Here is a 54,592-nt window from a genome sequence, read left to right on the forward strand (position 1 = left end):
GTGCTGTACGGAGCGGGCCGCAATCCCAGCAACCCCATCAATCAGGCGCAGGATCAGCAGCAACTCAACACGTTGGGGGCGGTTGGACTGGTGGTTGGGGCGCCGCTCGCGGGCGGTCTCGGCTTGCCTGTCTTGGTGAATGCGGGGGTGACGGCGCAGACGGTCTCATTGACAGGAGGGGTGGCGGGGGTGACGGGCGGGCAATGGCTCGCATCCGCGGGCGGAGGGGCGCTTATTGGTGTAGCAGGCGAGGGCTTGCTGCATCCATCAACTGCAACGCCGGGCAGTGTCTTTTGGGCTGGCTTGGGTGGATCCCTGGGCGGAGCGACCAAGCTCGTTGGTAATGCGTACTTCGGTCTGGCGAATCAGTGGGTTCCAACCACTTGGGGTAATGTAGGCACAGCATTGTTAGGTTCCCAAATCGTAGGACGATCAGTTAATCAGGGCGGATCCGCTGTGACTAATGTGAATGGCGGAACATCTTGGTGGAATACCCCTATCTTCGGGCGCAGCAATCCTCAATAAAACTGGCGATCAGGAGAAGCCAATGAAAAAACCCGCCAGTAATGTGCCAGGAATTCCATTTAATTTTGATTGGATTCCTCTTATGTTGGATCCTGATCTTTGGGAGTTGAATAAATTTGTACCTTTGCGGCGAGTAAAGTTGGTTTCATTTTACGCGCTCTCGATGGCGGTATTTGCAGGAATAATTTGCTTGATAAGTTATATCGGCGTAGGTATTCAAACTAGCTTTACTGCTACATCGACTTGGACTTTTTCGTTGGTTATTTTGGGGTTGGGCTGCTGTTTTGGCGTTATTTACGGGGTAGGAGTTCTTTTCGATTTTAATAAATTTAAACGCCAATATGAGCAAGAAGAGCACCAGAGCACCAAAGTAGATGAGTCCTCTTGAAGCGACATCGACGGCAACGGCGCGCTGCTGTCGGGCCAGCGGGTGAATCTGCAGCTCACCGCCGCTGGGGCCGATCTGAACAACGTCTCGGGCACCATCGCCGGGCGCCAGGCGGTGCAGATCGACGCGCAGGCGGGGTTGAATGCGGCTGCGAACAACGCATCCTGCACCCGAACGATCGCAACATGGCCGCTGCGCTCGCAAGCCGAGGGCCGTACTCCGAGGAGGAAATCCTGGCGGCCATGCGCTGGAGCAATGGGCAGAACAGCAATGGCAGCGTGTCGCCCGCAACGCAGCAGGTTTATGGCATGACCGGCGCATCGCTGGGCAGTAACTCGCCCACCGGCAACTTGGCGGGGGACATGGCCTATGACTCGGGACTGCGCGTGCGACCGCAGGGCGGCAGTTCAACGTCCTTCGGAGAGGTCTTGCCGCCTGCGCCGTCCAGGGAGTTGATGAACTTCATCACGACCAACACGGGTGGGGCAAGCTCGCCATACCAGTTCAATACGGCAGGGATGACGTATGGGCCGAGCCCGACACCGGATCGAGGAAGATGTTCGACTGCTGAGTGTGCCGCTGGATTGGCCGGTTCACAAGGACGAGGGTTGTTGCCAGACTATATGGCCTTCAATCCCGGCGCTCATACTCTCAGCGGCGCGGGGGCTGTCAGCTTATATGACGGATCTGTCTATGCCGGGGGCGGTGTGAGTATTGCCAATGTGAACCCTGGTTTTAGGCCGTCAGGTGGATTTGCGGCAGGTTACATCTTTGGCGTCAATGACGCTCAAGGTGTCAATAATTTTCTCAGTGGATCAGGCTCTCAAGGCGGTATTTCCATCCCTGTATTTGGAAGATTTAATTTGACCTTGGGATTAAATCATTCGTATGGAGGCGCAACCGCTGTTGAGTTTGGCGTAATGCCGCCTAGTGGATTGACTGTGTTTTACAGTCCATGGGGATTTACTTCGCAAATAAATAAATAGAATTAAATCATGACATTTCCTGGCCCGACAAGGGAAGATTATAAAAAAATGAGCAAAAAGCAAAAAATCTTCTATTGGGGATATTATGTTTTTTTGTATAGCATTTTTTTGGGATTAATTATTTATGCTTTGATTTGAATCAATGAGAGCGATGCTCGCGGGTCTTGCAAAACGGCCGCTGCGCTTGCAAACGTAGGGCCGTATTCAGAGCAAGACATTCTGGACGCCATGCGCTGGAGCAACGGGCGCAACGCCAATGGAAGCGTGTCGCCCGCAACGCAGCAGGTCTATGGCATGACCGGCGCATAGCTGGGCAGTAACTCGCCCACCGGCAACTTGGCGGGGGACATGGCCTATGACGCGGGCTTGCGTGTACGGCCGCAGGGCGGCAGCACTGCGTCATCGTCCTTCCAGGAGGTGCTGCCCAATGCGCCGCCGCCAGCGCTCATGAACTTCATCACCACCAATACGAACGGGGCATATCAGTTCAATACGGCGGGGATGACGTATGGGCCACCCCAAATAAACCTTCCGTCAAGCTGTATGAGCCATATGTGTGCAAATGCAAACGCTGGAATAGGGATATCGCAAGGGCGTGGATTGCTGCCTGACTATATGTCGTTAAATCCAGGGTTGCATACTGCTGGAGGAAGCGCGGCAATTAATTTATATGATGGCACGACCTTCGTTGGTGGTGGTGTTAATATTTTCAGTAAAGACCCCAGGTACAAACCTTCTGGCTCCATAAATTATGGATATATTTTTGGCGTAAATGACGCGCAGGGAACTAGTGGTTTTCTCGGCGGACATGGAACGCAGGGTGGTGTGTCAATTCCAGTTTTTGGGCGCTTTAACGCTGTATTGGGGTTCAACCACTCTTATGGGGGAGCGACAGCTTTAGAAATTGGAATATCTCCTCCGGGGCGCTATCTGGATATTACAGTCCTTGGAGTCTCTCTGGTGAAATAAAAAAATAGAATGCGTATGGCAAATCCTCGTGGCCCATCTGATGCCGAGTACAAAAAAAATGACAGAATCGCAAAAGATATTTTATTGGATTTTTGCTGATTCTATTCGGGATTTTTTAATTAATCGGCGCGCAGGCGGGCTTGAATTCGGTGCAGAACATTCTGGACGTGCGCAGCCAGGTCTATGGCATCAATCACAAGCGCGAAGACGCTTCGAACTATTTCGTGATGAGCATCACCTGGGCGCGATTGATCGATGCGCGCTCGAAGGCCGTGATCGCCGAAGCGCGCTGCATTCCGACCAAGACACCACCGACGCAGCCCCTCGACCGGCTTGTGGCGAACAACGCAGAAGGCATCAAGGCCGGCCTGGCGGCGTATGTCGAGCCCTGTATCGAACAGCTCGCGGCCAAGATGAAACTCTGAGGCCGAAGCCCGGCGCCGGCGCCCGGGCTTCGGCCTCCTGGGCCCGCGCTCAGTACCCCAGCGTCCTGCCGTCCGGATTGCGCGGATCGGAGTAGCCGTAGAGCATGCCGTCGCGGATCTGGATGGTCTGCGTGCGGCCCATGCTGGCCTTGACGGCGACGTTGTGGCCGCGCTGCTTGAGCAGCGCCACGGTGTCGGGCGAGAGGCCCTTCTCCACCCGCAGCTCGTCCGGCGTCCACTGGTGATGCACGCGCGGCACCGAGGCGGCCTCGGCCGGGTTCATGCCGAAGTCGATGGTGTTGAGCACGGTCTGCAGCACGGTGGTGATGATGCGCGCGCCGCCGGGGCTGCCCGTCACCAGCACCGGCTTGCCGCCCTGCAGCACCAGCGTGGGCGTCATCGACGACAGCGGGCGCTTGCCGGGCGCGACGGCGTTGGCGTCGCCGCCGATCAGGCCGTAGGCGTTGGCCACGCCGGGCTTGGCCGAGAAGTCGTCCATCTCGTTGTTGAGCATGATGCCGGTGCCCTTGGCGACGATGCCGCTGCCGAAGTTGGTGTTGAGCGTGTAGGTCACCGCCACGGCGTTGCCGGCCTTGTCGACCACCGAGTAGTGCGTGGTCTGGTTGCTCTCGTAGGGCTGCGGCTGGCCGGGCTTGATTTCCTTGGCCGGGCGCGCGCGGTTCGGGTCGATGCCCTGGGCCAGTTGCGCGGCGTACTTCTTCGAGGTGAGGCCGGCCAGCGGGATCTTCACGAAGTCCGGGTCGCCCAGGTACTCGGAGCGGTCGGCGTACGCCAGCTTGCTGGCCTCGGCCATCTGGTGGATGCTGCGCGCGCTGTTGGCGCCCCACTGCGCCAGCGGCGAGCCTTCGAGGATGTTGAGGATCTGCACCAGGTGCGGGCCGCCGGAGGAGGGCGGGGGCATGGTCACGATCTCGTAGCCGCGGTAGGTGCCGCGCACGGGCGCGCGCTCCACCACCTTGTAGGCGCGCAGGTCGTCCAGCGTGATGGCATTGGGATGCGGCGCCATCTCGGCGGCGATGCGGCGGGCGATCTCGCCCTCGTAGAAGACCCTGGCGCCCTGCTGGCCGATCAGCCGCAGCGAGCGCGCCAGGTCCTTTTGCACCAGCAGGTCGCCCTGCTTGAGCGGGGCGCCGTTCTTCCAGAAGACGGCGCGCGTGGCGGGCCACTTGCCCATGTTCTTCTGCTCCTGCTGCAGGATCTTGGCGAGCGTCTCGCTCACCGGGTAGCCCTTCTCGGCCAGCGCCGCGGCGGGCGCGACCACGCGCGACAGCGGCATCGTGCCCCACTGCTTGAGCGCATGCTCCAGGCCCTTGACGGTGCCGGGCACGCCCACCGCGTAGTGCGTGTAGAGCGACTTGCCGTCGATCACGTTGCCCTTCTCGTCGAGGTACATGTCGCGCGAGGCCTTCATCGGCGCCATCTCGCGGAAGTCCAGCGCGACATCTTTGCCGCTGCGGGCGTCGTGGACCATCATGAAGCCGCCGCCGCCGATGTTGCCGGCGTTGGGCAGCGCCACCGCCAGCGCGAAGCCCACCGCCACCGCCGCGTCCACCGCGTTGCCGCCGGCCTTGAGGATGTTCAGGCCGATCTGCGTGGCCAGCTCCTGCTCCGTCGCCACCATCCCGTTGCGCGCCGCCACGGGATGGAACACGTCCATGTCGAAGTCGTAGGCGGCGCTGGCGGCCTGTGCCGCCGCCGTGGTGGCGGGTGCGCCGGCAGAGGCGGACGCTGCCGCCGGGGGCGCGCCGGCCGCCGCCGTGTCGGCCGGCGGCGGCGTGGTGCATGCGGCCAGCGCGGCCAGGGCCAGGGCACTGGCCAGGAGGCTGTGGCGGAATGGCATGAGGGGGATCTCCTTGAATTGGTGTCGTTTGTCGTGTGGCCGTCGGATGCGGCGAGGCAGGCGCGCCGCGCCGGCGGCGTCGGGCAGTGTAGGAGCGCCCCCGGCGCCGGGGCGGCGCTTTTGTCTCAACCGGTTACCGGCGCGGCGCCCCGCCGCCCTGCGCGGCGGAGGAGGGCGAGCCCGGCAGGCCGAACTGCCGCCAAGCGCGCCGCAACTGCGTGTCGGAGCCGAAGCCCGCCGCCTCGGCTGCGTGCGTGACGCTGGTGCCGGCGGCCAGGGCGGCCTGCGCCACCGCCAGCCGCAGCCGCCGCAGCCAGGCCAGCGGCGCGATGCCGGCGTGCTCCACGAACAGGCGCGTGAGGTGGCGCGGCGAGGTGCGGGCCACCTCGGCCATGCGCGGCACGGTCCATACGGCCTGGGGCTGTTCGCTCACCGCGTCCTGCACGCGGTGCAGGGCCGCATGCAGGTGGTTGCGGTGCGCGAGGAAGGGCGAAAGCTCCGGGTCGTGCGGCCCGCGCCGCAGCGGCATCACCATCGTCTGCGCCACCTGCGCGGCCAATGCCTCGCCGCACAGGGCGCCGATGCGGTGCAGCACCAGGTCGATGCCGGTGGTGACGCCGGCGCTGCTGCATACCGGCGGGTCCATGACGAAGACGCGGTTGGCCACCACGTCGCAGCCGGGCGCGGCGGCAGCCAGTTCGTCCAGGTGCTGGTGGTGCGTGGTGGCGCGCCGGCCGGCCAGCAGCCCGGCGTGCGCGGCCAGCACGGCGCCGGCGCAGACGGCGAGCAGTTCCAGCCGGCCGGCGGCCAGCCGCTGGCCGCGCAGCCAGTGCAGCAGGGCGCGCGCGTCGTCGCCCGCCACGTCGATGCGGCGGCCCGGCTGGCCGACGAGGACGATCCAGGCCGGCCGCGCATCCCACTGCACGGGCAGCGGCGCCAGGCCCGCGAGCTGCACCCCGACCGAACTGGGCAGCTGCGGCCGGGGCGCGGCGAACTCGAGGTCGAAGCAGGGCGGCCGTCCCGCCGCGGCGAGCAACTGGTTGGCGATGCGCAGCGCCTCGGCCGGGCCGGCCCAGTCCAGCACCAGGCTGCCGGGCAGCAGGGTGAAGACGACCCGGATGGGCAGCGGCGGGGCCGGGCCGTCGGCGGGCAGGCGGGCCATGCGGCGTCAGCTCTCCTCGGGCGCGGCCGAGCCGTAGGCCCGCTCGACCCGCGCCACGCGCAGCTGGAAGGCCTCGTACCAGCGCGTGCGCCCCTGCTCGCGGGCCAGCGTGTGCTCGGCGTGGCGGCGCCAGGCGGCGATCGCCTCCTCGCTCGCCCAGTACGAGACGGTGATGCCGAAGCCGTCGGCCCCGCGCGCGCTCTCCACCCCGAGGAAGCCGGGCTGCTGCGCGGCCAGCGCGACCATGCGCCCGGCGGTGGCCTCGTAGCCCGCGGCGTCCTCGGCATTGCGCTGCGACGAGAAGATCACGGCGTAGCAGGGCCCGGCGGGCAGCCGGGCGAAGGGGGAGGGCGCATCGGTCGTCAAGCAGGGGCTCCGGGGTGGGTACTCAGGGCGCGCCGCGTTCCAGCGCCTGCGCGGCGGTGCAGACGTGGGCGAAGCGGCCGTGCAGCACGGTGGCGGTGCGCGCGCAGATCTGCGCGGCAGCGAGCGGCTGGCCGTCGGGCTGCGTCATGTCGAAGGTCAGCGTCGCGTCCAGCGCGTAGTCCACCTGCCAGCCCAGGTCGCTGGCGTGGCGCGCGGTGGTCTCGCAGCACTGCTCGGTGCGGATGCCGCTGACGATGATGCGGCCGATGCCGTGGCGGACGAGCCAGACGTCCAGCCCGGTGCCGACCAGCGCGCTGTGGCGGTGCTTGACGAAGGTGTCGGCGGGCGTGAACGGGGCCAGTCCGGCGAGGGGCCGCACGTGGCCGGAGGCTTCGGCGAAGGGGTTGTCGGCCGTCTCGGGGCCATCGACGTGGAAGATCCGCAGGATCGGGACGCCGGCCGCGGCGCAGCCTTCGATCAGCGCGTTCTGCGCCGCCAGGTACGCCGGCACGTCGGCCTCGGTGAAGTAGGGGCGGTGGCGGAAGGACTCCTGGGCGTCGATCACAATCAGACAGGTCTTCACGGAAACTCTCCGAAGCGTTGAAGATGGATGGTGCCTGATTCTTCTGCGCGATGGGCCCCGTGTCCGGCGGCGATCGGACGATCTCCGGTCAGATCAGGACATCATGGGTGCGATTCGTAGTCGATGTCCAGCCGCACCCGCGCGCCGTGCCGGTCGATGCGCTCGGCACGGAAGTAGTGGCGGCCGCGGTACAGGTCCAGCGCCAGCGGCAGCGCGACCGGTTCGCCCCAGCTGCGGATGGCGAAGCCGCGCGCCGCCAGGCTGGCGAGCAGGGCGCCGAGCGCGGCCTCGTCGGCGTCCACGCGGATGTCGGCGTCGGCGGGCGCGGGGCCGGCCGGGTCGTGCAGCCAGCGCGCGAAGCTGCCGAAGAGGGTGAAGCGGTGGCCCTCGGCGCGCAGGGCCTCCAGCAGCGCCGCCGTGGCGGGCAGGTCCACCGCCTCGCGTTCCTTGCGGCAGACCAGCGCGTACTCGTGGCTGCGGTCGGTGCGCGCGTCGAAGGCGTCGAGCGGCCGCGGCGGGCGTTCGTAGACGATCACGCGTTCCTCCTGCAGCACGAACAGGCTGCCCAGGATGCCGGCCAGGTCGAAGGCCAGCGGCAGCATGCGGCCGCCCAGGTGCAGGTTCTCCGCCATGGCGATGCAGAAGGCGCCCTCGGGCAGCCGCTCGCGCACGCGGTGGAACACCGAGCGCAGGCCCGCCAGGTGGGCCGCGTAGCTCTCGCTCGCGTAGAGCTGCCGCGCGGGCGCCGCCTCGGCGGGCCAGGCGCTGCCGAAGTAGGGCACGCTCGTCAGGCACAGGTCGAAGGGCGGCAGGGCCTCGCCGGCCAGCGTGTCGCACGAGGCGGGCAGCACGCGCGGCACGGGCAGGCCCAGGCGTGCGAAGCGTTCGCCGATCAGCGCGATGCGCGCCGCGTCCACCTCGCAGCCCAGGGCCTCGCGGCCTTCCATGCGGGCGGCCAGCAGCGTGGTGCCGGCGCCGGCGAAGGGGTCGAACACCACCTCGCCCGGCCGGCTGAAGTGGCGGATGAAGGGCTGCATCTGCGTCACCCAGCCGATGTCGCGGCCGCCCAGCGGGTCGTGCGTGGCCAGGGCGGGCGGCAGGCGGTGCGACGGCGGCTCGTCGTCCAGCCGCATCCAGCTTCGGCTATCCATGCGGCGCCTCCGGCCGCGCGGTGTCGAGCAGCACCTCGTGCCCCGGGTCCCAGCCGGCGCACAGCTGGCCGTTGGCGAAGTAGACGAGCTTGTAGACGTCGCCGCTGGCATGGCGCTGGTGCATGGCGGCGTAGTCCGACCATTCGAAGACCACTTCCAGGCCCTCGGGCAGGCGCACGCGCAGGTTCTGGAAGTAGTAGCCCTCGGTGAGCGCGAGCGGCGTCCAGCGCCCGCCCAGGCGCGGATCGTCCAGGCAGGCGCGCAGCAGGGGCGCCATGGGCACGCGCGCCGCGGCCAGGTGGCGTGCAGTGGCGTTGTCGCGGTAGCCGCCGGCGAGGCGCGAGAACTCGCGCAGGACCACCGTGCCGGCGCCGCAGCGCGCGGCCCACGCGAGGTAGGCGGCCACGTCGTCGGGGCTGGCGATGCCGCCCTGCTGCACCAGGCAGATCAGCCGCACGGGGAAGCGCCGCGCCAGCGCGCGCGCCACCGACTCGAACACGGGCTGCCGCGCGATCGCCAGGCCGGGGCGAAAGCGCATGATCGCCTGGTTGGCCTCGCCCGCGTGATGGTGGCGCGACAGCTCGATCCAGCTCAGGCCGAAGCGCTGCAGCGCCTCGCCCAGCTCGTCGCCGCGCGCCTGCGCGAAGCCGGCGCCGTTGGAATAGAGCACGCGCTCGTGCACCGGGATGTGCCGCTCGGCGCCGTGCAGCGTGTCCAGCAGCCGCAGCAGCCAGTCGGCGTCGTCGGTGTTCTCCAGTCCCGAGAGCGACCATGACATCGGCACGCCGTGCAGCGCGGCCAGCGCGCGCGCCAGGCCGTCGAAATAGTCCGGCGGCGGCCGCAGCCGCGCCGCCGGCACCAGCGTGCGCTCGGGACGCAGGTTCTCGGAGCAGAAGCCGCAGCGCGCCGAGCAGGGCCGCGCCGAGGCGTAGGGGGTGAAGGTGATCGGCTGCGCCAGCCGCAGTGGGCGGCCGCCGAGGGTCAGCCGGTGCCAGCGCGCGTCGTCGCCGCGGTCCGGTGCGCGGCGGATCGGCGCGCCTACGCGAGGGCGCAGCAGGTGGAGCAGCGCAGCCTCGTCATCCGCCGGGACGGTGGCATCGACCATGTTGCCTCGACGCTCCGAAGGCCGCGGAGCAGGCCATGCGGGAACATCCGCGGAACCGGCTTGGCCGGGCCGCAGGATGTGCCCCCGTGAGGGGGTTGGCGAAGCGGAACGAAGTCCGCGAAGACTGGGGGAGGGCCATGTCACACGAGCTGCGCGGCCTGCAGCTCCTTCTTGAGGTAGGCGTAGAACAGCGGCGCCGCCACCAGCCCGGCCGGTCCGAACAGCGCTTCGGCGGCGAACATCACCGCCAGCAGCTCCCACACCGCGATGTGGGTGCGGCTGCCCACCACCTTGGCGTTGATGACGTACTCGGCCTTGTGGATGAGGATGAGGAAGATCAGGCAGGCCACCGCCGTCAGCGGCGAGACCGACAGGCCGACCAGCGTGATCACCACGTTGCACAGCAGGTTGCCCACGATGGGGATCAGCCCGGCCAGGAAGGTGAGCGTGATCAGCGCCGGCGTGTAGGGCAGGTACAGGTCCCAGAACGGCAGGACGAACAGCAGGAAGACGGCCGTCAGCGCCGTGTTGAAGGTGGCGATCCAGAACTGCGCCGCGACGATCTGCCGGAAGGCCTGCCCGAAGACGGTGATGCGACGGTGCATCTGCGCCGCCAGCGGCAGCCGCAGGGCCGGCGGCCGGGCCACCGCGGCCAGCCCGCCGACGATCAGGCCCACGTAGGCGAACAGCAGGGCCGTCAGCCAGGCGCGGCCGGCCAGCGCCAGCGAACCGGCCTGCGTGCGCAGGTAGTTGGCCACCATGTGCTGCACGTCCGCCGCGGCGGCCGGCAGCGCGCCGGCCAGGTCGGGCGGCAGCTTCTCGCGCAGCTCGAGGATGGTGCGGGCCACGTAGTCCAGCAGTTCACGGTACTGCTGCGGTGCATCGACCACGTACTCGCGCGCCTGCGACACGCCCAGCGCCAGCAGCGCGATGGGCGCGGCCACCACGACCACGATGGTCAGCGCCTGGATGAACGCCTCGATGCGCGCGGGCAGCGCGCGCCCGGCGTCGGCCGGCGAGAAGCGGGCGATCAGCCGGCCCGCCAGCCGCACCACGCCGCGCACGAAGGTGCGGGTGGCCAGGAAGCCCACGCACACCGCCAGCAGCCCCACCAGCAGGTGGTTCATCAGCATGCCCAGCAGGGCGCCGCCCATCAGCACGTAGCTGGCGCCCGCCACCCAGCGCGAAGCCGGCTGCTCGCGGGTCGGCGCCATCGCGGGCAGGGGCGTCGGCGGCGGTGTCTTCATCGTGGGCGGCGGCGCGTGGCGCAGGCTCCCGGCCGGGCAGCTCAGGCGACGACCACGGCCGCGCCGTCGCCGCGCGGGGCGATCACGCCGATCTCGTGCACCGACTCGCCCTCGCCGCGCAGCGTGGCGGCGCAGGCGGCGGCCTCGGCGGCGTCGATCACGATCACCATGCCGATGCCGTTGTTGAAGGTGCGGTTCATCTCGACGTCGTCGATGCCGGCCACTTTCTGCAGCCAGGCGAACAGCTCGCTCGTGGGCCAGCTGCCCTTCTTCAGGTGCGCCGCCGTGCCTTCGGGCAGCACGCGCGGGATGTTCTCCAGCAGCCCGCCGCCCGTGATGTGGGCCAGGGCCTTGACCGGGTGCTTCGCCAGCGCGGCCAGCACCGGCTTGACGTACAGGCGCGTGGGCGCCATCACCGCCTCGCGGAAAGGCTTGCCGTCGAGCGTGGCGGGCAGGTCGGAACCTGCGCGCTCGATCACCTTGCGCACCAGCGAGAAGCCGTTGGAATGCACGCCGTGCGAGGCCAGGCCCAGCACCACGTCGCCGGGCTTCACGCCCTGGCCGGTGAGGATCTTCGACTTCTCGACGGCGCCGACCGCGAAGCCGGCCAGGTCGTACTCGCCCGGCGGGTACATGCCGGGCATCTCGGCCGTCTCGCCGCCGATCAGCGCGCAGCCCGACAGCTCGCAGCCCCTGGCGATGCCGCCGACCACGCGCGCGGCGGTGTCGACGTCGAGCTTGCCGCAGGCGAAGTAGTCGAGGAAGAACAGCGGCTCGGCGCCCTGCACCAGCACGTCGTTCACGCTCATCGCCACCAGGTCGATGCCGACCGTGTCGTGCATGCCCCACTCGAAGGCCAGCTTGAGCTTGGTGCCCACGCCGTCGGTGCCGCTTACCAGCACCGGCTCCTTGTAGCGTTTGGGCACCTCGAACAGCGCGCCGAAGCCGCCGATGCCCGCCAGCACGCCCTCGCGCATCGTCTTCTTCGCCAGCGGCTTGATGCGGTCGACCAGCGCGTCGCCCGCGTCGATGTCGACGCCGGCATCCTTGTAGCTGAGCGGGGAGGGGGCGGGGGAGGTCATGGTGGCGGGAGGCGGCGGCAGGAGGAAGGGGCGCAAGACCGCGCCGGCATGGCAGCAGCAGGCGGCCCGATAGAATTCCCGGTGATTCTAGGGCCCGCTCCGGCGCCGCCCGGTCGTTCTTTCCCCTCGTTCCCACCTGGCATGAAGCAGCTTGCGCTCGACATCGGCTTGCAGACGGGGCCGAGCTTCGCCAGCTTCTTCCCGGGGGCCAACGAGGCCGCCCTGCGCCACCTGCAGCTGTGGGCCGGCGACGGCGCGGGCGCCGCGCTGCATTCGCCCGTGCCCACCTACCTGTGGGGCGAGGGCGGCAGCGGCAAGACGCACCTGCTGGAATCGGCGGCGCAGGCCCTGCGCGAGCAGGGCGCCGCGGTCGGCTGGCTGCGGCCGCAGGTGCTGCAGCCGCCGCCCTTCGACGAGCGCTGGGCCGCCGTGCTGATGGACGACGTGGACCGCTTCAACGCCGAGCAGCAGCACGCCGCCTTCAGCTGGTTCGTGCAGGCGCAGGCGCTGCAGCGCGCCGTGGTGGCGGCCGGCGCGCTGCCCCCGGCCGACCTGCCGCTGCGCGAGGACCTGCGCACCCGCCTGGGCTGGGGCCACGTGTTCCAGCTGCAGGTGCCCAGCGAGGCACAGCGGCGGGCGGTGCTGCGCCAGGCGGCCGATGCGCGCGGCGTGATGCTGCCGGATGAAGTCATCGACTACATGCTGCACCGCTTCAGCCGCGACCTGGGCAGCCTGATGGCGCTGCTGGAGGCGCTGGACGGCTACGCGCTGCGCACCCAGCGGGCGATCACCATCCCGCTGGTGCGCTCGATGCTGGAAGACGAATGAAACCCGGCGCCCCCAGGGGCGCCACGAATGGACCGAATGTGATCAAGAAACTCATCGACAAGCTGCTGGGCAAGCCGGCCTCGGGCGGGCGCGGCAAGTCGCGCTTCGGCAAGCGCGAGGAGGTCGACGCCAGCGTGCACCGCATCGACCCGGACCTGGTGGACGAGCGGGCGAAGAACGTCGTCACCACGCTGCAGCAGGCCGGCTTCGAGGCCTACATCGTCGGCGGCGCCGTGCGCGACCTGCTGCTGGGCCTGAAGCCCAAGGACTTCGACGTCGCCACCAACGCCACGCCGGAGCAGGTCAAGCAGCTGTTCCGCCGCGCCTTCATCATCGGGCGGCGCTTCCGCATCGTGCACGTGGTGTTCGGGCGCGGGCGCGAGCACGAGGTGATCGAGGTCTCCACCTTCCGTGCCTACATGGACGCCAGCGCCGCCGAGTCCGTGGCGGGCAACGAGCGCACCAGCAAGAGCGAGCTGGCGGCCATGAAGCACGCCGTGGACGCCAGCGGGCGCGTGCTGCGCGACAACGTCTGGGGCCCGCAGGAGGAGGACGCCGCGCGGCGCGACTTCAGCATCAACGCCATGTACTACGACCCGGCGCGCCAGATCGTGGTCGACTACCACCACGGCATCCGCGACGCCGGCAAGCGCGTGCTGCGCATGATCGGCGACGCGGCCGTGCGCTACCGCGAGGACCCGGTGCGCGTCATCCGCGCGGTGCGCTTCTCGGCCAAGCTGGCGGCGCTGGGCTTCGAGCTGGAGAAGAAGACCGCCGCGCCGCTGGTCGACTCCGCGAAGCTGCTGGCCGACGTGCCGGCCAGCCGCCTGTTCGACGAGATGCTCAAGCTGCTGCAGACGGGCCACGCGCTGGCCACCGTCGCGCAGCTGCGCAAGCTGGGCCTGGCCACCGGCATCTACCCGCTGCTGGACGTGGTGGTCGAGCGCGCCGACCAGCCCTTCGTGCAGGCCGCGCTGGCCGACACCGACCGCCGGGTGGGCGAGGGCAAGCCGGTGGCCGCCAGCTTCCTTCTGGCCTGTGTGCTGTGGAACGACGTGCGCCAGGGCTGGCAGCAGCGCATGCAGGAGGGGCCGGGCGGCCGCCGCGGCATGGCGCCCTTCCCGGCGCTGCAGGAGGCGATCGACGAGGTGTTCGAGGCCCGCATCGGCGACGTCTCCGGCCGCGGCAAGCTGGGCGCCGACATGCGCGAGATCTGGATGATGCAGCCGCGCTTCGACAAGCGCAGCGGCAGCACACCCTACAGCCTGGTCGAGCAGGCGCGCTTCCGCGCCGCCTTCGACTTCATGCGCCTGCGCGCCGACGTGGGCGAGGTGAGCGAGGCCATCGCCGAATGGTGGCAGGAGTTCAGCACCGCCGACGAACTGCGCCGGCAGGACCTGATGGAGCAGGTGCGCGCCGAGCAGCGCAAGGGCGGCGGCCCGCGCCAGGCCAGCCCGCGCGTGCACCAGCGTGCGCCGCGTGCGGCGGGCGCGACCGAGGAGGCGCAGGACGCCGCCGCAGGCCCGACCCCCGCGGAAGGCGCGGCGGGCGAGGCCACGGCGCCGCGCAAGCGCCGCCGGCGCCGCAAGCCGCGGAGCGGCGCCGATGCCGGCGCCTCCTCCGGCGCCGCGGCCGAGTGACGGCGCTCGCCGCGTCGCGCGCCTACGTGGGCGTCGGCGCCAACCTGGGCGACGCCCGTGCCGCCGTGCAGCAGGCCATGGACGCCCTGGCGGCGCTGCCCGGCACGCTCGAGGCGGCGCGCTCCTCGCTGTGGCGCAGCGCGCCGGTCGAGGCCTCGGGGCCCGACTTCGTCAACGCCGTGGTGGCGCTGGACACGACGCTCGCCCCCCTGGAACTGCTGGCGCAGATGCAGCGCATCGAGTCCGAGGCGGGCCGCGAGCGACCCTACCGCAACGCGCCCCGCACGCTGGACTTGGACCTGCTGCTGCACGGCGACACCCGGCTGGACACGCCGGCCCTCGTCCTGCCGCACCCGCGCATGTTCCAGCGTGCCTTCGTGCTGCGCCCTCTGGCCGAGATCGCGCCGGAGCAGGTGTCCGCGAGCCGGCTCGCAGCTGTCGCCGGCCAGCGCATCGAACGTCTCTGAACCGCCCGGCCGGCCGGCGGAGGCCGGCAAATTACACTCGACGGGTTTGTGGGTGTCATCACCCTGTCGCCAATTCCGTGTAGGGAAACGCCGCCATGCTTGGCAAGCTCCTGCCCCGCGAGGGCAACTTCTTCGAGATGTTCAACCAGCATGCCGAGCGCATCGTCGAGGCGGCCCGCGCCTTCGAGCAGCTGGTGGCCAACTACAGCGACCTGCACCTGCGCGAGCAGTACAACCGCGACGTCGACAACGCCGAGCGCGCCGCCGACCGCGTGACGCACGACGTCAACCGGCTGCTGCACAAGACCTTCATCACCCCGATCGACCGCGAGCAGATCCACAAGCTCATCAACACGATGGACGACGTGGCCGACCTGATGCAGGACTGCGCCGAGACCATGGCGCTGTACGACGTGCGCCACATGACCGAGGAGATCGCGCGCCTGACCACCCTCAGCGTCAAGTGCTGCGACCGGCTGAAGGACGCGGTGAAGTACCTGGGCCGCATCTCCGACCCGGCGGTGGCCGAGGCCACCCTCAAGACCTGCGAGGAGATCGACCGCCTCGAATCGGACGCCGACCGCGTGATGCGCAGCGCCATGAGCAAGCTCTTCCGCGAGGAGCCCGACGTGCGCGAGGTCATCAAGCTCAAGGCCATCTACGAGCTGCTGGAGACCATCACCGACCGCTGCGAGGACGTGGCGAACGTGATCGAGGGCATCATCCTCGAGAATTCCTGAAGCGGACGGGAGCGCACGATGGCTTCGGTCCAGGTCGCCCTGTGGGTGGTGGTGGTGCTGGTCGCGCTGGCCATCGCCTTCGATTTCATGAACGGCTTCCACGACGCGGCGAACTCCATCGCCACCGTCGTGTCCACCGGCGTGCTGCGGCCCGGGCAGGCCGTGGTCTTCGCGGCCTTCTTCAACCTCATCGCCATCTTCGTGTTCCACCTGAGCGTGGCGGCCACGGTGGGCAAGGGCATCGCCCATGCCGACGTGATCGACGTGCACGTGGTCTTCGGCGCGCTGATCGGCGCCATCAGCTGGAACCTGGTCACCTGGTACTACGGCATTCCCAGCAGTTCCTCGCATGCGCTGATCGGCGGCATCGTGGGCGCGGTGATGGCCAAGACCGGCACCGGCGGCCTGGTGGGCGCCGGCATCTGGAAGACGGTGGCCTTCATCTTCGTCTCGCCGCTGCTGGGCTTCTTGCTCGGCTCGGTGATGATGGTCGCGGTGGCGTGGCTGTTCCGCCGCTCCACGCCGTCGCGCGTGGACCGCTGGTTCCGCCGGCTGCAACTGGTCTCCGCCGGCGCCTACAGCCTGGGCCACGGCGGCAACGACGCGCAGAAGACCATCGGCATCATCTGGATGCTGCTGCTGGCCACCGGCCATGCGGCCGCCACCGACAGCGCACCGCCCATGTGGGTGGTGGTGAGCTGCTATGCCGCCATCGCGCTGGGCACCATGTTCGGCGGTTGGCGCATCGTGCGCACCATGGGCCAGAAGATCACCAAGCTCAAGCCGGTGGGCGGCTTCTGCGCCGAGACGGGCGGGGCGCTGACGCTGTTCCTGGCCACCGGGCTGGGCATTCCCGTGTCGACCACGCACACCATCACCGGCGCCATCGTCGGCGTGGGCTCCACGCGGCGCATGAGCGCGGTGCGTTGGGGCGTGGCGGGCAACATCGTGTGGGCGTGGATCTTCACCATCCCGGCGGCGGCCTTCGTGGCGGCGATCGCCTACTGGCTGAGCCTGCAGTTGTTCTGAGCCGCGGGGCTGCGGGCCGCTGGCATACTGCGCCGCAGACTTCCACCCGGCCCGGGCCGGCAGCGGCGCATGATCCATCTTTCACCCACGAGCCCGACGGCCGGCGTCCGCTGCAGCGTCGAGCGGTTTTCCTTCTTCCACCAGACCCTCCACCTGTCGGGCCACGTGGTGCCCGACCGCGGCGACGTGGTGCGGCTGGCGCTGCGCCTGGGTGACGGCCGGGTCTTCGAGATCACGCGGCGCGGCCTGGCCAGCCCCGACCTGACGCGCCGCCACGGCGCGCGCGCCCGGGCCTGCCGTTTCGACGAGCTGCTGAGCGTGGGCGCCGACACCCAGCCGTTGTGGACGGCCGAACTGCTGGTGCACACCGACGACGGCCGCGTGCTGAACGTACCGGTCGGCGTGGGCGACCAGGAAGACCCGTCCGTGGCCCTGATGAACCGCTTCTTCCACCTGCTGTCGGAGCGCCCGCCCGGGCACTTGCTGGAAGTGGGCTCGCGCGCGCGCACGGGGGCGATCTACACCGACCGCCTGCCGCCCGGCTGGCGCTACACCGGGCTGGACGTGATGGAGGGCCCCAATGTCGACGTGGTCGGCGATGCCCACCAGATGAGCCGGCTGCTGCCGCTGCAGGCCTTCGACGCGGCGATGTCGTTCGTGGTCTTCGAGCATCTCCTGATGCCGTGGAAGGTGGCGCTGGAGATGAACCGGGTGCTTCGCCAGGGCGCGCTGGCGCTGGTCATGGCGCCGCAGACCTGGCCGCTGCACGAGGAGCCCTGCGACTACTTCCGCTTCTCGCGCCATGCGTGGAAGGCGCTTTTCAACCGCGCCACCGGCTTCGAGATCCTGGAGGCGGTGCACGGCTGCACGGGCTACGTGGTCGCGCACCATGCGACGATCGCCTCGCACTTCGGGGAGGCCCACACGGTGGCCCTGATGTCCTGCGTGCTGGTGCGCAAGGTGGCCGAGACGACGCTGCAATGGCCGGTCGAGATGGACGAGATCGCCGAGGACGTCTATCCGTTCTGAGGTGGGCGGCGCGCCAGGATCGACAGGGCCGGACCGGCGGCGTGGTCGGGCTGCTCGTGCGCCGGTTCCAGGTGGTCGAAGCCCAGCCGACCCAGCACCTCGAGGAGTTGCGCGCGCTCCATCCACATCGGCTCGGCCGCGGCACTGCCGCAGAAGCGGGCGTCGGTGACCGGTCCGTAGGGTCGCCGGTGCAGACGGATCTCCAGGTCGCGCCAGGCGCGCGCCACCACCCCTGCCACGGGCGCGCGGCGCGGATCGCCTTCGGGCATGGCCGCGTCGTCGATCACGTGGGTCCACAGGTACAGCGTGTCGGTGCGGCCGGCCAGCAGTTCCAGCAGGCGCAGCGGGTCGGCCATGTGGTAGAGCACGCCGCACGCCACGACCAGCGGCCAGCGGCGCGTGTCTGCCTCCAGGAAGGCGTTGAAGTCGCCCAGGAGGAAGCGTGCCCTGTCCAGGTTCAGGATTTCCTTGGCGATCAGGCAGCGCAGGTACGCCGACTTGTTGGCCTCGACGGCCAGCACCGACGCGGCGCCGCCGTCCAGCAGTTGCCGCGTGTGGGCTGCCTCCAGCGGGCCGAGCTCCAGCACGTCGCGGCCGTCGAGGCCGGCCCGACCTCCCAGCCGTTCCAGGAGCCATGCCATGCGCGCGTCGTCATGCAGCGGCACGTCGCCGGCCCGGACGCCGACGGCCGGCGGAAAGCCCGACACCCACTGCCCGGCGAACAGGTCCACGGCTTGCTGGGGTGAGGGCGCCTCCCGCACGTAGCCGGCCGGCACGTCGATGAACCCGCCCGCCGCCGGCGCCGCCGTATGCACGCCGCCGCGCGCGGCCTCCCGGATGGCCTCGCGCGCCAGCTCGCTGCGGTCGGGCGCGGTGGCGGGGGCCGACCGCGAGAGCACCAGCATGAACTCGCAGCCGATGCTCTCGTGGAAGAAGGCCTCGTTCAGCCCGATCAGCCCCAGGGCGCGCAGATCGGCCAGGATCAGCCGCAGGCTCGAAGGGGTGAACACCCACGCATGGCAATCGACGTACGCCTCGTTGCTGGCCACGGCAGCCTGATAGCCCTGGGCGGGGATGCCGGCGAAAGCGATGTGCCCGCCGCCGGCGTCCCCCCATACCTGGACGCCGTCGCGCGTGGCGTTGCCGGCGTAGTGGTCGTAGAGCGCGCCGGGGTCGTGCCGGCGCTGCTCGGCGAGATAGGCGCGCAGCAACTGGCCGGTCGTGCTCACCGGGCGAAGGTAGTCGAAGGTGAAGCGCCGGTCGGGAATCAGCAGGATCAGCCGGCCGTGTTCGCCGAGCGCACGGTCGCAGCGCTGAAGGAAGTGGATCGGGTCCGGCAGATGCTCGAACACGTGGCTGGCCACGATGTAGTCGAAGTGCTGGCCGTCCTCCAGCAACTGGGTGAATTCGCCCCCGTCGTCGATGGCGTCCACCGGCTCGATGCGCGACGTATCGACCCCCATGGCCCCGTACTTCGAGCGCAGTTCGTCGTGGCTGGCGTGGTCCACGACGTAGACGCCATAGCCTTCGGCCTTGGGCAGGATCGGCGCGTAGGACGCACCGATCTCGATGCCCCGCTGCATCTTGGAGACGGTGGCGCGGATGTGGCTTCGGAAGTCCATGGGCTCGCAGCGGATCGGGCGGGGAAGAGGGCGGGACGCGGAGAGTCCGGCGAGGCGCCCAGATACACTATTTGACAAAGGTTAACAGAGAGCTCACGGGCTGGGCTCCGCGAAGAGGAGTCCGCATGCCATCGCTGCTTTCCCGGCTTCGGCTGATGTCGATCCGCCTGGCCTATGTCGGGTACTGCACCGCGACGAAAGTGCGGCAGTGGCCGAGCGTGGCGCTGGACTCGCGCCCGCGCTTCCTCAGCGACGAGACGTCGCGCCCGGCCGCCGGCGGGCTGTACGCGATCGTGGTCAAGTACGCGCGGTTCGGCCTCACGTCCGACTTCATGGCCCTGCTGGATGCCCTGGAGCGCGCGGGCGTCAATGCCATCGTGGTGTGCAACGGCCGCCTGTCGCCAGGCGAGCACGACCGCCTGCTGGAGCGTGCGCACCGGGTGCTGGTGCGGCGCAACGTGGGGCGCGACATGGGGGCCTACCGGGCCGCCAGCCTGCACCTGCATGCCCAGGGCCTGCGGCCGCAGCGCGTGCTGTATTTCAACGACAGCATCTTCTATCTGAAAGGCGAGCGCCTGGACGCGCTGGTGCGCGACCTGTGCGGCGGCGCGTTCGACGTGACCGGCGCCTTCGAGAACCACGAGAAGGCGCACCACCTGGGCTCCTACGCGCTGTCGGTGGGCGGCCGGGTCTTCGGCCACCGCCATGTCCAGCAGTTCTGGCAGCGCTACCGGCCCTACGACCTGCGTCCCCACGCCATCCTGCACGGCGAGGTGGGGTTGTCCGCCTGCCTCAAGCGCTGCGGTTTCACCATCGACGTGGTCTACGGCGCGGAGAAACTCGTGCGGCGCCTGCACGCGCTGGACCTGCGCACGCTGATGTCGATGATCAACGTCATGCGCCCCGCGTTCCGGCTGCAGCCGCTGGACCATCTCGTGGCCCAGTCGATGTCGGCCCTGCGGCTGATCGAGCCGCTGTCGGTTTCCGAGCCCGTCGTCGCCGTGCGTGCGCCCGCGGTGGACGATGCCGCCGCGGCCGCGCCGGATGCGGCGGCCCGCCCGGCGCTGGAGCCTTCCGCCGCGCCGACCCTGGGCAACTACCGCGCGGCCAGGAAGGCGCAACTGGCGCAGCAATGCAAGGCGGCCGACGAGGCGCGGCGCGCGCAGTCCTCGCAGGCGGCCCAGGCAGCGGCCGTCACCCTGGTGGCCGACAACCGGCTCACCGTGGAGATGGCCGAGTCGCTGGCCCGGCAGGCGCTGATCGACAGGCTCATGCTGGAGGTGACGCAGGGCAGCCAGGTGCACCTCGGCTTCGGGCTCTTCCGCACCCTGATGGGCTGCCCGATCGTCAAGCGCGACCTGATCGCACGCGACATCTACCTGGAGCACGACTGCGAAATGCTGATGAGCGACGTGGACGCCGACACCCGCGCCATGGTCGTGCGGGCGCTGATCAACCGCGGCCGGCCGATGTTCGTGCAGGGGCGCAGGCGCTTCCTCCTCGACCACGGCCTGGTCTGAGCGCGCGGCCCGCGCCTGGCTTGCCGCCTACTGCGAGATCTTGCGCCCCTCTTCGATCTGGTGCTCGAAGTAGCGCTGGAAGCTGAACACCAGGCTGGACATCAGCACCGTGGCGCCGAAGAACAGGGCCAGCCCCACCGCGCCGACGGTGAACCAGTTCGTGCGGCCCGGCGCCGCGTCGGCGGGCAGGCCGGGGTTGTGGCGGGCGTTCCACTTCTCGGGCGCCATCAGGCCGTAGATGATGGCCGTCAGCGCGCAGCCGGCGAAGGTGAAGCCGACGAAGGGGATCAGTACCCAGCTCGCCTGGTCGTCCAGCCCGTACATGCGCGCGCGCTCGATGCCGTACAGGCCCAGCGCGGTCGGGATCGGCAGCAGCCAGCCCAGCCAGTCGCCCAGGCCGTGCAGGTAGAAGCGGTGCAGGCCCAGCGGCCCGCCCAGGAAGGCCAGCCAGGCGGCGACTGTCTTGCTGCGCGGCCGGGGCCGCGCAGCGGCGGCGGCGGCCGTCATCGCGGCGCCTCGCCGGTGCCACGGCGCTGGCGGCAGGCAGGAGGAACGGGGGTGGCGGTGGCGGCGACGTGCTCGTCGCGGCGCGGGCGGAAACGCTGCTGCATGAAGTGGGGAAAGGGCGGGCTATAATGGAAGGCTTTCCAGCGTGTCGCTGGCCGGGTGGCCAAGTCGCGTGTCTCAACGCTGGGGAAACATCGGCGCGTTCCGGAAGCCCGTTTTCACCGGGGCGCCACTCCACCCGAAGGATAAATCATGGTCGTGATCCGACTCTCGCGCGGCGGCTCCAAGCATCGCCCGTTCTTCAACATCGTCGTGGCCGACAAGCGCACCCGCCGCGACGGCCGCTTCATCGAGCGCCTGGGTTTCTACAACCCGGCCGCCAAGGGCGGTGAGGAAAGCATCCGCGTCGCCCAGGACCGCCTGAGCTACTGGCAGGGCGTCGGCGCCCAGGCCTCGCCCACCGTCGCGCGCCTGATCAAGCAGGCCGCCGCCGCGGCTCCCCAGGCCGCCGCCTGATTGCGCCCGCCGGCGCCCTGAGCGTCCGAACCCAGGCGATGCTGCCCACGCTCGAAGCCGCCGCCCTGCCGGCGGACGCCATCGAGGTAGGGCGCATCCTCGACGCCTGGGGCGTCAAGGGCTGGTTCAAGGTCCTTCCCCACAGCGCCCAGCCCGAGGCGCTTTTTTCTTCCCGCCGCTGGTTCCTGGTGCCGCCCGGCGCCGGCCAGGACGCACCCACCCAGGCCTTCCGCCTGCCGGTGCGCGAGGCGCGCGAGCACGCCGACAGCATCGTTGCCGCCTCGCCGGAGGTGCCCGACCGCACCGCCGCCGAGGCCCTGCGCGGCGCGCGCGTGTTCGTGCCGCGCTCCAGCTTCCCCACGCCCGCCGAGGACGAGTACTACTGGGTCGACCTGATCGGCCTGCCGGTGGTCAACCGCGAGGGTGTGCCGCTGGGCACGGTGCGCGAGCTGCTGGCCACCGGCCCGCAGACCACGCTGGTGCTCGACGCCGAGCAGGACGGCAAGGCCGTGGAGCGCATGATCCCCTTCGTCTCCGCCTTCGTCGACAAGGTGGACCTCGAAGGCCGCCTCATCACCGTCGACTGGCAACCGGACTACTGATGCTCGGAGCGATGCCATGCGCTTCGACGTCCTGACGCTGTTTCCCGAACTGTTCGCGCCCTTCCTCGAAAGCGGCGTGACGCGCCGCGCCTATGCGTCGGGGCAGGTGCAGGTGGTGCTGTGGAACCCGCGCGACTTCGCGCAGGGCAACTACCGCCGCGTCGACGACCGGCCCTTCGGCGGCGGCCCCGGCATGGTGATGATGGCCGAGCCGCTGGCCGCCTGCCTGGACGCGGCGCTGACCGACCGCGGCGAACCGCAGGCGCCGGTGGTGCTGTTCTCGCCCGTCGGCGAGCGCCTCTCGCACGCCGTGGCCCAGCGCTGGGCCGGCGATGCCGAGGGCGCCGTGCTGGTGTGCGGCCGCTACGAGGGCCTGGACCAGCGCTTCATCGACCAGTGCGTCACCCACCAGATCAGCCTGGGCGACTTCGTGCTCTCGGGCGGCGAGGTCGCGGCGATGGCGCTGCTGGACGCCGTGGCGCGCCTGCAGCCCGGCGTGCTGGGCGACGAGGCCGGCCATGCGCAGGACAGCTTCAACCCGGCCCTGGACGGGCTGCTGGACTGCCCGCACTACACCCGGCCCGAGGTCTGGCGCGGGCAGGGCGTGCCGGCGCCGCTGCTGTCGGGCCACCACGCGCAGATCGAGCGCTGGCGGCGCGACCAGCGCCTGGCGATCACCGCCGAGCGCCGGCCGGACCTGATCGACGCCGCGCGCGCCGCCGGCCGGCTGGACAAGGCCGACGAGATACTGCTGGCAAAAAAGCTATAATCAAAGGCTTTTCCGATCCTCTGCCCGGCCGCGGCACCGCCTGCTCGTTGCAGCACCGCCGCCTTTCACGTGTAGCGCGGGCACGATCGCATGCAGGAAGCCATGAACCTCATCCAAACCCTCGAGCAAGAGGAAATCGCCCGCCTGGGCAAGAAGATCCCCGCGTTCGCCCCCGGCGACACCGTGATCGTCAGCGTCAACGTCGTCGAAGGCAGCCGCAAGCGCGTGCAGGCCTACGAGGGCGTGGTGATCGCCAAGCGCAACCGCGGCCTGAACAGCGCCTTCACCGTGCGCAAGATCTCCAGTGGCGAAGGCGTCGAGCGCACCTTCCAGACCTACAGCCCGCTGATCGCCGGCATCGAGGTCAAGCGCCGCGGCGACGTCCGCCGCGCCAAGCTGTACTACCTGCGCGAGCGCAGCGGCCGTTCCGCCCGCATCAAGGAAAAGCTGCCCGGCAAGTCGTCCGGCGCCGCTGCCGCCGCAGCCGCCGAATAAAGGCTGCGCGCCCCGATGCGCGATGCACAGGCCGCCTCCGGGCGGCCTTTTTGCTTTCCGGCGCACACGGCGCCGCGCTTTCCGTGATTTTTGCCGGGAACCGCCGTTCATCCCGCAGGTCGTTCAAATCGTTATATCTTCATCAGCAGTTCGAAAGCCCCCATTGACCACCGCCTCGCACGCCGCCCCCGAAGTGATCAACGTCCTGCCGCCGATGGCGCCGGTCGTCGATCCGCGCGCCGTGCCGGTGTCCAGGGTGGACAGCGACCTGCCCGCGGTCGACCCGCGGCGCCTCGTGGCCGACGCCCTGCGCGAGCGCTTCGCCCACCCGCCGGCGTGGACGCCCGAACTGCGGCGCGAGCCGCGCATGACCGAGCGCGCGCCGGCCCAGGCCGCCGTGCTGGTGCCCATCGTGCAGCGGGCCGAGCCGACCGTGCTGCTGACCGAGCGGGCCACGCGCATGTCCACCCACTCCGGGCAGATCGCCTTCCCGGGCGGGCGGGTGGACCCCGAGGACGCGAACGTGGCCGCCGCCGCCCTGCGCGAGGCGTGGGAGGAGGTGGGGCTGTCCGCCGGCTTCATCGAGGTGCTGGGCCAGTTGCCCACCTACACCACCGTCACCGCCTTCGTCGTCACGCCGGTGGTGGCGCTGGTCGAGCCGGGCTTCCGGCTGCGGCCCAACCCCGGCGAGGTGGCCGACGTGTTCGAGGTGCCGCTGGCCTTCCTGATGGACCCGGCGCACCACCGCCGCCACCAGATGGAGGAGGGCCCGAACGCCCGCCACTGGTTCTCCATGCCCTACCAGGACGGCCCGCACGAGCGCTACGTGTGGGGCGCGACGGCCGGCATGCTGCGCAACCTCTACCGCTTCCTCAGCGCCTGAACACCGCCCGGGGTTGGCGGGCACGCCCGCCTATCATCCAGGGATGAGCTTCTTCGCCATCCTGTGTGCGCTGCTGATCGAGCAGGTGCGCCCGCTTGGCCTCAACAACCCCGTGTACGGCGCCGTGCTGGCCTGGACCCGCTGGACCAGCCGCAACTTCGACGCGGGCAGGCCGCACCACGGCTGGGTGGCATGGACGCTGGCGGTGGGCGTGCCCACCCTGCTGGCGCTGGGCATCCACTGGGCGCTGCTGCACTTCGCGGGCCTGCCCTTCGCCGTGCTCTGGAGCGTGGCGGTGCTCTACGTCACGCTGGGCTTCCGGCAGTTCAGCCATCACTTCACCGGCATCCGCGACGCGCTGGACATCGGCGACGAGGCGCTGGCGCGCTCGCTGCTGGCGCACTGGAAGCAGGTGGACGCCGCCGACCTGCCGCGCAGCGAGATCGTGCGCCACGTGATCGAGTACTCCGTCATCGCCGCGCACCGGCACGTGTTCGGCGTGCTGGCCTGGTTCTCGGTGCTGGCGGCCATCGGGCTGGGGCCGGCGGGCGCGGTGTTCTACCGCATGAGCGAGTTCGTGGCGCGCTACTGGGCGCACAAGAGCCACGCCTCGGTGCAGCCGGCCAGCGAGTCGGTGCAGCAGGCCTCGGCCCGCGCCTGGGGCGCGATCGACTGGCTGCCGGCGCGCATCACCGCGCTCGGCTTCGCGGTGGTCGGCAGCTTCGAGGACGCGATCGACTGCTGGCGCAACGACGCGCGCCGCTTCCCGCATCCCAACGACGGCGTGATCCTCGCCGCCACCTCGGGCGCACTCAACGTGCGCCTGGGCGGCGGGCAGCTGCGCTCCATGCCGCTGCCCGAGACGCTGCCGCAGGCGCAGGCCGGCGAGTCCGGCGGCGCGGCGGCCGCCCTGCCCAGCGGCAGCACGCCGGGGCGCGAGCCGCAGCCGGCGCACCTGCGCAGCGTGGTGGGGCTGGTCTGGCGCTCGGTCGTGATGTGGATGGTGCTGCTGGCTTTGTTGACCCTTGCACGCCTGCTCGGTTGACCTCTTTTTGCCGTGAACGCTGAATCCCCTTTCTGGAGCCCCGGCGTCGCCGGCCTGGAGCCCTACGTGCCCGGCGAGCAGCCGCGCATCCCCGGGCTGGTCAAGCTCAACACCAACGAGCATCCGCTGCCGCCGTCGGCGCATGTCACGCAGGCCATCGCCCGGGCGGCGCACGAGGGGCTGGAGCGCTATCCCGACCCGGAATCCACCGCCCTGCGCGAGGCGCTGGCCGCGCGGCTGGGGCTGGCGCCGATGCAGGTCTTCGTCGGCAACGGCTCGGACGAGGTGCTGGGGCATGCCTTCTTCGCCTTCTTCCGCCGCGCCGAGCCGCTGCTGTTCCCCGACGTGACCTACAGCTTCTACCGCGTGTGGGCGCAGCTCTACGGCATCCCGGCCGAGACGGTGCCGGTGGACGCCGGCCTGCGCATCGACGTGGAGGCGCTGGCCGCGCGCGCGGCGCAGGGCTGCGGCGGTATCGTCGTCGCCAACCCCAACGCGCCGACCGGCATCGGCCTGCCGCTGGCGGCCGTCGAGCGGCTGCTGGCCGCGGCGCCGCAGCGCGTGCTGCTGGTGGACGAGGCCTACGTGGACTTCGGCGGCGAGAGCGCCGTGGGCCTGATCGCGCGGCATCCCAACCTGCTGGTGGTGCAGACGATGTCCAAGTCGCGCTCGCTGGCCGGGCTGCGGGTGGGCTTCGCGCTGGGGCAGGCGCCGCTGGTCGAGGCGCTGAACCGCGTCAAGAACAGCTTCAACTCGTACCCGCTCGACCGGCTGGCACAGGCCGGCGCGCTGGCCTCGCTGGAGGACGAGGCGGCCTTCCGCCGCGGCTGCCGCGAGGTGATGGACACGCGTGAGGGCCTGGCGCTGCAGCTCGAGGACCTGGGCTTCGAGGTGCTGCCCTCGCAGGCCAACTTCGTCTTCGCCCGGCATCCTCGGCGCGATGCGGCGGCGCTGGCCGCCGCGCTGCGCGAGCGGGCGGTGCTGGTGCGCCACTTCCGCCAGCCGCGCATCGATGCCTGGCTGCGCATCAGCATCGGCACGCGGGACCAGTGCAGCGCGCTGGTCGCCGCGCTGCAGGCCGTCCTGGCCGCCTGATCAATACCGCTCGGGGGCGCTCAACTCGGCGAACAGCTCGCCGTAGATCCGGTGGCGGGCGGCGCTGATGTCGCCGGCCGGCTCCACCTGCGCCCGCACGCCGCAGCCCGGCTCGTGCAGGTGGGTGCAGTTGTAGAAGCGGCACTCGCCCGCGTGCTCGGCGATGTCGGGCATCAGCGCCGCCAGTCGCGTGGGCTCGATGTGGCGCAGGCCGAATTCCTGGAAACCCGGCGAGTCGATGAGCGCCGTGCCGCGCGCTTCGTCCACCCAGTACCAGGTGGTCGTGGTGGTGGTGTGCCGGCCGCTGTTGAGGGCCTGCGAGATCTCGCCCGTGAGCGCCGCCGCGCCGGGCACCAGCAGGTTGATGAGCGTGCTCTTGCCCGCGCCCGAGGGGCCGAGCACCAGCGTGGTGTGCCCCTGCAGCCGGCGCATCAGCGCCTCGCGGTCGACCTCGCCCGAGGCCGCCAGCGACAGCGGCATCACGCCGTAGTGCATGCGGCGGTAGGCCGCCAGCCGCGCCCAGGCGCGCTCGAAGGGTTCCACCAGGTCGCTCTTGTTGAGCGCGATGATGGGCCGGATGTGTTCCGCCTCGGCCGCGATCAGCGCGCGGGCGAGCTGCTGCTCGGAGAACTCGGGCTCGGCCGCCAGCAGGATCAGCACCTGGTCGAGGTTGGCGGCGAAGGACTTGGTGCGAACTTCGTCCTGCCGGTAGAACAGGTTGCGCCGCGCCTGCACGCGCTCGATGGTGCCCTCGTCCTCGCTGGGCCGCCACAGCACGCGGTCGCCGACCACCGCCTGGCTCTTCTTGCCGCGCGGATGGCAGATGCGGCGCTCGCCGTCGGGCGTCTCGACGATGCAGTGCCGGCCGTGGCTGGCGACGACCAGCCCCTCGCGCAGCGTGGGATCCGATGCCGCCGGCGCCGCGCCGCGCTTGCCCATCAGGCGTTCACCGCAGCGGCATGAGCAGCGCGTCGGCCCGGCGCGCGCAGTCCAGGTCGGTGACCGAGATGCCGCCCACATCGTGCGTGGAAAAGCGCACCACGCAGCGGTTGTAGTGCACCGACAGGTCGGGGTGGTGGTCTTCGCGGTGGGCGATCAGGGCCAGCGCGTTCACGAAGGCGATGGTCTCGAAGTAGTCGGCGAAGCGGTAGGTCTTCTCGATCGCGACGTCGGCGCCGTCGCCGCGCAGCGACCAGCCTTCCAGCTTGGCCAGGCCGGCGACGACCTCGCTGGGTTTCAGCGCCTTGCGGGCCACGCCCTTCCAGTCGCGGATGGTCAGCATGCTGTCGCTCATGGCGGGTTCCTTGAGAAGGGTTTTCAGGCGCCCATGCGGGCCAGGCGCTCGCTGGCCGGCGGGTGCGAGTAGTAGAACCTCACGTACACCGGGTCGGGGGTGAGGGTGGAGGCATTGTCCTGGTAGAGCTTGAGCAGCGCCGCCGAGAGGTCGCGCCCGCTGGTCTGCGCGATCGCGAAGGCGTCGGCCTCGAACTCGTCGCGGCGCGACAGCTGCGCCATCAGCGGGGCGACGAACCAGCCGAACACCGGCACGGCGAGCATGAACAGCACCAGCGCGAGCGCGTCGTTGGCGCCGGCCATCGACGGCTGCACGCCCAGCCCGGTGTAGAACCAGACCTGCCCCGACACCCAGCCCAGCAGCGCGAAGCCGGCCAGGCCCAGCAGCGCCATCAGCGCCATGCGCTTGAGGATGTGGCGGTGGCGGAAGTGGCCCAGCTCGTGCGCCAGCACGGCCTCGACCTCGCCGGGGGCGAGCTGCTGCAGCAGCGTGTCGAAGAACACCACCCGCTTGGCCGCGCCGAAGCCGGTGAAGTAGGCGTTGGCGTGCGCGCTGCGGCGGCTGCCGTCCATGACGAACAGGCCCTTGGCGACGAAGCCGCAGCGGGCCATCAGCGCGTTGACGCGCTCCTTGAGCGAGGCGTCGGCCAGCGGCTCGAACTTGTTGAACAGGGGCGCGATCCAGGTGGGCACGATGAACTGCAGCAGCGCCGTCCACAGCACCAGCGCGCCCCAGGCCCACAGCCACCACAGCGTGCCGGCCGCACCCATCAGCCACAGCACCAGCGCCGCCAGCGGCAGCCCGAGCGCCGCGCCCAGCAGCAGGCCCCGCACGGCGTCGGCCAGCCACAGCTTCCAGGTCATGCGGTTGAAGCCGAAGCGCTGCTCCAGGCGGAAGGTCTGCCACAGGGTGAAGGGCAGCTCCAGCAGGCTGCCGGCGAGGCTGAAGGCGGCCAGCAGGGCGAGCTGCTGTACCAGGCCCGGGCCCATCCCCTCCAGCAGCAGCCGGTTGAGCAGGTCCAGCCCGCCCAGCAGCGTCCAGCCCAGCAGCACGGCCGCGCCCCAGGCCATCTCCAGCAGGCCGAAGCGGGCCTTGGCGATGGTGTAGTCGGCCGCCCGGCGGTGCGCCGCCAGGCCGATGCTGCGGTCGAAGGGAGGTGGCACGGCGTCGCGGTGGCGCGCCACGTGGCGGATCTGGCGGCTGGCCAGCCAGAACCGCACGGCCAGGCTCAGGACCAGCATGGCCGAGAAGGCGAGGGTGAAGGCGAGCGAGGCGTTCATGGGGGATGCCGAGTGTAGTGGCGGCCCCGCGGCCCGAAACGCGTCGTGGACAATGCGCCGATGCCCGATACCTCCATTGCCTCCGCCCCCGCCGAACTGCGCAAGAGCGACCAGAACCTGGTCTGGCTGGACTGCGAGATGAGCGGCCTGGACCCCGAGAAGGAACGCCTGCTGGAGATCGCCGTCGTCGTCACCGGCCCCGACCTGGCGCCGCGCATCGAGGGCCCGGTGCTGGTCATCCACCAGAGCGAGGCCGTGCTGGACGGCATGGACGCCTGGAACAAGGGCACGCACGGGCGCAGCGGCCTGATCGACAAGGTGCGCGCCTCCACGCTCGACGAGGCTGCGGCCGAGCAGCAACTGCTGGACTTCATCGCCCGCTACGTGCCGAAGCACGGCTCGCCCATGTGCGGCAACACCATCGGGCAGGACCGGCGCTTCCTGGTCAAGTACATGCCGAAGCTGGAGGCGTACTTCCACTACCGCAACCTGGACGTCAGCACCCTCAAGGAGCTGGCGCGGCGCTGGAAGCCGGCCGCCTACGCCGCCTTCAAGAAGCAGCAGGCCCACACCGCGCTGGCCGACGTGCACGAGTCCATCGACGAGCTGGTGCACTACCGCAGCACCTTCCTGCGCCTGTGAAACAGACACCCCCAGTCTCCGCGGACTTCGTTCCGTTTCGCCAACCCCCTCAAGGGGGCACACCCGACGGCCCGGCCAAGCCGGTTCCGTGGGTGTTCCCGCATGGCCTGCTCCGCGGCCGTCGGTTCTGCGGCGCTCGGTACGCCGCCGGCGGTGCGTGATGCAGTGACGGTCGATGCCCGGCAGCGTCGCGCGGCTGCGGTCTAATGCGGCCATGCCGCCTGCCATCCACCCGCTGCTCGCCACCGCCCACGCCCTCGCCGATGCCGCCGCGCGGCAGTCGATGGCCTATTTCCGCCAGCCGCTGGAGATCGTCACCAAGGCCGACGACAGCCCCGTCACGCTGGCCGACCGCGCGGCCGAGCAGGCGATGCGCGACGTGCTCGCCGCGCAGGCGCCCGAGGACGGCATCTACGGCGAGGAGCACGGCCAGCAGCGCCTGGATGCCGGGCGCGTGTGGGTGCTCGACCCGATCGACGGCACGCGCAGCTTCATCACCGGCTCGCCGCTGTGGGGCACGCTGATCGCCGCGTTCTCGGGCGGGCGCGTCGAGCTGGGCATGATCGACATGCCGGTGCTGGGCGAGCGCTGGATCGGCCAGGACGGCGTGGCCATGCGCAACGGCCAGCCGGTGCGCGTGCGCGGCTGCACGCGACTGGCCGAGGCGCGCATCGTCACCACCTCGCCCGACATCTTCGCGCCGGCCGACTGGGCCGTCTTCGACGCCTTGAGCCGCCGGTGCGCGATGCGCCGCTTCGGTGGCGACTGCTACGGCTACGCGCAACTGGCGGGTGGCACGATCGACCTGGTCGTGGAGACCGGCCTGCAGCCCTACGACTACCTCGGCCCGGCCGGCGTCATCGAAGCCGCGGGCGGCGTGATCACCGACTGGGAGGGCCGCCCGCTGGGCCTGCAGCCCGACTGCCGCGTGGTCGCCGCCGCCACGCCCGAGCTGCACCGCGCGGCGCTGGCGGTGCTGCAGGCCCAGTGAGCTTGCATGCTGCGCTGGCTGCTCGTCGTCGTCGTGGCCCTGCTGCTGATGCAGGGCCTCACGGGCTGGCTGCGCAAGCTGGGCTTCGGCCGGCTGCCGGGCGACTTCGAGTTCCGCGCCTTCGGGCGCATCTGGCAACTGCCGATCGCCAGCACGGTGGCGCTGAGCCTGCTGGCGGCGCTGGTCGCGCGGTTGTTGTGAAGCCCTTGCACTCCGGAGCACGATGAAAGCCTGCGTCGACATCGGCGGCACCAAGGTCGCCGTCAGCCTGGCCGAAGACGGCCGGAAGGAACTCCAGGCCCGCCAGGCCGAGCCGACCGCCAAGGAGGGCGCACCCGACGCCGTCGCGCAGCAGGTCATGCGCCTGATCGACGCGGCCTGCGCGCAGCTCGGCGTGCCGGCCGCGTCGGTGGACGGCGTGGGCGTGTCGGCGGCGGGCCCCTTCATCCTCGACGCCGGCGGCGCCGTCGAACTCGCCACGCCCAACATCTGCGGCGGCCTGGCCGGCCCGGCCCGCGGGCTGCCCAACGACTGGACCAGCGCCGTCATCGAGGCGCCGCTGCGCCGCCGCTACGGCCGCGTGCGGGTGGAGAACGACGCCGTCTCCGCGCTGGAGGCCGAGCGCCGCTGGGGCGCGCTGCAGGGGCTGGACCACTGCGCCTACGTCACCTGGAGCACCGGCGTGGGCGTCGGCCTGTGCGTGGACGGTCGCACCCTGCGCGGCAAGGGCGGCAACGCCGGCCATGCGGGCCACAGCTTCGTCGCCGACGACGACAACCAGCACGCGCTGTGCGGCTGCGGCAACGTGGGCGACGTGGAGGGCCTGGTGGCGGGCAACGCCATCGAGCGCCGCTTCGGCATGCCGGCCGCGCAGCTCTTCGGCGCGGCGCGGGCCGGCGACGCGCGTGCCCTCGGGATCACCGACGGCCTGGTGCGCGTGATGGGCCGCCTGCTCTACAACCTGGTCGTCACGCTCGACCTGCAGCGCGTGAGCCTCGGCGGCAGCGTGTTCCTGCACAACCGCGACCTCCTGCTGCCGCGCCTGCAGGCGCAGATCGACGGCCGGCTGCCGGCGCTGACGCAGGGCGTGCGCCTGGCCGCCGCCGGCCTGGGCGAGCAGGTCGGCGACTACGCGGCACTCGCGCTGGTGGCCTGAGGGCGCACCCGCGCGGCCGGCTCGGCGGCGCGGCCCGGCATCCGCGCCAGCCGCTCCGAGGCGATGCCGCCGAGCCGCCGCAGCCCGGCCTCGATCGCGTCGGACCACGGCCAGCCGCAGTTGATGCGCAGGTAGTGGTCGAAGCGCGCGCCGTTGGAGAACAGCGTGCCCGGCGCCACCAGGATGTGCTCGCGCAGCGCCGCGTCGAACACCGCCATCGACGGCAGGCGCCCGGGCAGCTCCACCCAGAGCTGCAGCCCGCCGGGCGGCAGGTTGATGCGCGTGCCGGCCGGGAAGTGCTGCGCGATGGCGTCGGCCGTGCGCTCGCGCTGGGTGCGCAGCCGCTCGCGCAGCCGGCGCAGGTGGCGGTCGTAGGCGCCGGTGGCCATGAAGCGGCCGGCCGCCGTCTGCGACAGCTCCTCGTTGCTGCGCGTCTGCGCGTACTTGAGCATCTCCACCCGCGCGTGCCAGCGGCCGGCATGGATCCAGCCCAGCCGCAGGCCCGGCGCCAGCACCTTGTGCAGCGAGGCGCAGTGGATGACGTTGCCCGTGGCGTCGAAGGACTTCAGCGCGCGCGGCGGCGCCTCGGCGTCGAGCAGCTCGCTGTAGGTGTCGTCCTCGATCAGCGCGATGCCGTGGCGCTCGCACAGCGCCGCCAGCCGCGCCTTGTGCGCGTCGGGCATCACGCTGCCCAGGGGGTTCTGCAGGTGCGGCACCACCACCACCGCCTTGATGTCGCGGTAGGCGTCGATGGCCAGCTCCAGCGCCTCGACCGACAGGCCGGTCTGCGGGCTGGTGGGGATCTCCAGTGCGCGCATGCCCAGGCTCTCGAGCACTTGCAGCAGGCCGTAGAAGGTGGGCGACTCCACCGCCACCGTGTCGCCCGGCTGCGCCACGGCGCGCAGCGCGAGGTTCAGCGCCTCGATGCAGCCGTTGGTGGGCAGCACCTCCTCGGGCGCCAGCGTCATGCCCACCCGCACCGCGCGCTGCGCCACCGCCTCGCGGAAGGGCGTGCGGTTGCGCGAGGGTGCGGCCAGCGTCAGCATCTCGGGCCGGCGCCGCAGCGCTTGGCCGATGGCGGCGCGCAGCGCCTCGGCCGGGTACAGCGCAGGCGCGCCGCGGGCGATGGAGAAGTCCAGCCGGACCTCGTTGTAGCGGCGGCGGGCGACGAAGTCCGACACCTTCTCGTGGATGCCGACGAACTGCGCCGGGTCGGGCGCGCGGTCGGCGGCGGGCTCGTCCATCGGCGTGGTCTGCAGGCGGCGCGGGCGCCGCACGAAGTAGCCGGAACGCTCGCGCGCCTCGGCCCAGCCCTCGGCCTCCAGCGTGCGGCACACCTGCAGCGCGGTGGACAGGCTCACGCCGTGCAGCTTCATCAGCTCGCGCAGCGAGGGCAGCCGGTCACCCGGGCCGAGCGAGCCGGCCCGCACCGCGGCCAGGTAGTGCTGGGCGATCTGGCGGTAGCGCGGCGGCGTGTGCATGGAGCGATGGTGCGCCGGGCAGGCCGGCCGGCACAGATGCAGTTGGACGCAAAACGACCATAACAGAGGCCGTGCGCGGCCCGCTGTTGCGGCACACGAAGGCATCGCGTGTGCCTGTTCCGCACGGCAGGCCGTTCCTAGGATGAAGCCATCCGCAGACCTCGCCAGGAGCGCACCATGAGCCCCCATCCCTGTCCCCCCGACCGGCCCCTGGCCGCCGGCCAGTCGCTGCAACTGGCGGTCGATGCCGGCACCGCCGTGTTCGCGTCGCAGGGGCGCCTGCGCATCGACGAGGCGCCGCGCTGGCTGGCGGACGTGGCCGTGCCGGTCGGCCGCAGCCTGGACGAGGGCGAGGGCTGGGTGGTCGAACGGGCGGGCTGGATCACCGTGCGCGCGCTGGGCGGCGCGGCGGCCCGGCTGCGGTGCGTGCCGGCCGGCACGGGCGGCCGCGGGTGGCGGCTGGCGCTGCCCCGCGCCCTGCACGGATGGTTCCGGCCCGCCGGCTGAGTCCGCCCCGGTTCAGAGGAACATGCCGCCCGACACCTCGATGCGCTGGCCCGTCATCCAGCCGTTGTCGGGCCGCAGCAGCGCGGCGACGGCGGCGCCGATGTCGTCCGGCAGCCCGGCGCGGCCCTGCGCCGTGACGGAGGCGACGAAGGCGTTGAGCTGCGCGTTGTCGCGCACCGCGCCGCCGCCGAAGTCGGTCTCGATCGCACCCGGGGCGATGGCGTTGACCGCGATGCGGCGCGTGCCCAGCTCGCGCGCCTGGTAGCGCGTCAGCACCTCGATGGCGCCCTTCATCGATGCGTAAGCCGCATAGCCGGGCAGCGAGAAGCGCGCCAGTCCGGACGAGACGTTCAGGATGCGCCCGCCGTCGGCGATCAGCGGCAGCAGCGCCTGCGTGAGGAAGAACGGCCCCTTCAGGTGCACGGCCACCAGTTCGTCGAACTGCGCCTCGGTCGTCTCGGCGAAGGCCGCGTGCACGCCGATGCCGGCGTTGTTGACGAGGTAGTCGAACTGCGTGCGCTGCCAGGTGCCGGCCAGGGCCTGCTTCAGCGCCGCGGCGAAGTCGCCGAAGCCGCGGGGCTGCGACACGTCCAGCGGCAGGGCGACGGCGCGCCGGCCCAGGGCCTCGATCTCCTGCACCACTGCCTGTGCTTCGGATGCACTGCTGCGGTACGTGAGCACGATGTCGACGCCGGCCCGGGCCAGGTGCAGCGCGGCGTTGCGGCCGAGCCCGCGGCTGCCGCCGGTGATGAGTGCGATGGGGGTGGTGGTCATGGTGCGTCTGCCTTTCCGAGAAGAAGAGTGGGTTGGAATGGACTGTATGGAGGAACAATCAATGAATAAATACAGAGAAAATCGCTTCACTGTTCAGAAAAAATTGACAAACTGATGGACCTTGACGCGCTGCGCATCTACCTCCTGGTGGCCGAGGCGGCCAGCTTCACCCGCGCGGCCGAGCGCCTGGGGCTGACACGGGCGCGCGTGTCCACCGTCGTCCAGCAGCTCGAGGCGGAATTGGGCACGCGCCTGCTGCAGCGCACGACGCGCAGCGTGCGCGTGACGCCCGACGGCCAGCTCTTCGCCGAGCGCGCGCAGGCGCTGGTGGGCGACGCCGACGAACTGCAGGCGCTGTTCCAGCGCCAGCCGGCGGCGCTGCGGGGGCGGCTGCGGGTGGACATGCCGGGCCAGCTGTCGAGCCAGGTGCTCGTCCCGCGCCTGCCGGAGTTCGTCGCGGCGCATCCGCAGATCGAGATCGAGCTCAGCAGCACCGACCGCCGGGTCGACCTGGTGCACGAGGGCTTCGACTGCGTGATCCGCGCCGGCGCGCTGCGCGAGTCGGGGCTGGTGGCGCGGCCGCTGGGCGAGCTGGTGCAGATCAACGTGGCCAGCCCCGCCTACCTGGCCGCCTTCGGCACGCCGCGCTCGCTGGAGGACCTGGCGCACCACCGGCTGGTGCGCTACTCGTCCACGCTGGGCGGCGCCGCGACGGGCTGGGAGTACGTGGAAGGCGGCGAGCAGCGGATGCTGCCGATGGCCGCCGTGCTCACCGTCAACAACACCTTCGCCTACGAGTCGGCCTGCCTGGCGGGGCTGGGCCTGATCCAGGCGCCGGCGCTGGGCCTGCGCGGGATGATCGAGGCCGGCCGGCTGGTCGAGGTGCTGCCGGACCTGCGCCCCGAACCGCTGCCCGTGACGCTGCTCTATGCCCACCGGCGCCAGGTGGCGCGGCGGGTGCAGGCCTTCATGGACTGGGTGGCCGGGGTGATGGAGGAGGTGCTGGCGCGCTGAGGGCGCCTGTGCCGCGTGCCTAGCTCACGCGCGGCGCCGAGTTCAGCGCCTCGAGGAAGCTCCTGCGCCACCAGTGCACGTCCTGTTCGCGGATGCGCTGCAGCAGCTTGCGGTGACGCGCCTGCCGCTCGGGCAGGGGCATCTGCAGCGCCTGTTGCACCGTCTCGGCGGTGGCGTGGATGTCGTAGGGGTTGACCAGTAGCGCTTCCCTGAGCTGCTCGGCCGCCCCGGCGAAGCGCGACAGCACCAGCACGCCGGGGTCTTCGGGATCCTGCGCGGCGACGAATTCCTTGGCCACCAGGTTCATGCCGTCGCGCAGCGGCGTCACCAGACCCACGGCCGCGGCGCGGCACAGGCCCGGCACGCGCCGGCGCGCCACCATGCGATGGATGTAGCGCACCGGCATCCAGTCCAGTTCGCCATAGTCGCCGTTGATCGCGCCGCACAGCGACTCCAGCTCGCGCCGGATGGCGCCGTAGGCGTTCACGTCCTCGCGCGTGGGCGAGGCGATCTGGATCAGCGTGGCGCTGCGCCGGTTTTCCGGGTAGTTGGCCAGCAGCTCGCGGAAGGCGCGCACCCGCTGCGGGATGCCCTTGGAATAGTCGAGGCGGTCGATGCCCAGCAGCAGGCGGCGCTTGCTGTACTCGCCCTTCATCGTCTCGTACATGTCCTGCGCATCCCTGGCCCGCGTCAGCGCCTCGAACTCGTCGACATCGATGCCGATGGGAAAGGCGCTTGCGCGCACCGTCTGGCCCCAGCCGCGGAACAGGTCGTTGCCCAGGGACTCGCCCGTGGCCTCGTTGAACACGTAGCGCTCGAAGTGCTGCACGTCCTGCTGGGCCTGGAAGCCGACCAGGTCGTAGGCGAACAGCGAGCGCATCAGCCACTCGTGCTGCGGAATGGCCGCCATGATGATCTGCGGCGGCAGCGGGATGTGCAGGAAGAAGCCGATGCGCTGGCGGCAGCCCATGGCGCGCAGTTCGGCCGCCAGCGGGATGAGGTGGTAGTCGTGCACCCAGAGGATGTCGTCCTCCTGCAGCAGCGGCAGCAGCTTGCGCGCGAACAGCTGGTTCACGCGGCGGTAGCCGTCGATGAAGGCGGCCTCGAAGTCCGCCAGGTCCAGCCGGTCGTGGAACACCGGCCACAGCACCTTGTTGCTGTAGCCCAGGTAGTAGCTGTCGTGGTCCTCGCGGGAGAGGTCCAGCATGGCCAGCGTCACCTTGCCGGCCTGCTGGCGGTGCACCTCGCCCTCGCCGGTGGGCCCGTCCTCCACGATGCGGCCGCTCCAGCCGAACCACAGGCCGCCGCTTTGCTGCAGCGATTCGCCCACCGCCACGGCCAGGCCGCCGGCGGCGGGTTTGCGGGGATCGGCGACGCGGTTGGAAATGACGACGAGACGAGGCATGGGCGGTGGGGATGATGAGTTCAGCGGACGGCCTGGGCGGCGAGGTGGTCGCGCAGCGTGCGCAGCCAGCCGTGCACGGCGGTCGTGCCGGCCAGCCGGTGCTCCGCCTGCGTGGGGCCCTGGCCGACCTTGATGCCGATGCCGCCGGGGCGCGACTGCACGATGGCGAAGCCGGTCTCGTCGGTCGTGTCGTCGCCGGCGAAGACGGGCACGCGGCCCTGGAACGGCGCTTCCTCCAGGAAGGCGTCGATGGCCAGGCCCTTGTTGACGCCGGCCGGCTTGACCTCGACCACGCGCTTGCCGTGCAGCAGCTCGAAGTGCGGGTCGCTGCCGATCACCTCGGCCATCGTGTCCAGGCACAGCGGCCCGAGGTCCGGGGCCAGCCGGTAGTGCAGCGCGATGGCCGCGTGCTTGCGCTCGACCAGGAGGCCCGTGTGACGCGCGGCCAGCGCATTGGCGGCCTCCAGCACGACGGCCAGGTCCGGGGGCGTGCGCTCCTGCAGGCGGCCCTGCGCGTCGCGCCGCTGCACGCCGTGCTCGCCGGCGGCAGGCAGGCGCAGGGGCGCCAGGAAGCGGTCGAGCACGTCGATCTGGCGGCCGGAGACGATGGCCAGCGCGCCGTCCAGCCGCTCGTGCAGCTCGATGAGCAGCGGCACCAGGCCGGGCGCCACCTCGATCGCCTCGGGCGTCTCGGCGATGGCCACCAGCGTGCCGTCGAAATCCAGGAAGAGGGCCGGGTCGCGGTCCGGCAGGGGGGGCGGGGGCAGTTGCATGTCGCGTTTCACCTTAACACGCTGAAACGCGCGGCTGCGTCGGCGGATGCCGCCAATGCGGCGTGGGCGCGCACGCCGCTCAGCGCGGCGGCGCCTCGCCGGCGGCCGCGGCCACCGCCTCGACCCGCGTCGCATGAATCGCCGCACCGACCTGCGGCCCGCGCGCGCCGCGCTCCATCGCCCGGCGCGACACCGTGCCCGTGTCCACGCCGCGCGCGGCGGCCAGCACCGCCAGCAGCCGCTCGCGCTGCGGATAGGGCTGCGCCTCCAGCCCGAGGCGCCCGCGCGCGTCGCATTCGCAGGCCAGCAGTGCATCGGCAAAACGCTGCGGCTTGCGGAAGGCATCGCAGCGCTCCAGCAGCCGCACCAGCGCCGCCGGCCCGAAGCCGGCGCTGCGGTGGATGTTGCCGTGCTCGCGCGCCACCACCTCGGCCAGCTCGCGGATCTCGGTGGGCACGCGCCAGCGTTCGCACAGGCCGGCCAGCAGATCGGCGCTGCGCTGCTCGTGGCCGATGTGCCGCGGCAGCGCCTCGGCCGGCGTGGTGCCCTTGCCGAGGTCGTGCGTCAGGCAGGCGAAGCGCACCGCCAGCGGCGCCTGCAGCCGCGCGCTCATGTCCAGCACCATCATCAGGTGCGCGCCGGTGTCGACCTCGGGGTGGTGCTGCTCGGGCTGCGGCACGCCCCACAGGCGCTCCACCTCCGGCAGCAGCACGGCCAGCGCGCCGCATTCGCGCAGCACCTCGAACATGCGCGAGGGCTTCGCCTCCATCAGCCCGCGCGCCAGCTCCTGCCAGACGCGCTCGGGCACCAGCGCGTCGGCCTCGCCGGCGGCGACCATGGCGCGCATCAGCGCCATCGTTTCCGGCGCCACGGCGAAGTCGTGGAAACGCGCGGCGAAGCGCGCCAGCCGCAGGATGCGGACCGGGTCCTCGCGGAAGGCGTCGGTCACGTGGCGCAGCACCTTGTCCTGCAGGTCGCGCCGGCCGTGGAAGGGGTCGATCAGCGCGTCGATGGGCAGCGGGCGCACGTCGGCCTGCGCGGCGGGCAGTGCCATGGCGTTGATGCTCAGGTCGCGCCGCGCGAGGTCTTCCTCCAGCGTCACTTCCGGCGCGGCGTGCACGACGAAGCCGCGGTAGCCCGGCGCGCTCTTGCGCTCGGTGCGGGCCAGGGCGTATTCCTCGCGCGTGTCGGGATGCAGGAAGACCGGGAAGTCCCGCCCTACGGGCAGAAAGCCCGCGTCGAGCATCTGCTGCACCGTGGCGCCGACGACCACCCAGTCGCGGTCGCTGCCCGGCCGGCCGAGCAGCGCGTCGCGGATGGCGCCGCCCACGAGGTAGTTCTCCATGCCGTCAGTTTAGGCGGCGGTGCGCCGGCCCGCGGCGCATGCGGGCCGTTCAGCCGCGCGACGTGCGGTACGGCTCGTCGAAGGCGACGAAGTCGTGCTCGGACAGCGCCTGGTCGATCCAGGCGCGCACGCCGGGCAGGGCCAGCAGGCGGTCGATGTAGGCCTGCGCCGCCTCGGGCACCGGCAGCCCGTAGGTGCGGATGCGGGTGGCCACTGGCGCGTAGAAGGCGTCGGCGATGCTGAACTCGCCGAAGAGCATCGGGCCGCCGTGCGCGGCCAGGCATTCGCTCCACATGCTGCCGATGCGCTGCAGGTCGCTGCGCACGCCGGCCTGCTCGGCCACCAGGCGCTGGCCGACCTCGCGCAGGTCGGCCTCGATGTTCATGGTGCAGTGGCTGCGCAGCGCGGTGAAGCCGGCGTGCATCTCGGCGCTGATGCTGCGCGCGCGTGCCCGGGCGGCGGCATCGCGCGGCCACAGCGCGCGCTCGGGGAAGCGCTCGGCCAGGTATTCGGCGATGGCCATCGTGTCCCACACGGCCAGGTCGCCGTCGACCAGCACGGGCACCGTACCGGCCGGGTTGATCGCGCCCACGGTGGCCTTGAAGTGCGAGTCCGGGCCGAAGGAGTCGAAGCGCACCATCACCTCCTCGAAGGGGATGCCGGCCTGCGTCATCAGCACCCAGGGGCGCATGGACCAGGACGAGTAGTTCTTGTTGCCGATGTAGAGCTTCAATGCGGACATGCGTTCGTTCTCCTTGCTGAGCCGGCCATGCTAGCCGCGGCCGGCTGCGCCGTTGATGCCGGATGCGGCGGCGATTGATGCGCGCGGCGGCGGCTCAGCGCGGCGGCGGCTCGTCCGGCGTGGCGATCACCTTCTTCGCGGCGACGTCCTGCGCCCGGCGCGGGCCGGCCAGCCGCTCGACCAGGCTCACCAGGTGCGGCACCAGCTGCAGCACGACCAGCGCCAGCAGCGCGCTGAGCACCGCCGTCACCTCGCGCCCCAGGCCGCAGGCCATGCCGATGGCGGCCGTCATCCACAGGCCGGCGGCGGTGGTCAGGCCCTGCACCTGCGCTTCGTCCCTGCCCTGCTTGAGGATGGTGCCCGCGCACAGGAAGCCCACGCCGGCCACCAGGCCCTGGATCACGCGGCTCATGTCGGCCGGCACGATGCCGCTTTGCTGCGGCACCAGCACGAACAGCGCCGAGCCGATGGCCACCAGCATGTGCGTGCGCACGCCGGCCGCCTTGCCCTGCTGCTCGCGCTCGAAGCCGAGCACGAAGCCCAGCACGGCGGCCAGCAGCAGCCGCACCAGGATGCGCACCAGCTGTTCCAGGTCGGGCACGTCGGAGAACTCGGCGGCCACCGTGTCGGCCAGGCGGGTGCTCCAGTCGGATGAGGCCATGGGGCTGCGTGCGTCGGGTGGGGGCTGGGAGGGGCTGCGGCACTGTAGACCGCCGCCCGCCGTGCCGCTGTAGGCGCAGGCCGCCGGTTCAGTGGGGCGCCGGCGGCGGTGGCGCGGCGGCCGGCTGGCCGGGCGGCGGCAGCGCGGCGGGCAGCGGCGCGCCGGCCGCTGCGCTGCCGTGCCAGCGCCGCAGCACGCGCTGGAAGAACAGGCTGTTGGGCAGTTGCAGCGTGGTGCCGTTGGCGGCGTCGCCGGTCTCGTCCAGCGTGGTGTAGACGAGGTTGATGTCGGCCACGCGGCCCTTCAGGCCGGGCTTGTCGCCGTTCTCCAGCAGCTCCACCAGGTCGCCGAGGCGGAAGGCCCGGGTGGTGAAGATCAGCAGCGCGCAGAAGATGTTCGACAGCACGCTCCAGGCGGCGAAGAAGGCCACCGCGCCCACGGCCGCGAAGCCGGTGAAGGCCGTCCACAGCACGCCGCCCGAGACGCCCAGGCGCTCCAGGCACCACAGCAGCGCGCCGCCGTAGACCACGAAGGCGACGGTGCGCCGCGACAGCAGCACGACCTCGGAGGGCAGGGCGTAGGCCGCGGCCAGCCGGCGGACGAGCCGGCGCACCAGGCGCATCAGCAGCCAGGCCACCAGGACGATGAGCACGACCTGCACGGCGGGCACCAGCACGTCGAGCCAGTCGAGGGCCCAGGGCGGCAGGTGGGCGCGCAGCCATTGGAGGGATTTGTTCATGTCGTCAAAGGCGCGCGGCCCCGGTCGGGGCCGCGTGGCGCATAGGGATCGGGCAGGCGGTCAGGGCAGGTCCTTGTTCGGCTCCGGCTCGGCGGCCGAGCGCGGGCCGACGGTGCCCAGCCGGTCCTTCAGCGACTGTGGCCGGCCGGTGATGAGGGCCGCGTAGTTGGTGGTGTTGGCCAGCACCTTCTTGACGTAGTCGCGCGTTTCGTTGAAGGGCACGTTCTCGGCCCAGATGGCGGCGTCGAGCACCGGCCCGTTGCGCCAGGCGCGCGGGCGGCCCGGGCCGGCGTTGTAGGCGGCTGCCGCCAGCGGCATGGAGCCGTCGAAATCGTCCAGCGCCAGCTTCAGGTAGCTGGTGCCCAGCGTGATGTTGGTCTCGCGGTCGGTGATCATCGAGGGCGCGTAGTCCAGCCCGATCTTGCGCGCCGTCCAGCGCGCGGTGGCGGGCATGAGCTGCATCAGCCCCGAGGCGCCGACGCCCGAGCGCGCGTCCATGATGAAGCGCGACTCCTGGCGGATCAGGCCGTAGACGTAGGCCGGGTCCAGGCCGATGTCGGCGCTCTTGCGCAGCACCGTGTCGTGGAAGGGCATCGGGAAGCGCTGCTCGGCGCTGATGAAGCCCTTGGTGCGCTCGCTGGTGTTGATGCAGCGGTCGTACACCTCGCGCTGGCAGGCCAGGTCGGCGGCGGCCAGCAGGGCGCGGTCGTCCATGCCGCCGCGCTCGTGCAGGTTGGTGGCGTAGTTCCACTCGCGCACGCCCTCGGAGCGCAGGCCGATGCCGATGGCGTACAGCGCGCGCTGCAGCGAGGCGTTGCTGCGTGCGGCGGCTCTTTCCTCGGGCGTGAGCGGCTCCGGCGGCGTGGGCACCTGCGCGCGCTGGCCCAGGTCTTCCAGCGCCAGCAGCTCGTAGAAGCCGCGCGTGCCGGCGATCGACTGCAGCAGCTCGCGCGATTCCTCCTGGCGCCGCGCGCCACCCTGCGCGGCGAGGGCGCGGGCCTTCCAGTAGACCCAGGTGGCGTCCTGGCGCGCCTCCTCGCTCATCGCGTCGACGGCGGACTCGACCTCCTTCCAGCGGCCCATGCGCAGCGCGGCGCGCACGCGCCAGCCGAGCATGTCGTCGGTGAGGTCGCCGTTCTTCGTCACGTTGGCGAAGTAGCCCGGCGCCTGGGGCGAGAGCTTCTGCGCCGCCTGGCGGCCGATGCTGCCCCACAGCCAGTTGCGCTCCTCGGGCGAGAGCATGGGGCCCCACTTGCCCTCCAGTTGCGTGGCGGCGGTGTCGGGGTCGGAGGCGGCCATGCGGATCAGGGCCAGCACCACCATCTCCTTGCGCGCCTTGCTGGCGGCCGAGGCGGCGCCGGAGAGGAAGCGCGCCGCGCTGGCGCCGACCTGGGCGAAGGTGGGCAGCGCCTCGGGCGCGACCAGCGTGACGGCGGCGCGGGCCGCGCTGGTGCGGTTGGCCTCCATCGCCAGGCGCGCCTTGCGCCAGGCGTCGTTGGGCGACATCAGGCGCGCGGCGATCATGCGGTCGGCCGCGGTGAGGCAGCCGTCGTCCAGGTCGCGCTGGCCCAGCCAGTTGCGCCGCACCGTCTCGGCCTGCTCCGGCGTGGCCTGGCCGCTGGTCAGCACGTCGACCAGGATGGCGTAGCACTGCACCTCGCGGTCGTCGCGCATGCGAAAGCCCGCGTGCAGCGCCGCGAACTCGTCCCACTGCCGGCGCTGGCCGAGCAGCAGCAGCCAGTCGTTGCGCAGCCGGTCTTCCTGGTAGGTGCCGGCGTAGCGGGCGAGGAAGGCCTGCACCTCGTCGCTGCCGGCCTCCTGGAGGCGCGCCTTCAGCTCCCAGTAGGCGGCCCACGGCTCCAGCGCGTGGCCGCGCGCCGCGGGCAGCAGGGCCGCCAGCCGGGCCTTGTCGCCGCGCTGGAAGGCCTGCTTCATCTGGAGGATCACGTCGTCGCTGCCGGCCTCCTGCGCGCAGGCGGGCTGCGCCAGCACGACCGACCCCAGCAGCAAGGCTGCCAAAATGCTTCGAAACTGCATCGAGGGATTATGGACAAGGCACACGATGGAAATCGCTCGCGCACCGGCGCGAAGCCGTCCGCAGCGGGCGAATTTCTCAAGGCGCAGGTCCGCAAGGCGCTGATCGAGCAGCGCCTGGCCATGCCGGACCGCCTGCAGCGCGCCGCCGCCCTGCAGCAGGTGATGCGCATCTGGCTGGTGGGGCGGCCCGACACGGTGATCGGCGCCTACTGGCCGATCAAGGGCGAGTTCGACCCGCTGCCCGCGCTGCACCGCTGGAAGGAAGACGGCGAGCTGATGGACGAGCCCCTGCGCCGGCGCATCGGGCTGCCGGTGGTCGACCGCGTGCACAAGACGCTGACCTTCCACGCCTGGTACCCGGGCTGCCCGATGGAGAACGACGCCTACGACATCCCCAAGCCCAAGGACACCGAGCTGATCGTCCCCACGCTGCTGTTCGTGCCCTGCCTGGGCTACAGCGCGGGCGGCTACCGGCTGGGCTACGGCGGCGGCTTCTACGACCGCACGCTGGCGGCGATGGTGCCCCGGCCGTTCACGGTGGGGCTGGGCTTCGCCAACGGCTTCGTCGACGACTTCGAGCCGGAGGCGCACGACGTGCCGCTGGATGCGATCCTGAACGACAACGGGGTGGTCTGGCCTGTGTAGCACAGCGGGCGTGTTGTTCGTGGTCCGGCCCAGGCCCCGGTGAGGGGGCGGTGGCGCTTCGGTGGAGCGGTCGGCGCTTTGCGCCGACTCCCCTGCGATGCTCGCGCGGCCGGGCCGGCGCAGAACTCACTGCGCGCTCCTGCGGAGCGCTCCGTTCAAACAGCTGCGCCGAGTCAGATCACGAAGCATGCCTGTCCTGCGGCAGGCATGCAGCCCGGCCGCCCTGCGCTTCTCGGCGCTCCACAGGCGCGCCACCGCCCCCTCACCGGGGCCTGGGCCTGCGCCCGGGTTGTTCAACCGCTCTCCCCGGATGCACCCGGACGGTTCCACGCGCCGTGGCCGGGGGCCTGGGGCGAGGGCGATTTGTGGGGCGGCGAGGAGCGCAGGCCAGGGGCGGGCGTGCCTGCCGAAGGACAGGCACGCTTCAACTCTGACTCGCTGCACCTGTTTGAACGGAGCGCTCCGCAGGAGCGCGCAGTGAGTTGTGCAGCGCCGCCCCTGGCCGAGCACCGCAGCGCAGTCGGCGCAACGCGCCGACCGCCCCACCATGAGCCCGCGCCCCAGGCCCGCGGCCACGGCGCGCGCCCACCAAAGTCAAAAGAATCAGTGCCCGACGACGACCGGCACCTCAGCAGCCGGCGGCGTATTGCGGCTGCGCCCGCAGCGCACGAGCCCGTCGATCATCACCATGCCCACACCCGGCAGGTCGCCCAGTTGCACGCTTTCCAGCAGCGTGGCGCCCGAGGTGTGCTGCGCGCGGTCCATGAAGACGAAGTCCGCCGCGCGGCCCACCTCCACCAGCCCGCAGTTGAGGTTGCGCATGCGCGCGGTGTTGCCGGTGGCGAAGCAGAACACCAGCTCGGCCGGGATGTCGGCCATCGACGAGATCAGCGCGACCATGCGCAGGATGCCCAGCGGCTGCACGCCCGAGCCGGCCGGCCCGTCGGTGCCCAGGATCACGCGGTGCGGGCACTTCAGCTCGATGGCCGCGCGCGCCGCACCGATGGCCACCTTCTCGTTGCCGTTGTGCACGATCTCGATGCCGCGCGTGCTCTTCTCGCACAGTTCGCACACGTGCTTCATCGGCAGCGAGGTGTGGCCGCCGTTGATGTGGCCGATGATGTCGGCATCGGCCTCCAGCACCGTGTCCTTGTCGATGTAGCCCGAACCGGGCACCGAGGGCCCGCCGGTGTGGATGGTGCTCTGAATGCCGTGCTTGCGCGCCCAGGCCACCATCTCCTTGGCCTCGTAGCCGGCCTTGACCGAGCCCAGGCCGATCTCGCCGAGCAGCCCCACGCCGGCCTCGGCCAGCTCCTTGAAGTCGCTCTCGACCATGCCCTTCTCGATGACGGGCGCGCCGGCCAGCACCTTCACGCCGCCGGGGCGGAAGGCGTCGAAGGCGCGCTGCGCGGTGATGGCCAGCGCCTTCAGGCCGACGATGTCCTTCGGGCGGCCCGGGTAGTGCACCTCGCCGGCCGAGATCATGGTGGTGACGCCGCCGTTCAGGCTCGACTCGATCCAGTTGAGCTGGCTCTGGCGCGGCGTCCAGTCGCCGGCCACCGGGTGCACGTGGCTGTCGATCAGGCCGGGGGCGACGCAGGTCTTCTTCGCGTCGATCACCGTCTTGGCGTTCGACGTGTCGCAGTCCTTGGCCTTGCCGACCGCGGTGATCAGGCCGTCGTCGATGACGATGGTGTCGGCGTCGAGGATGGGCTGGTCGATGTCGCCCGAGAGCAGCAGCCCTATGTTCTGGATGACGACCTTGCCCGACTTGCCGGCGGCGGCTTCTGTTGCCATTTCGATACCTCGTGGGGTGTGGTGGTTTCGTTGTTCTCGTCGCTGCGCACCGTGCGCAGCACCGTCTCGATGACGAAGTCCTCCCAGTGCCGGGCCGCTTCGGGCGACTCCAGCGGCTCGCCCAGGAAGCTGGTGAGCGTGTAGCGGTTGGACATGTAGAAGTAGCCCGTGGCCGCGATCAGCAGGTAGATGTCGCGCGCGGCCAGGTCGGCGCGGAACAGGCCCTGCGCGGCGCCGCTGGCGAGGATCTGCTCGATGATCGCCACCGCCCGCGAGGAATACTCGCGCGCCCGCAGCGACTTGGCGATGTGGCGCCCCTTGTGCAGGTTCTCGGTGTTCAGCAGCGTGATGAAGTGCGGGTTGGCGCGGTAGTAGCCCAGCACGAAGCGGATCACCTCGGTCAGCGCCTCCACCGGGCGCGCCATGTCCAGGTCGATGGCGGCCTCGGCCTCGTCCATGCGCTGGTAGATGTCTTCCAGCACGGCGACGAACAGCCCCTCCTTGCTGCCGAAGTAGTAGTAGATCATCCGGTCGTACGAGCGGGCGGCGCGGCTGATCTTCTCCACGCTGCCGCCCTCGTAGCCGTACTTCGCGAACACCTTGGTGGCCGCGCGCAGGATGGCCTCGCGCGACGCCTGCGCCTGCGCCTCGCGCACGCCCGTCTTGCGCTGCGGCTTGGCGACGGACTTGCGGGCGGCCATGGCAGCCTCAGCGAATCCGGGCGGTGCACACCGCCGGCAGCGCCCGCCCTCCAATGGCACTGGAGGCCGCGGAGCAGGCCATGCCAGCGACACCCACGGAACCGGCTTCGCCGGGCCGTCGGGTGTGCCCCCCCGGGGGGGAGCCGCGCAGCGGCTTGGGGGGGGTCATTTTTCAGCGAAAGCGCGCTCGACGACGTAGTCGCCCGGCGTGCTGGTGTTGCCTTCCTTGAAGCCGCGCCCTTCGAGGATCTCCTTCATGTCCACCAGCAGGCCGGGGCTGCCGCAGATCATGACGCGGTCCTCGGCCGCGTTCAGCGGCGGCAGGCCCAGGTCGTCGGTGAGCTTGTCGGTGGTGATCAGGTCGGTGATGCGGCCCTGGTTGCGGAACTCCTCGCGCGTGACGGTCGGGTAGTACAGCAACTGGTTCTGGATCATCTCGCCCAGGATCTCGTGCTTGGGCAGGTGGTCGGTCACCAGGTCGTGGTAGGCCAGCTCGTCCACCTGGCGCACGCCGTGCACCAGGATGACCTTCTCGAACTTCTCGTAGGTCTCCGGGTCGCGGATGATGCTCATGAAGGGCGCCAGCCCCGTGCCCGTGCCGAACAGGTACAGGCGCTTGCCCGGCAGCGTGTAGTCGATCAGCAGCGTGCCGGTGGGCTTGCGGCCCACGATGATGGTGTCGCCCACCTGGATGTGCTGCAGCTTCGAGGTCAGGGGGCCCTCTTCCACCTTGATGCTCAGGAACTCCAGGTGCTCCTCGTAGTTGGGGCTGACGATGCTGTAGGCGCGCAGCAGCGGCTTGTTGTTGACCTTCAGCCCGATCATGGTGAAGTGGCCGTTGGAAAAGCGCAGCGCCTGGTCGCGCGTGGTGGTGAAGGTGAACAGGCGGTCGGTCCAGTGGTGGACGGTCAGGACGCGTTCTTCGCTGAAGGCACTCATAAGCAAATTACCGGAAGTTGTGAATGGGGGAAAGGCGGAAAGGGGACCGGGCGCCGTGGGGAATGCTTGCGCTGAGCTGGCGGCCACAACAGGACCCATTTTCGTTCGTGCCGCACCAACGCGGCGCACGCCGCCTCAGGAAAACACCCATACGCGTATTGCCATGCTTCGGTAGATTCCGGTTCATGTAGTGTTTGCCACATGAATATGGAGCGAATGCTACACAGGACGCACGCGGCGGACAAGCGCCAATCCGGCACGCTTGTTGCAGTACTTACCCTGTGCGCGTGCTGAAGGAACGGAGCCTCACGATGACCGAACACACCAAGACCGACGGCCTGCCAGGCATGGACCTGCCGGTGCTGCCGGAGGCCTCGCCCCTCGGGATGGGCAAGGCACCCGTGCGCAACGAGCGCATGAGCAGCGCCAAGGTCGAATGCAACGCCTGCCCGGTGCTGTGCCAGATTTCCGAAGGCCGCAGCGGCGCCTGCGACCGCTACGCCAACCGCGCCGGCGTGCTGGTGCGCGTCGACCCGGTGGTGCTGCTGCGCCGCGAGCTGCAAAGCGAGTCGCCCGCCCTGGTGCCCTTCGCGCGCGAAGGCGCCGAAGCACCCGCCGAGAGCGCGCCGCCGGCCAGGGACTGGGACGGCGACCTGCTGCTGGCCGACCAGGTCTTCGTCACCGGCATCGGCGCCTCCACCACCTACCCTGACTACAAGCCCGCGCCCTTCATCGTCGCCTCCAAGGCGCAGGGGGTGGACATGGTCACCGTGGTCACCGAGGGCATCTTCAGCTACTGCAGCGTCAAGGTGAAGATCGACACCGACCGCTTCCTGGGCAGCGAGCAGGCCAACGTGCGCTACAAGGGCGAGGTGGTGGGCCACGTCACCACGGCCGAGTACGGCTCGCAGATGCTCTCGCTCGGCGGCGTGCACCACCTCACCGGCGGCAGCAAGAAGGAAGGCCGCATGACGCTGGAGCTGATGCAGAACCTGTGCAACAAGCAGGCGGCCGAATGCACCATCGACGGCGGCTCCAGCCTGGTGATCCAGGCGGGCAAGGCGCCCATCGTCAACGGCGTGGAGGAGCAGCGCATGCGCGTGGGCTGCGGCTCGGCCACCGTGGGCATCTTCGCGCGGCAGCTGCTGGGCCTGGCCGACGAGGTGGTGGTGGTGGACGACCACATCACCGGCGTGCTGACCGAGCACCAGGCCGGGCGCTGCCTGGCGATGCCGCCTTCGGGCATCCAGATGCGCGGGCGCAAGTCCACGCCGGGGCGCTATTTCCAGGTGGCCAACCCGGGCAGCGGCTGGGGCGGCACCGACATCGCCGATCCGCTGGCGATCATCGAGGGCTGGGAGCCCGGCGTCGCCAAGCCCGGCCTGCGCCTGCTGATGACCTCCACCACCGGCGAGCAGGCGCAGTGGTTCGTGCTGGACGACAACCTGCAGCCGGTGGAGCAGCCGATCCCGCCCGAGGTGCAGAAGGTGGTGGACCGCATCGGCGAGAACTGCGAGCCCTCGCTGTGCACGGTGCTGTTCCTCGGCGGCGCCGGCGGCTCGCTGCGCGCCGGCGTGACCGAGAACCCCGTGCTGCTCACGCGCGCCATCAAGCAGGCGCTGGTCAACGTCACCTGCGGCGGCGCGCCGGCCTACGTGTGGCCGGGCGGCGGCATCACGGTGATGGTGGACGTGACGCGCATGCCCGACAACAGCTTCGGCACGGTGCCCACGCCGGCCATCATCGCGCCCATCGAGTTCAGCATGCGGCTGGCCGACTACGCCGCGCTGGGCGGCCACATGGAGCACGTGATGACGCTGGAGCAGGCGCTCTCGCGCGGCGCCTGGCAGGACGACGGCGCGCCCACGGCGCGCGAGTGGCGCCGGCCCGAGGCCGTCAACGCCTGGCCGCTCGGCCAGCCCCCCCTCCTGGGCTGAGAACCGCCGGCATGCACGCCACCCGCAACCCGCTCGACGGCGGCCGCTGGCACTTCCAGCACGGCCCGATCGACCTGGTGATCCAGGCCGAGGGCGAGGCCGCCGCCGTGGCCGCCGCGCACGAGGCGGCCTGGGCGCGCTTCCGCGGCGTGCTGCAGGAGCTGGTGGACGAGCTGCCCGCGCTGCGCCAGCCCGTGGCGGCCGGTGCGCCGCTGCACGGGCCCGTGGCGCGGCGCATGTGGGATGCGTGCGCCGCCTACCGGCCGATGTTCATCACGCCGATGGCGGCGGTGGCCGGCGCGGTGGCCGAGGAGATCGCCGCCTTCTACCGCCGCACCGGCATCGCGCGCGCCTGGGTCAACAACGGCGGCGACATCGCGCTGCACCTGGCGCCCGGGCAGTCGGTGCAGGTGGGCCTGTTCGCCGACCTGTCGCGCTTCGACCTGGCCGGCACCGGGCCGCTGCGCACCGACGGCCGCTTCACGCTGCACGCCGGCGATCCGGTGCGCGGCGTGGCCACCAGCGGCTGGCGCGGACGCAGCTTCTCGCTGGGCATCGCCGACAGCGTGACAGTGCTGGCCGCCGGCGCGGCCGAGGCCGACGCGGCCGCCACCGTCGTCGGCAACGCGGTCGACGTGGCCGACCCGGCGATCCGCCGCCTGCCCGCCAGCCAGTGCAAGGACGACAGCGATCTCGGCGACATCCCGGTCACCGTGGACGTGCCGCCGCTGGCCCCGCCGCAGGTGGCGCACGCCCTCGATGCGGGCCTGGCGCGCGCGCAGGAAATGCAGCGTGCAGGCCGTATCCATGCGGCGATACTCGTCTGCCAGCAGCAGTGCCGCGTGCTGCAGCCCGCCGTGGCACGGCTCGCCGCAGGCTCCGTTTTTGCTTAACGAACGCAAGACCATGATCGACATCCGACGCGTCTTCACCCAGGTCGAGCACATCCACCACGAATTCGGGCCGCGCGCGGCCGAGCCGCTGGTGCGAGGCGCCATCGCCGCGGTGCTCACCAACCCCTTCGCGGGCCGCTACGAGCCCGACATCCTGCCCATGATGGAACTGCTCGACCCGGTCGGCGTGGACATGGCGCACCGCCTGCACGCCGCCATGGACGTGCCGCTGGAGAAGATCGCCACCTATGGCAAGGGCGCCATCGTGGGCGCCGCCGGCGAGCTTGAGCACGGCGCGCTGTGGCACGTGCCCGGCGGCTACGCCATGCGCGAGCTGCTCGGCTGGAAGGGCGACCGCGCCGCCTACAAGGCCGGTACCGTGGACGAGAAGAAGACCGGCCAGCCCGGCAACGCGCTGTCCATCGTGCCCTCGACCAAGAAGGTGGGCCCGCCCGGCGCCACGCTGGACGTACCGCTGACCAACATCAACGCCAGCTACGTGCGCGGCCAGTTCGACGCCATCGAGGTGCGCGTGCCCGGCGCACCGGCGGCCGACGAGATCGTCTTCATCCTCGCCATGACGACCGGCTACCGCGTGCACGACCGCGTGGGCGGCCTGCGCGCCGAGAACATCGCCAAGTGGGACGGGCTGAGATAGCCAACGAACAAGGAGCAAGCCATGCCAGCAGACATCCGCAAGATCGTGATCCAGGTCGACGAGACCCGCAAGGAACAGGGCCAGACCGTCGAGCCGCCCACGCGCCGCGCGGTGGCCATCGCCGTGATCGCCAACCCCTACGCCGGCCGCTACAGCGAGAACCTGGACGAGCTGATCGCCATCGGCGAGGAACTGGGCGCGCTGCTCGGCGGCAAGGCCGTCAAGGCGCTGGGCATCGAGCCCGGCCAGGCGCACAGCTACGGCAAGGCCGCCATCGTGGGCGAGGGCGGCGAGCTGGAGCATGCCGCCGCCATCCTGCATCCCAAGCTCGGCGCACCGCTGCGCCAGGCCGTGGAGAAAGGCGCCGCGCTGGTGCCCTCGGCCAAGAAGCGCGGCACGCTGGGCACTGCCATCGACGTGCCCCTGGGCCACAAGGACGCCGCCTTCGTGCGCAGCCACTTCGACGCGGTGGAGGCGCGCGTGAGCGACGCGCCGCGCGCCGGCGAGATCGTGGTGGCCGTGGCCGTGACCGACAGCGGCCGCCCGCTGCCGCGCATCGGCGGCCTGAAAGTTTCCGAGATCGAGGGCAAGGACGGCCTGAGATGAACCACCCCCAGTCTTCGCGGACTTCGTTCCGCTTCGCCAACCCCCTCAAGGGGGCACATCCTGCGGCCTGGCCAAGCCAGTTCCGCGGATGTTCCCGCATGGCCTGCTCCGCGGCCTTCTGATCAAGTTGCGTCTTTTCCATTCCAACCGAGGAGTCATCCGATGAAGCATCTGCGTCTTGCGTTCAGCGCCGTCTCGCTGGCAGCGCTCACCGTCGCGCTCGTTCCCGCCCACGCCCAGGGCGTGATCAAGATCGGCGAGGTCAACAGCTACAAGGCGCAGCCCGCCTTCCTGGAGCCCTACAAGAAGGGCATGGAACTCGCGGTGGACGAGATCAACGCCAAGGGCGGCATCGACGGCAAGAAGGTCGAGCTGGTCATGCGCGACGACAACGCCAACCCGGGCGACGCCGTGCGCATGGCCGAGGAGCTGGTCTCGCGCGAGAAGGTGGACATCCTCACCGGCGCCTTCCTCTCCAACACCGGCCTGGCGCTGGCCGACTTCGCCAAGCAGAAGAAATTCTTCTACCTGGCCGGCGAGCCGCTCACCGACAAGATGACTTGGCAGGGCGGCAACCAGTACACCTTCCGCCTGCGCCCCGGCACCTACATGCAGGCCGCCATGCTGGTGCCCGAGGCCGCCAAGCTCAAGAAGAAGCGCTGGGCGCTGGTCTACCCCAACTACGAGTACGGCCAGTCGGCCGTGGCCGCGTTCAAGCAGCTGCTCAAGGCCGCGCAGCCCGACGTGGAGTTCGTCGCCGAGCAGGCCACGCCGCTGGGCAAGGTGGACGCCGGCAGCGTGGTGCAGGCGCTGGCCGACGCCAAGCCCGACGCGATCTTCAACGTGCTGTTCGCCGCCGACCTGTCCAAGTTCGTGCGCGAGGGCAACACGCGCGGCCTGTTCAAGGGCCGCACCGTGGTCAGCGTGCTGACCGGCGAGCCCGAGTACATGGACCCGCTCAAGGACGAGGCGCCGGACGGCTGGATCGTGACCGGCTACCCCTGGTACGGCATCAAGACGGCCGAGCACAAGGCCTTCCTCGACGCCTACCAGGCCAAGTTCAAGGACTACCCGCGCCTGGGCTCGGTGGTGGGCTACAGCATGATCCACTCGGCCGCCGCCGGCATCGCCAAGGCCAAGAGCACCGAGCCGGACAAGCTGGTGGCCGCCTTCAAGGGCCTGCAGGTGGACAGCCCCTTCGGCAAGATCACCTACCGCGCCGAGGACCACCAGTCCACCATGGGCGCCTTCGTCGGCAAGACGAAGAACGACGGCGGCAAGGGCGTGATGGTCGACTACGTCTACTACGACGGCGCCGACGCACGCTTCCAGCCCCCGGCGGCCGAGATCAAGAAGTCGCGCGCCTCGGACTGAAATGACCCACCCCCAGTCTTCGCGGACCTTGGCCTGCCCTGAGCCTGTCGAAGGGTTCCGCTTCGCCAACCCCCTCCAGGGGGCACACCCTACGGCCCGGCAAAGCCGGTTCCGTGGGTGTTCCCGCATGGCCTGCTCCGCGGCCTTCAGTGCGGCGGCGTTTCGAAGGCTGCAGGTGGTTCGCATCAGCACGGGTCATTGATCCCTCCCCACGATAGAAGAAGCGATCCATGAGTCTTTCCGGCCTGATCGTCCAGCTCCTGAACGGGCTGGCGTCCGCGTCCTCGCTGTTCCTGGTGGCGGCGGGGCTGTCGCTGATCTTCGGCGTCACGCGCATCGTCAACTTCGCCCATGGGTCCTTCTTCATGGTGGGCGTGTACGTCGCCTACACCCTGGCCGAGCGCCTGGGCGGCGCGCTCGGCGGCGCCGGCTTCTGGCTGGCGCTGCCGCTGGCGGCCATCGCGGTGGGGGTGCTGGGCGCCGTCATCGAGGTGCTGCTGCTGCGGCGCATCTACAAGGCGCCCGAACTGTTCCAGTTGCTGGCCACCTTCGCGCTGGTGCTGGTGATCAAGGACGCGGTGCTGTGGCTGTGGGGCCCCGACGAGCTGCTGGGCCCGCGCGCGCCGGGCCTGAAGGGCTCGGTGGAGATCCTGGGCCGGCAGTTCCCCTCCTACGACCTGTTCCTGATCGTGGTCGGCCCGCTGGTGCTGGGCCTGGTGTGGCTGCTGCTCACGCGCACGCGCTTCGGCACGCTGGTGCGCGCCGCCACGCAGGACCGCGAGATGGTCAGCGCCCTGGGCGTGAACCAGGCCTGGCTGTTCACCGCCGTGTTCGCCCTGGGCGCGCTGCTGGCCGGGCTGGGCGGCGCGCTGCAGCTACCGCGCGAGCCGGCCACGCTGGAGATGGACCTCAACACCATCGGCGCCGCCTTCGTGGTGGTGGTGGTGGGCGGCATGGGCTCGCTGCCGGGCGCGTATGTCGCGGCGCTGCTCATCGCCGAGATCAAGGCGCTGTGCATCTGGCTGGGCGTGGTGGAGATCGCGGGCATCTCCATCTCGTTCTCCAAGCTCACGCTGGTGGTGGACTTCCTCGTCATGGCCGCCGTGCTGGTGTGGCGCCCCTGGGGCCTGATGGGCCGCGCGCAGGCGCCCAGCCGCTACGTGGGCATGCAGGAGGAGCCGCTGCGCCGCGCCGGCAAGGGCTACGTGGCGGCGGCCGCGGCGCTGGCCCTGGTGCTGGCGGCCGTGCCCTTCGCCACGGCCGACTCGCCCTACACCACCGTGCTGCTGATCGACCTGCTGGTGGCTGCCCTCTTCGCGGCCAGCCTGCACTTCATCATGGGGCCGGCGGGCATGCACTCCTTCGGCCATGCCGCCTACTTCGGCCTGGGCGCGTACGGCGCGGCGCTGCTGGCGCGCTCGGCCGGGCTGCCGATGGAGCTGACGCTGGTGGTCGCGCCGCTGATCGCCGCCGCCGGCGCCTTCGTCTACGGCTGGTTCGCGGTGCGCCTGTCGGGCGTGTACCTGGCGATGCTGACGCTGGCCTTCGCGCAGATCACCTGGGC

At 70.7% G+C, this 54,592-nt stretch carries 56 protein-coding genes and 1 pseudogene (1 of these 57 cut by a window edge); 32 read left to right on the forward strand and 25 right to left on the reverse strand.

Annotated elements, in window-relative coordinates; all coding sequences use genetic code 11:
* From Q392_RS33720 to Q392_RS29495, 5 genes and pseudogenes are all read left to right on the forward strand, one after another.
* Positions 1-525, forward strand: a pseudogene (locus tag Q392_RS33720) (hypothetical protein); the annotation flags it as partial.
* A 22-nt stretch (positions 526-547) separates the two neighbouring features.
* Complete coding sequence (locus tag Q392_RS33265; protein ID WP_157008431.1) at positions 548-913, forward strand: hypothetical protein; 366 nt, start codon at positions 548-550, stop codon at positions 911-913.
* A gap of 185 nt (positions 914-1,098) precedes the next feature.
* Positions 1,099-1,899, forward strand: coding sequence for a polymorphic toxin type 22 domain-containing protein (locus Q392_RS33270; RefSeq protein WP_157008433.1), 801 nt, complete (start codon positions 1,099-1,101; stop codon positions 1,897-1,899).
* Between the two features lie 447 nt (positions 1,900-2,346).
* The gene (locus tag Q392_RS33275; RefSeq protein ID WP_169748372.1) at positions 2,347-2,868 is read left to right on the forward strand and encodes a polymorphic toxin type 22 domain-containing protein; all 522 of its coding nucleotides are present in this window, start codon (positions 2,347-2,349) and stop codon (positions 2,866-2,868) included.
* A gap of 140 nt (positions 2,869-3,008) precedes the next feature.
* On the forward strand, positions 3,009-3,293 hold the full coding sequence (locus Q392_RS29495) for a hypothetical protein (protein ID WP_038217766.1): 285 nt from the start codon (positions 3,009-3,011) through the stop codon (positions 3,291-3,293).
* A gap of 49 nt (positions 3,294-3,342) precedes the next feature.
* Here the strand turns inward: Q392_RS29495 and ggt are convergent, their stop codons facing one another.
* From ggt to purM, 8 genes are all read right to left on the reverse strand, one after another.
* A complete protein-coding gene (ggt, locus tag Q392_RS29500; protein ID WP_038217768.1) occupies positions 3,343-5,154 on the reverse strand; it encodes a gamma-glutamyltransferase in 1,812 nt (603 codons plus the stop codon).
* Positions 5,155-5,287: 133 nt separating this feature from the next.
* On the reverse strand, positions 5,288-6,316 hold the full coding sequence (locus Q392_RS29505) for a GlxA family transcriptional regulator (protein WP_051954087.1): 1,029 nt from the start codon (positions 6,314-6,316) through the stop codon (positions 5,288-5,290).
* A gap of 6 nt (positions 6,317-6,322) precedes the next feature.
* Positions 6,323-6,682 carry an antibiotic biosynthesis monooxygenase family protein gene (locus tag Q392_RS29510; protein WP_038217772.1) on the reverse strand — a complete coding sequence of 120 codons (360 nt, stop codon included), beginning with the start codon at positions 6,680-6,682 and terminating at the stop codon, positions 6,323-6,325.
* Between the two features lie 22 nt (positions 6,683-6,704).
* A complete protein-coding gene (locus Q392_RS29515; protein ID WP_038217778.1) occupies positions 6,705-7,265 on the reverse strand; it encodes an isochorismatase family protein in 561 nt (186 codons plus the stop codon).
* Between the two features lie 101 nt (positions 7,266-7,366).
* A complete protein-coding gene (locus Q392_RS29520) occupies positions 7,367-8,416 on the reverse strand; it encodes a DNA methyltransferase (RefSeq protein WP_038217783.1) in 1,050 nt (349 codons plus the stop codon).
* The gene (locus Q392_RS29525) at positions 8,409-9,521 is read right to left on the reverse strand and encodes a hypothetical protein (RefSeq protein ID WP_038218109.1); all 1,113 of its coding nucleotides are present in this window, start codon (positions 9,519-9,521) and stop codon (positions 8,409-8,411) included. Before Q392_RS29525 ends, Q392_RS29520 begins: the two co-directional genes overlap by 8 nt.
* A gap of 140 nt (positions 9,522-9,661) precedes the next feature.
* A complete protein-coding gene (locus Q392_RS29530; protein ID WP_399680820.1) occupies positions 9,662-10,768 on the reverse strand; it encodes an AI-2E family transporter in 1,107 nt (368 codons plus the stop codon).
* Between the two features lie 41 nt (positions 10,769-10,809).
* A complete protein-coding gene (gene purM / locus Q392_RS29535) occupies positions 10,810-11,850 on the reverse strand; it encodes a phosphoribosylformylglycinamidine cyclo-ligase (protein ID WP_038217791.1) in 1,041 nt (346 codons plus the stop codon).
* A gap of 141 nt (positions 11,851-11,991) precedes the next feature.
* Here purM and hda point away from each other — a divergent pair, with 141 nt between their 5' ends.
* The 6 genes from hda to Q392_RS29565 all read left to right on the forward strand — a co-directional run bounded on the left by hda (position 11,992) and on the right by Q392_RS29565 (position 17,583).
* The gene (gene hda / locus Q392_RS29540) at positions 11,992-12,678 is read left to right on the forward strand and encodes a DnaA regulatory inactivator Hda (protein ID WP_038217794.1); all 687 of its coding nucleotides are present in this window, start codon (positions 11,992-11,994) and stop codon (positions 12,676-12,678) included.
* Between the two features lie 38 nt (positions 12,679-12,716).
* Entirely contained in the window at positions 12,717-14,318 is a 1,602-nt protein-coding gene (gene pcnB, locus Q392_RS29545) for a polynucleotide adenylyltransferase PcnB (protein WP_038217797.1), read from the forward strand.
* Positions 14,315-14,785, forward strand: coding sequence for a 2-amino-4-hydroxy-6-hydroxymethyldihydropteridine diphosphokinase (gene folK / locus Q392_RS29550; protein WP_038217800.1), 471 nt, complete (start codon positions 14,315-14,317; stop codon positions 14,783-14,785). Before pcnB ends, folK begins: the two co-directional genes overlap by 4 nt.
* 95 nt (positions 14,786-14,880) lie before the next feature.
* Entirely contained in the window at positions 14,881-15,525 is a 645-nt protein-coding gene (locus Q392_RS29555; RefSeq protein WP_038217802.1) for a DUF47 domain-containing protein, read from the forward strand.
* Between the two features lie 18 nt (positions 15,526-15,543).
* Complete coding sequence (locus tag Q392_RS29560) at positions 15,544-16,554, forward strand: inorganic phosphate transporter (RefSeq protein ID WP_038217806.1); 1,011 nt, start codon at positions 15,544-15,546, stop codon at positions 16,552-16,554.
* Between the two features lie 69 nt (positions 16,555-16,623).
* Positions 16,624-17,583, forward strand: coding sequence for a class I SAM-dependent methyltransferase (locus Q392_RS29565; RefSeq protein ID WP_038217812.1), 960 nt, complete (start codon positions 16,624-16,626; stop codon positions 17,581-17,583).
* On the opposite strand, the gene Q392_RS29570 is transcribed toward Q392_RS29565, so the two are convergent.
* Entirely contained in the window at positions 17,571-19,205 is a 1,635-nt protein-coding gene (locus tag Q392_RS29570; RefSeq protein ID WP_084217490.1) for a class I SAM-dependent methyltransferase, read from the reverse strand. The genes Q392_RS29565 and Q392_RS29570 overlap by 13 nt on opposite strands.
* A gap of 125 nt (positions 19,206-19,330) precedes the next feature.
* Here Q392_RS29570 and Q392_RS29575 point away from each other — a divergent pair, with 125 nt between their 5' ends.
* On the forward strand, positions 19,331-20,725 hold the full coding sequence (locus Q392_RS29575) for a rhamnan synthesis F family protein (RefSeq protein WP_051954088.1): 1,395 nt from the start codon (positions 19,331-19,333) through the stop codon (positions 20,723-20,725).
* Between the two features lie 27 nt (positions 20,726-20,752).
* Here Q392_RS29575 and Q392_RS29580 read toward each other — a convergent pair whose 3' ends face one another.
* Positions 20,753-21,232 carry an NINE protein gene (locus tag Q392_RS29580; RefSeq protein ID WP_051954089.1) on the reverse strand — a complete coding sequence of 160 codons (480 nt, stop codon included), beginning with the start codon at positions 21,230-21,232 and terminating at the stop codon, positions 20,753-20,755.
* A 252-nt stretch (positions 21,233-21,484) separates the two neighbouring features.
* Here Q392_RS29580 and rpsP point away from each other — a divergent pair, with 252 nt between their 5' ends.
* The 7 genes from rpsP (at position 21,485) to hisC (ending at position 26,637) form a co-directional block, all read left to right on the forward strand.
* Complete coding sequence (gene rpsP / locus Q392_RS29585) at positions 21,485-21,748, forward strand: 30S ribosomal protein S16 (RefSeq protein WP_038217815.1); 264 nt, start codon at positions 21,485-21,487, stop codon at positions 21,746-21,748.
* 38 nt (positions 21,749-21,786) lie between these two features.
* On the forward strand, positions 21,787-22,350 hold the full coding sequence (gene rimM, locus Q392_RS29590) for a ribosome maturation factor RimM (RefSeq protein ID WP_038217817.1): 564 nt from the start codon (positions 21,787-21,789) through the stop codon (positions 22,348-22,350).
* A 16-nt stretch (positions 22,351-22,366) separates the two neighbouring features.
* A complete protein-coding gene (trmD, locus tag Q392_RS29595; RefSeq protein ID WP_038217827.1) occupies positions 22,367-23,119 on the forward strand; it encodes a tRNA (guanosine(37)-N1)-methyltransferase TrmD in 753 nt (250 codons plus the stop codon).
* Positions 23,120-23,221: 102 nt separating this feature from the next.
* The gene (rplS, locus tag Q392_RS29600; RefSeq protein WP_038217830.1) at positions 23,222-23,614 is read left to right on the forward strand and encodes a 50S ribosomal protein L19; all 393 of its coding nucleotides are present in this window, start codon (positions 23,222-23,224) and stop codon (positions 23,612-23,614) included.
* A gap of 214 nt (positions 23,615-23,828) precedes the next feature.
* Positions 23,829-24,497, forward strand: a complete 669-nt coding sequence (locus tag Q392_RS29605; RefSeq protein WP_051954097.1) for a CoA pyrophosphatase — start codon at positions 23,829-23,831, stop codon at positions 24,495-24,497.
* A gap of 43 nt (positions 24,498-24,540) precedes the next feature.
* On the forward strand, positions 24,541-25,542 hold the full coding sequence (locus tag Q392_RS29610; RefSeq protein ID WP_038217836.1) for a CobD/CbiB family protein: 1,002 nt from the start codon (positions 24,541-24,543) through the stop codon (positions 25,540-25,542).
* Positions 25,543-25,554: 12 nt separating this feature from the next.
* Positions 25,555-26,637, forward strand: a complete 1,083-nt coding sequence (gene hisC / locus Q392_RS29615) for a histidinol-phosphate transaminase (protein ID WP_038217839.1) — start codon at positions 25,555-25,557, stop codon at positions 26,635-26,637.
* On the opposite strand, the gene rsgA is transcribed toward hisC, so the two are convergent.
* Genes rsgA through Q392_RS29630 form a run of 3 tightly spaced genes read right to left on the reverse strand, consistent with a single transcriptional unit; the run spans position 26,638 to position 29,211 of the window.
* The gene (gene rsgA, locus Q392_RS29620) at positions 26,638-27,576 is read right to left on the reverse strand and encodes a ribosome small subunit-dependent GTPase A (RefSeq protein ID WP_038217842.1); all 939 of its coding nucleotides are present in this window, start codon (positions 27,574-27,576) and stop codon (positions 26,638-26,640) included.
* A 7-nt stretch (positions 27,577-27,583) separates the two neighbouring features.
* The gene (locus Q392_RS29625; protein WP_038217844.1) at positions 27,584-27,931 is read right to left on the reverse strand and encodes a 4a-hydroxytetrahydrobiopterin dehydratase; all 348 of its coding nucleotides are present in this window, start codon (positions 27,929-27,931) and stop codon (positions 27,584-27,586) included.
* Positions 27,932-27,954: 23 nt separating this feature from the next.
* Positions 27,955-29,211, reverse strand: a complete 1,257-nt coding sequence (locus Q392_RS29630; protein WP_038217847.1) for a M48 family metallopeptidase — start codon at positions 29,209-29,211, stop codon at positions 27,955-27,957.
* Positions 29,212-29,271: 60 nt separating this feature from the next.
* Between Q392_RS29630 and orn the strand changes: the two genes are divergently transcribed.
* The 4 genes from orn (at position 29,272) to Q392_RS29650 (ending at position 32,000) form a co-directional block, all read left to right on the forward strand.
* Positions 29,272-29,853: an oligoribonuclease gene (orn, locus tag Q392_RS29635; RefSeq protein ID WP_038217850.1), complete on the forward strand. Its 582-nt coding sequence runs from the start codon at positions 29,272-29,274 to the stop codon at positions 29,851-29,853.
* Positions 29,854-30,067: 214 nt separating this feature from the next.
* Complete coding sequence (gene hisN, locus Q392_RS29640; RefSeq protein WP_038217853.1) at positions 30,068-30,844, forward strand: histidinol-phosphatase; 777 nt, start codon at positions 30,068-30,070, stop codon at positions 30,842-30,844.
* Positions 30,845-30,850: 6 nt separating this feature from the next.
* A complete protein-coding gene (locus Q392_RS29645) occupies positions 30,851-31,045 on the forward strand; it encodes a DUF2905 family protein (RefSeq protein ID WP_038217856.1) in 195 nt (64 codons plus the stop codon).
* Positions 31,046-31,067: 22 nt separating this feature from the next.
* Complete coding sequence (locus tag Q392_RS29650) at positions 31,068-32,000, forward strand: ROK family protein (RefSeq protein ID WP_038217871.1); 933 nt, start codon at positions 31,068-31,070, stop codon at positions 31,998-32,000.
* On the opposite strand, the gene Q392_RS29655 is transcribed toward Q392_RS29650, so the two are convergent.
* A complete protein-coding gene (locus Q392_RS29655; RefSeq protein WP_051954090.1) occupies positions 31,973-33,481 on the reverse strand; it encodes an aminotransferase-like domain-containing protein in 1,509 nt (502 codons plus the stop codon). The genes Q392_RS29650 and Q392_RS29655 overlap by 28 nt on opposite strands.
* Before the next feature lie 177 nt (positions 33,482-33,658).
* Here Q392_RS29655 and Q392_RS29660 point away from each other — a divergent pair, with 177 nt between their 5' ends.
* Positions 33,659-33,988: a hypothetical protein gene (locus tag Q392_RS29660; protein ID WP_051954091.1), complete on the forward strand. Its 330-nt coding sequence runs from the start codon at positions 33,659-33,661 to the stop codon at positions 33,986-33,988.
* A gap of 12 nt (positions 33,989-34,000) precedes the next feature.
* Here the strand turns inward: Q392_RS29660 and Q392_RS29665 are convergent, their stop codons facing one another.
* Complete coding sequence (locus Q392_RS29665; protein ID WP_038217874.1) at positions 34,001-34,762, reverse strand: SDR family NAD(P)-dependent oxidoreductase; 762 nt, start codon at positions 34,760-34,762, stop codon at positions 34,001-34,003.
* Between the two features lie 114 nt (positions 34,763-34,876).
* Here Q392_RS29665 and Q392_RS29670 point away from each other — a divergent pair, with 114 nt between their 5' ends.
* Positions 34,877-35,776, forward strand: a complete 900-nt coding sequence (locus tag Q392_RS29670) for a LysR family transcriptional regulator (RefSeq protein ID WP_038217886.1) — start codon at positions 34,877-34,879, stop codon at positions 35,774-35,776.
* Positions 35,777-35,795: 19 nt separating this feature from the next.
* On the opposite strand, the gene otsA is transcribed toward Q392_RS29670, so the two are convergent.
* From otsA to Q392_RS29705, 7 genes are all read right to left on the reverse strand, one after another.
* Complete coding sequence (otsA, locus tag Q392_RS29675) at positions 35,796-37,181, reverse strand: alpha,alpha-trehalose-phosphate synthase (UDP-forming) (protein WP_038217888.1); 1,386 nt, start codon at positions 37,179-37,181, stop codon at positions 35,796-35,798.
* 20 nt (positions 37,182-37,201) lie between these two features.
* Positions 37,202-37,954 carry a trehalose-phosphatase gene (gene otsB, locus Q392_RS29680; protein WP_038217890.1) on the reverse strand — a complete coding sequence of 251 codons (753 nt, stop codon included), beginning with the start codon at positions 37,952-37,954 and terminating at the stop codon, positions 37,202-37,204.
* A 79-nt stretch (positions 37,955-38,033) separates the two neighbouring features.
* The gene (locus tag Q392_RS29685; RefSeq protein ID WP_038217893.1) at positions 38,034-39,299 is read right to left on the reverse strand and encodes a multifunctional CCA addition/repair protein; all 1,266 of its coding nucleotides are present in this window, start codon (positions 39,297-39,299) and stop codon (positions 38,034-38,036) included.
* A gap of 49 nt (positions 39,300-39,348) precedes the next feature.
* A complete protein-coding gene (locus Q392_RS29690) occupies positions 39,349-40,041 on the reverse strand; it encodes a glutathione S-transferase family protein (RefSeq protein ID WP_038217907.1) in 693 nt (230 codons plus the stop codon).
* A gap of 94 nt (positions 40,042-40,135) precedes the next feature.
* Positions 40,136-40,702, reverse strand: a complete 567-nt coding sequence (locus Q392_RS29695; RefSeq protein WP_038217912.1) for an MgtC/SapB family protein — start codon at positions 40,700-40,702, stop codon at positions 40,136-40,138.
* An 88-nt stretch (positions 40,703-40,790) separates the two neighbouring features.
* Entirely contained in the window at positions 40,791-41,441 is a 651-nt protein-coding gene (locus Q392_RS29700) for a mechanosensitive ion channel family protein (RefSeq protein ID WP_051954092.1), read from the reverse strand.
* A gap of 60 nt (positions 41,442-41,501) precedes the next feature.
* The gene (locus tag Q392_RS29705; protein WP_038217914.1) at positions 41,502-43,478 is read right to left on the reverse strand and encodes a lytic transglycosylase domain-containing protein; all 1,977 of its coding nucleotides are present in this window, start codon (positions 43,476-43,478) and stop codon (positions 41,502-41,504) included.
* A gap of 9 nt (positions 43,479-43,487) precedes the next feature.
* Here Q392_RS29705 and Q392_RS29710 point away from each other — a divergent pair, with 9 nt between their 5' ends.
* Complete coding sequence (locus Q392_RS29710; RefSeq protein ID WP_084217491.1) at positions 43,488-44,123, forward strand: 5-formyltetrahydrofolate cyclo-ligase; 636 nt, start codon at positions 43,488-43,490, stop codon at positions 44,121-44,123.
* A 603-nt stretch (positions 44,124-44,726) separates the two neighbouring features.
* Here Q392_RS29710 and Q392_RS29715 read toward each other — a convergent pair.
* The 3 genes from Q392_RS29715 to Q392_RS29725 form a co-directional block, all read right to left on the reverse strand.
* The gene (locus Q392_RS29715) at positions 44,727-45,920 is read right to left on the reverse strand and encodes an amidohydrolase family protein (RefSeq protein ID WP_038217916.1); all 1,194 of its coding nucleotides are present in this window, start codon (positions 45,918-45,920) and stop codon (positions 44,727-44,729) included.
* Entirely contained in the window at positions 45,866-46,621 is a 756-nt protein-coding gene (locus Q392_RS29720) for a TetR/AcrR family transcriptional regulator (protein WP_038217919.1), read from the reverse strand. Before Q392_RS29720 ends, Q392_RS29715 begins: the two co-directional genes overlap by 55 nt.
* Before the next feature lie 165 nt (positions 46,622-46,786).
* Positions 46,787-47,560, reverse strand: a complete 774-nt coding sequence (locus Q392_RS29725) for a ferredoxin--NADP reductase (RefSeq protein ID WP_038217931.1) — start codon at positions 47,558-47,560, stop codon at positions 46,787-46,789.
* A 311-nt stretch (positions 47,561-47,871) separates the two neighbouring features.
* Here Q392_RS29725 and Q392_RS29730 point away from each other — a divergent pair, with 311 nt between their 5' ends.
* The 6 genes from Q392_RS29730 to Q392_RS29755 all read left to right on the forward strand — a co-directional run.
* Complete coding sequence (locus tag Q392_RS29730) at positions 47,872-49,497, forward strand: hypothetical protein (protein WP_038217935.1); 1,626 nt, start codon at positions 47,872-47,874, stop codon at positions 49,495-49,497.
* Positions 49,498-49,508: 11 nt separating this feature from the next.
* Positions 49,509-50,390 (forward strand): UPF0280 family protein, encoded by an 882-nt coding sequence (locus Q392_RS29735; protein ID WP_038217937.1) that lies wholly within the window; start codon positions 49,509-49,511, stop codon positions 50,388-50,390.
* 13 nt (positions 50,391-50,403) lie between these two features.
* A complete protein-coding gene (locus Q392_RS29740) occupies positions 50,404-51,048 on the forward strand; it encodes an amino acid synthesis family protein (protein ID WP_038217939.1) in 645 nt (214 codons plus the stop codon).
* Between the two features lie 21 nt (positions 51,049-51,069).
* Complete coding sequence (locus Q392_RS29745) at positions 51,070-51,654, forward strand: amino acid synthesis family protein (RefSeq protein WP_038217941.1); 585 nt, start codon at positions 51,070-51,072, stop codon at positions 51,652-51,654.
* 162 nt (positions 51,655-51,816) lie between these two features.
* On the forward strand, positions 51,817-53,028 hold the full coding sequence (locus Q392_RS29750; protein ID WP_038217944.1) for an ABC transporter substrate-binding protein: 1,212 nt from the start codon (positions 51,817-51,819) through the stop codon (positions 53,026-53,028).
* 230 nt (positions 53,029-53,258) lie between these two features.
* Positions 53,259-54,592 carry the 5' portion of an ABC transporter permease gene (locus Q392_RS29755; RefSeq protein ID WP_038217947.1) on the forward strand. The gene runs 634 nt beyond the window's last position, so the window shows 1,334 of its 1,968 coding nt (coding positions 1-1,334); it begins with the start codon at positions 53,259-53,261; its stop codon lies beyond the right edge, outside the window.

The sequence above is a fragment of the Xenophilus azovorans DSM 13620 genome (genome assembly GCF_000745855.1).
Taxonomy (GTDB): Bacteria; Pseudomonadota; Gammaproteobacteria; order Burkholderiales; family Burkholderiaceae_C; genus Xenophilus; species Xenophilus azovorans.

Excerpts from the sequence above, each read along its gene's own strand:
- Q392_RS33265 (WP_157008431.1), top strand. The coding sequence starts at position 548 with ATGAAAAAACCCGCCAGTAATGTGCCAGGAATTCCATTTAATTTTGAT.
- Q392_RS33270 (WP_157008433.1), top strand. The coding sequence starts at position 1,099 with ATGGCCGCTGCGCTCGCAAGCCGAGGGCCGTACTCCGAGGAGGAAATC.
- Q392_RS33275 (WP_169748372.1), top strand. The coding sequence starts at position 2,347 with ATGAACTTCATCACCACCAATACGAACGGGGCATATCAGTTCAATACG.
- ggt (WP_038217768.1), bottom strand. The coding sequence starts at position 5,154 with ATGCCATTCCGCCACAGCCTCCTGGCCAGTGCCCTGGCCCTGGCCGCG.
- Q392_RS29505 (WP_051954087.1), bottom strand. The coding sequence starts at position 6,316 with ATGGCCCGCCTGCCCGCCGACGGCCCGGCCCCGCCGCTGCCCATCCGG.
- Q392_RS29520 (WP_038217783.1), bottom strand. The coding sequence starts at position 8,416 with ATGGATAGCCGAAGCTGGATGCGGCTGGACGACGAGCCGCCGTCGCAC.
- Q392_RS29525 (WP_038218109.1), bottom strand. The coding sequence starts at position 9,521 with ATGGTCGATGCCACCGTCCCGGCGGATGACGAGGCTGCGCTGCTCCAC.
- Q392_RS29530 (WP_399680820.1), bottom strand. The coding sequence starts at position 10,768 with ATGAAGACACCGCCGCCGACGCCCCTGCCCGCGATGGCGCCGACCCGC.
- purM (WP_038217791.1), bottom strand. The coding sequence starts at position 11,850 with ATGACCTCCCCCGCCCCCTCCCCGCTCAGCTACAAGGATGCCGGCGTC.
- hda (WP_038217794.1), top strand. The coding sequence starts at position 11,992 with ATGAAGCAGCTTGCGCTCGACATCGGCTTGCAGACGGGGCCGAGCTTC.
- Q392_RS29555 (WP_038217802.1), top strand. The coding sequence starts at position 14,881 with ATGCTTGGCAAGCTCCTGCCCCGCGAGGGCAACTTCTTCGAGATGTTC.
- Q392_RS29560 (WP_038217806.1), top strand. The coding sequence starts at position 15,544 with ATGGCTTCGGTCCAGGTCGCCCTGTGGGTGGTGGTGGTGCTGGTCGCG.
- Q392_RS29565 (WP_038217812.1), top strand. The coding sequence starts at position 16,624 with ATGATCCATCTTTCACCCACGAGCCCGACGGCCGGCGTCCGCTGCAGC.
- Q392_RS29570 (WP_084217490.1), bottom strand. The coding sequence starts at position 19,205 with ATGGACTTCCGAAGCCACATCCGCGCCACCGTCTCCAAGATGCAGCGG.
- Q392_RS29575 (WP_051954088.1), top strand. The coding sequence starts at position 19,331 with ATGCCATCGCTGCTTTCCCGGCTTCGGCTGATGTCGATCCGCCTGGCC.
- Q392_RS29580 (WP_051954089.1), bottom strand. The coding sequence starts at position 21,232 with ATGACGGCCGCCGCCGCCGCTGCGCGGCCCCGGCCGCGCAGCAAGACA.
- rpsP (WP_038217815.1), top strand. The coding sequence starts at position 21,485 with ATGGTCGTGATCCGACTCTCGCGCGGCGGCTCCAAGCATCGCCCGTTC.
- rimM (WP_038217817.1), top strand. The coding sequence starts at position 21,787 with ATGCTGCCCACGCTCGAAGCCGCCGCCCTGCCGGCGGACGCCATCGAG.
- trmD (WP_038217827.1), top strand. The coding sequence starts at position 22,367 with ATGCGCTTCGACGTCCTGACGCTGTTTCCCGAACTGTTCGCGCCCTTC.
- rplS (WP_038217830.1), top strand. The coding sequence starts at position 23,222 with ATGAACCTCATCCAAACCCTCGAGCAAGAGGAAATCGCCCGCCTGGGC.
- Q392_RS29605 (WP_051954097.1), top strand. The coding sequence starts at position 23,829 with ATGGCGCCGGTCGTCGATCCGCGCGCCGTGCCGGTGTCCAGGGTGGAC.
- Q392_RS29610 (WP_038217836.1), top strand. The coding sequence starts at position 24,541 with ATGAGCTTCTTCGCCATCCTGTGTGCGCTGCTGATCGAGCAGGTGCGC.
- rsgA (WP_038217842.1), bottom strand. The coding sequence starts at position 27,576 with ATGGGCAAGCGCGGCGCGGCGCCGGCGGCATCGGATCCCACGCTGCGC.
- Q392_RS29625 (WP_038217844.1), bottom strand. The coding sequence starts at position 27,931 with ATGAGCGACAGCATGCTGACCATCCGCGACTGGAAGGGCGTGGCCCGC.
- Q392_RS29630 (WP_038217847.1), bottom strand. The coding sequence starts at position 29,211 with ATGAACGCCTCGCTCGCCTTCACCCTCGCCTTCTCGGCCATGCTGGTC.
- orn (WP_038217850.1), top strand. The coding sequence starts at position 29,272 with ATGCCCGATACCTCCATTGCCTCCGCCCCCGCCGAACTGCGCAAGAGC.
- hisN (WP_038217853.1), top strand. The coding sequence starts at position 30,068 with ATGCCGCCTGCCATCCACCCGCTGCTCGCCACCGCCCACGCCCTCGCC.
- Q392_RS29645 (WP_038217856.1), top strand. The coding sequence starts at position 30,851 with ATGCTGCGCTGGCTGCTCGTCGTCGTCGTGGCCCTGCTGCTGATGCAG.
- Q392_RS29650 (WP_038217871.1), top strand. The coding sequence starts at position 31,068 with ATGAAAGCCTGCGTCGACATCGGCGGCACCAAGGTCGCCGTCAGCCTG.
- Q392_RS29655 (WP_051954090.1), bottom strand. The coding sequence starts at position 33,481 with ATGCACACGCCGCCGCGCTACCGCCAGATCGCCCAGCACTACCTGGCC.
- Q392_RS29660 (WP_051954091.1), top strand. The coding sequence starts at position 33,659 with ATGAGCCCCCATCCCTGTCCCCCCGACCGGCCCCTGGCCGCCGGCCAG.
- Q392_RS29665 (WP_038217874.1), bottom strand. The coding sequence starts at position 34,762 with ATGACCACCACCCCCATCGCACTCATCACCGGCGGCAGCCGCGGGCTC.
- Q392_RS29670 (WP_038217886.1), top strand. The coding sequence starts at position 34,877 with ATGGACCTTGACGCGCTGCGCATCTACCTCCTGGTGGCCGAGGCGGCC.
- otsA (WP_038217888.1), bottom strand. The coding sequence starts at position 37,181 with ATGCCTCGTCTCGTCGTCATTTCCAACCGCGTCGCCGATCCCCGCAAA.
- otsB (WP_038217890.1), bottom strand. The coding sequence starts at position 37,954 with ATGCAACTGCCCCCGCCCCCCCTGCCGGACCGCGACCCGGCCCTCTTC.
- Q392_RS29685 (WP_038217893.1), bottom strand. The coding sequence starts at position 39,299 with ATGGAGAACTACCTCGTGGGCGGCGCCATCCGCGACGCGCTGCTCGGC.
- Q392_RS29690 (WP_038217907.1), bottom strand. The coding sequence starts at position 40,041 with ATGTCCGCATTGAAGCTCTACATCGGCAACAAGAACTACTCGTCCTGG.
- Q392_RS29695 (WP_038217912.1), bottom strand. The coding sequence starts at position 40,702 with ATGGCCTCATCCGACTGGAGCACCCGCCTGGCCGACACGGTGGCCGCC.
- Q392_RS29700 (WP_051954092.1), bottom strand. The coding sequence starts at position 41,441 with ATGAACAAATCCCTCCAATGGCTGCGCGCCCACCTGCCGCCCTGGGCC.
- Q392_RS29705 (WP_038217914.1), bottom strand. The coding sequence starts at position 43,478 with ATGCAGTTTCGAAGCATTTTGGCAGCCTTGCTGCTGGGGTCGGTCGTG.
- Q392_RS29710 (WP_084217491.1), top strand. The coding sequence starts at position 43,488 with ATGGACAAGGCACACGATGGAAATCGCTCGCGCACCGGCGCGAAGCCG.
- Q392_RS29715 (WP_038217916.1), bottom strand. The coding sequence starts at position 45,920 with ATGGCAACAGAAGCCGCCGCCGGCAAGTCGGGCAAGGTCGTCATCCAG.
- Q392_RS29720 (WP_038217919.1), bottom strand. The coding sequence starts at position 46,621 with ATGGCCGCCCGCAAGTCCGTCGCCAAGCCGCAGCGCAAGACGGGCGTG.
- Q392_RS29725 (WP_038217931.1), bottom strand. The coding sequence starts at position 47,560 with ATGAGTGCCTTCAGCGAAGAACGCGTCCTGACCGTCCACCACTGGACC.
- Q392_RS29730 (WP_038217935.1), top strand. The coding sequence starts at position 47,872 with ATGACCGAACACACCAAGACCGACGGCCTGCCAGGCATGGACCTGCCG.
- Q392_RS29735 (WP_038217937.1), top strand. The coding sequence starts at position 49,509 with ATGCACGCCACCCGCAACCCGCTCGACGGCGGCCGCTGGCACTTCCAG.
- Q392_RS29740 (WP_038217939.1), top strand. The coding sequence starts at position 50,404 with ATGATCGACATCCGACGCGTCTTCACCCAGGTCGAGCACATCCACCAC.
- Q392_RS29745 (WP_038217941.1), top strand. The coding sequence starts at position 51,070 with ATGCCAGCAGACATCCGCAAGATCGTGATCCAGGTCGACGAGACCCGC.
- Q392_RS29750 (WP_038217944.1), top strand. The coding sequence starts at position 51,817 with ATGAAGCATCTGCGTCTTGCGTTCAGCGCCGTCTCGCTGGCAGCGCTC.